We start from the raw sequence: 57,671 nt of genomic DNA, 5'->3' as shown, positions 1-57,671 counted from the left end.
CCGCCATGCAGCCCTTTGTAAAATCATTACTGAAATCGCCTTCTCTTTATGAAAACTGGTTATTGCTGAAGATGGTGGAACAATTAGCTGGCTGGGGATTCGATACGCGGCAGTTCGTGGAGTGGATCCGAAAAAACTATAGCACCAAAGGGACATTAGACGGACTGGATGAGGTATTTGAATTGCCTCAAATGCCGTTCCGTATGCGCATCCTGTTTAACGTTTATTTAACGGATTTTGATATGCAGCCAGATTTTATCATCGGCATCCAAAATAAAAACACGCAAATTTGGCAATGGCATACCGCGGATGCGAAATATAAGCAGTACAACGAAAAAACGGTTTCCGTTTTGGAAACCGACTTGGAACGATCCGCGAAACGCTATAAGCAAACGATTTGTCTGGAAAGGCAGGCAATCCAATCGAGTGTCCTCATTCATCCAGTGCAGGGCATTCATTTTTGGAACTTGAGAGACAGCTCCCATAAAAAGCATTCGCTTTCTCATTTTAACGTCACGCCGTTCGATACGTCCGCTTTGAACATTTATTTTAAACGGCTGTTGCATGAATTCGGTGGGTTTGCTGAAATTTGCCCGACCTGCAGCACACCGGCCAGCGGAGAAATCGATCCCGTGCGCCGGGGCAAGACGACATACAAATGTGAAAACTGCGAAGAAGTGTGGGTGAAGAGTTACTGTGGCAGTTGTGCTAGAGCAAATAGGCAGCAGCTTTTCTATACGCCGGAACCGCTGTACAAGTACGCGATTGATAATTACAACACGCAAGTAGGGGATGAATGGAATGTACACTGCCCAACTTGCTTTGCGGATGCGAATCGGAATACTTTCAAGCAAGGCGTTTCCTTGCTGATGGAAGAACTGCATCCTGTTGCGGCGATATTTTATAATCCCTCCCGCTCAACCCCGCCTTCCCGTCCCTGTCGCAAATGCGGAGGTAGAGGATTTATCGGGCATTTTCGGCATATTCAAGGCGGGGAGTGCTTCGATTGTCATGGGAGCGGGAGGGTGTAAGTGAAAACGGTGTATCAAAAACAACTACGCCTGTTTGGTTAACAGGCACCTTAATTTACCGCGACATTTTTCTTTTCTTTGTACACGACGATGAGCACGCTCGCTTCGTATAGTCCAATCATCGGGATGAGCACGAGTAATTGACTGATGAAATCGGGTGGCGTCAAAAGGGCGGATAGGACGGCCAAAATAACATAGGACCACCTCCGCACCTTTTTCAACGTCGCCGATGTCAAAATACCGATAGCGGACAGGAACATGGCAACGATCGGCAGCTCGAACAATAGACCGATCGGCAATGTCGTCATCAGCAGAAACTTGGCATACTCCTGTGCGGACACCATTACGGTGAAATTCACCGCTCCTAATGAGACTAAAAAGTGATAACTTAACGGGTTTACAACAAAGTATCCGAAAGCAAGACCTACTACGAAAAGTAAAAACATCACTGGCGAATAAAGGCTAAGAAATTGGCTCTCTTTCTCAGTCAGGCCCGGCTTTACGAATTGCCATAGATAATGACAGAGAAACGGCAATGCCAATCCGAATGCCAATGCTGCTGATATGGACGTATAAAACGTCACGACTTCCATTGGACCGAGGACGATCAATTCATGGCCCCTTGTGACGAAAGGGAACCATTTATTGATCGTCAGGAAGATAAATAGGAAGAATGCCAAGAATGTGATGACGCTTTTAAGGAGCTGTTTTCGCAAATCATTCAAATGCTCGACAAGTGCAGGTTGCACCTCTTCCTCGCTTTTATTAGCCGTTTCCGGGATGCTTGCAGCAGGCGGAGGGTCGACGTTAGAACTCACAGGCTTTGGATCGAGAGGACTGCGCGTATTTCGATGTTCGCTATATGGATCCATTGCGACGCCTCACAACTGGTCCGTATTCTTCTGCTTTTCATCTTTCCCTTCGTCATCCTCCATCACTTCACGGGCTGACTTTTTGAACTCCGCCAACGTCTTGCCGACTGCTGACCCGACCTCCGGCAATTTTCGGGGTCCAAACAGAATGAGGATGATGACGAGGATGATAATCAGACCAGGTACGCCTATGCTTGCTAAACTCATGTTGCATCTCTCCTTTCAATTAGACAAGTGAACCGCCGTTTTTGCTATATTTTATAATTCCTTCCGCCGCCCGATAGGAAAGAGCACCGACTGTAGCTGTCGGGTTGTAGCCGCTATTGTGCTGGAAGTTTCCGGCACCGACGACAAACAGGTTGTCCGCATCCCAGTGCTGCAAGTAATTGTTGACGACACTGTCATCGGGGCTTGCTCCCATTGTCGTGCCGCCCGTATTATGCGTCGATTGGTAGGGGACGATATCATAATCGGTCAGTGGACCACCCGGCGCTACCGTTTTTGCTCCCATTTCTTTTATAATATCCGCTGCACGCTCCGTGATGAACTTCGCCAAATTCCGATCTTGGTCCGTAAAGTTGTACGTCATCTGGAGGAGTGGCACCCCGTACGCATCCCGGTAGTCGGGGTCAAGCGTCAAATAATTCTCCTTATGCGGCATGGACGCCCCTTGCCCGAAGACCGACAAGGTCCGCGTGTAATTATGGATGGACGCTTTTTTGAATTCCGATCCCCAAGCCGGAGTATCCGGCGGCACTGGGTTGGACAGGATCGGCCGCGTTCCCGCCTGTAGTAATGAAATGCTTGCACCGTGGATGAAATCGACATCGGAGTGATCGAAGCTATCCCCATTGAAATCGTCGATCGACATGCCTAAAGCGCCCGCACCCATGAAGACATTCATCTGCTCGTCAAAAAATCCGGTCGCTCCCGGTCCGATTTGATAGCAATAATTTTTCCCCAACGTGCCTCTCCCCGTATCGGGATCGTATTGCTCGCCGATTTTTGAAACCATCAACAGCTTCGCGTTATTCAGCATATAGCTTGTCAGAACAACAACATCCGCGGGTTGAATGAACTCCTCTCCGGTTTGGGTATCGATATATCGAACGCCCGTCACTTTATTTCCGGATTTTAAAATCTCGACGACATTCGCATGGAAGACCGCCTCAAAGTTCCCGGTTTTACTCGCTGTCGGTACAACGGTGACTTCTGGAGATGATTTGGCTCCGTATTCGCATCCGAACCGTTCACAAAAACCGCAATATTGGCAAGCAGCAATCGACTGGCCGTCCGGGTTTTCATATGCCTCGGACAGATTGGCAGACGGCAGCATATAAGGGTGATAGCCCAAGTTCTTTGTCGCCGTTTCGAATTTCTTTAAGATGGGCGTCTTTTTCATCGGCGGTGTCGGGAAATCAGCTGAACGCTTCCCCCAAAACGGATTCGTATCCTCTCCCGAGATGCCTGCTGTTTTTTCGAACGCATCAAAATAGGGCTCTAATTCATCATATGTAATGCCCCAGTCTGTCAATAAATAGTCTTGAGATAGCTTGTTTTTTCCATACTTTTGTTCCGTCATCGACTTGATCTCGAAGTCGTACGGCAGGAAGCGATACGTCATCCCGTTCCAATGCGTTCCGGATCCTCCTAAGTTTTCCCCAAGCAGGAAAGAACCCATCTGGCGCATCGGCAACGCCCGCATTTTCCGATGATTGCGGAACGTGACCGTTTCTTTCGATAAATCCTGCATGAGGTCATAACGGATTGCATACCTGAATTCATCGTGAATCATTGAATAATCTGCCGTGCTTCTATCCTTGCCTCGCTCCAGTCCTCTGACCTTCAACCCGGCCTTCGCACATTCCGCAGCAATAATGCCGCCTGTCCAACCAACACCGACAGTTACTACGTCCACTTTATCCAACGTTTTTGCCATGACCGTTTCCTCCTTAATGCTGCATGCTGCTAATCGATTTTGGTTCAATCACTTGAAACTTCTCATCTTCAATGACATTGATATACGCCATTTGATGGCCCGGAAATCCTTTCATCCGCCATCCGTCCATATTGACATTGCCGTTATAGATTGGATCGGCATAAGCCCCTTCCAGCGTGGCCTGTCGCAGAAGTTTGAAGAAGAATTCTGAGGTAACGCCCTTCATCTCGACTTCATTCTTTTGAAAAGCGGTCAAGATGGTATCCATCTGTTCGCCGTCCAATTCCGCAAATCCTTTGCCATAACGGGTCTGCGCCTCTTCATTCAGTTTGGCTATGCCTTGTCTGAAAATCTCCCCGCGCGTCAAGGCGCTTTGATACCCTTGCGTTCCTGCACCGGGGAAAAAAGGGCCTTGCATATACTCCTTTGCATTGCTTCCGTAATTTCCCGCTAATTGATTGTCGATGAAATAGGCGACACCGAGACCGATCGCGCCAGGTCCTAGATCATCCTCGGGGAAGATTCTTTCTGTCGCTTGAGAAAGAATGTTAAATTCGTTTTTGTTCGTTAAAAACATGAGTCCTTTTGGAGAGCCTTGGCCTTCTGCGGCAAGATGCTCTTCAGTACCAGTTTTGTTATCCGTTTTTACGTTATAGCCGACAAGCCCTCCGATTAGCCCGCCACCGACTAACGCACCGGTCGCAATTCCCGTCGTCTTGAGAAAATCCCTGCGTGATAAACCTTGTTGTTTGTTAGTCATCTTTCTCCTCCTTGTTTATGTAATTAAAAGCATGTCCTTCCTATAGCATTTTCATAACACGGCTTCATCTTTTTGAGCCTCGAAAGGGCAAAAGGTTCACCATGATGTACCCGGAACATAAGAAGAAATATTTAAAATCACACGGAAGTTATGTAACTGCTGAGTAAACAGCACATTGGATATGTTTTAGACAAGTTCGGTTTTTTCCCGCCCATCCGAGGATCACTTCTATCTTATAAAAATCAAGGACCAAGCCTTTTGGTATGACTTACTAGCTTTATACGTTTGTCTTCCCATAACTTAGTAAGGGTAAACCGAATGACTAGAAAACTTGCTTTTTACTTTTCATGAAACGTCTGAGTTGTCTGGAAGGAATAAATTTGAAATGCAGCGTGTTTGAAAACTTCAACAGGGTCTCTTCATTATGAATATTTTTATTGAAATATACAGTTTGACTGTATACAATGTAACTATATAGTTGTACTGTATAGTTGGGTTGAGGAGATGAACGGCATGGAGTTACAGAAATATTTACCGATGACTGAAACGACGTATTATATTTTATTGTCGTTGCTTGAGCCGGCTCATGGGTATCTGATGATGCAGAAAGTGGAAGAACTTAGTAATCAGCGTGTAAAAATTGCAGCGGGTACGATGTATGGGGCAATTGAAAATTTAGTCAAACAGGAATTGATCACAGCAGTAAAAAGTACGGATAAACGAAGAAAAACGTATGTCATCACTGAAAAGGGGCGGGACGTATTGCGTCTGGACTGCGAGCGGATGAGACATCTTGTTCAAACGACTGAAAGACTATTATCTATGGAAGTACGAGGAAATGGAGGGGTTGACAATGTATAGAATGCGATTTTTCATCGACTTTGAAAAAGAGGAGAAATGGCTGGAGCAGATGGCGAAGGAGGGGAACCATTTACAAGGAACCTTCTGCGGGTATCAATTTCAAAAGGGGGAACCCGAAGAATCCACGATCAAAATCGACTTCAGACGATTCCAGAAAAAAGAGGATTTTACCGATTACTGCACGATGTTCGAGGATAGTGGCTGGCAGCATCTTGCCGGCACGAAGAACTCCGGGATTCAGTACTTCAAAAAAACGAGGAATGACGCGGGGGATGAGATTTTCTCCGATACTCTTTCAAAAGCTGCCCGATATAAGAGGTATGCGAATATGTGCTTCGAGACCGCGATCAGTTATCTGCCGCTTTTGCTCGTATTTTATTGGTCAGGTGTCATCGATTTGAAGGCGTTTGTCGATCCGAAAGAGCTCTATTTCACTCCGGGTTTATGGGAGAAGAGCGGGTCTTCTTTCTGGTTTTCCTTCCTCTTTGAAACGCCCTTCGCCTTGATGCGTGGGATTGCTTGGACCTTTATCCCGCTGACGATGCTCTTCTTTTTGTTCTTCGGTTATCAATCGAATCGGCTGTATTTGCAAAGTAAAAGGTGATCTTGGTGTATTCATCAAAAAAATTGGGGGAAGAAAGGGGGAAGTGAAATGCAGATTTCACTGCCGTTTCAGTATGATTTTGACCGTGCAATGGAGCGGTTGGCAGCGGATCCTGTCCATGCGGTTGATTTGCAAAAACGAGAAGTGCGGATTCCTATGGAGGAAGGGAATATTGTCACCCTTCGTGGTGTAGGTTCCACGGAAGTGCCTTTGTTTGAGTTGGAACATGTGAGGGATGATGTCCAAGTGGAGAAAGTGAAATCCATTTTTCATTTCAATCGGCGGCTGGACACAATAGCTCGTCATTTCTTGAATACCGACCTGGAACCACTATTCGTCGACCATGCCGGAACACCGCTCATCAAGAGTTTCTCGCTTTACGGAACATTGATGAAAAATATTATTCATCAACAGCTGAACCTCGCTTTTTCCCATGTGTTGACGATGCGATTCGTGGAAAACTACGGAGAGAACGAGGATGGGGTTTGGCGCTATCCGAGTCCTGAAACAATCGCGGCTTTAGATGTGGAAGATCTGCGGAAACTGCAATTCAGTGGAAGAAAGGCGGAATATGTCATCGGTCTTTCTAGGGCGATTGTCGAGGGGAAGTTGGATTTGAACAAGTTCGAGCAGATGGAAGATGAAGAAGTCATGCGGGATCTCGTAGCGCATCGTGGCATTGGACCTTGGACGGCTCAAAATTTCCTGATGTTCGGGTTGGGGCGTTCCAATTTGTTTCCGCTGGCGGATATCGGATTGCAAAATGCGTTGAAAAAACTATGGGGCCTCGACCGGAAGCCGACCAAGGAAGAGATGGTTGAGCGTTTTCCTGAATGGACCCCATATTTGAGTTATGCGGCTTTATATTTATGGAGAAGTATCGAATAAACCAAAAGTTGTGACATAAACTGAAATTTCGAATGCAGATGGGAATGAACAAGATGGAAATCCATGAAATTCATCCATTACACATAGAGGAAGAAAAGTTCGAGGCGATCCAACAATTTTATGCCGACAGAATTTGTCTGGAAAATAGGCTGGATCAAACTATCTCTCTTTGCGCCGGGGTGGATGCGGCTTATTGGGAGCAGGATGGCGTTGAGTGGGGAGTGTGCAGCATTGTTGTCCTGGATTATAAAACGAAAAAAATTGTTGAAAAAGCGAGTAGCGCAGGGAAGATCACGGTTCCATACTTGCCCGGTTTTTTAAGCTTTCGTGAGTTGCCGCTCGTTGTCGAAGCCGCGAAGAAACTGGTGAGCCGGCCCGATCTTTTCCTCTTTGACGGCAACGGGTATTTGCATCCACGGCATATGGGAATCGCCACACACGCTTCATTTTTCTTGGATACGCCTACGATTGGCGTGGCAAAAAGTTATTTTAGGGTAAAAGAAGTGGATTTTGCAATGCCGGAAGATGAAAAGGGAGCCTATACAAATATAGTTATTGAAAACGAAGTATATGGTAGAGTGTTACGAACGTCTAAAAATGTGAAGCCTGTTTTCATTTCCTGTGGAAACTATATTGATTTACAGACAACGACAGAAATCGTATTAACTCTCTTAAATGAAAAGAGTCGGCTGCCCATCCCGGTTCGTTTGGCCGATTTGGAAACGAAACGATTGAAAAGGGAACTGATTGCAGGTGAATCGCAATAGTGCCGAGGCGTTCCGGTAAGCGGGAGAACTTAGGTACCAGGCACTCGATCCGTTTGAGTGTCCGGTACCTTATTCGACAGAATGACTATAGACGGCCAGTTCGTTTTCCGTCAATTTATAGAAATCGCCATAGGAAATTGGCAATGGGGCTAGTCGGTTATTCCATTCCGTGAAAACTTTTCCTTTGAAAGAAACAACAGCCCTTTTGCAAAATCGACATGAACTAAACTGTCTAGTTTGCAAAAGGGCTGTTCTCTTTTATTGCGGCGTGGTGCGCATAAAGAGTTCCCGGTCCAACTCATTCACTTTATGGGTAATATATCGAAGTTCTTTCGTCAAATTATCTTTGACTTGTAAGGTGTTTTTTGACAGTTCCTCAAAATGTTCTCCGAGCCCTGTTAATTTGGCTTCAACCCGATCCAACCTTTGATCGATAGCGTCAAATCTTGTGTTCATCTTAGATTGCATATTGTTCATCTCGGATTTCATACCTTTCATCTCAGATTTCATGCTATCCATGTCAGACTGGATGTCCCCCATGCCCGTCTTCATGCCTTTTACTTCCGATTCAACGGAGGAGAGTTTCTCCATAACTTTTTCCAACATTTCGATTAATTGATTTTCCATCCGATTCACCTTATTTTATCCATTATACTCCCCGACCGATGCCGATTCAAGGAGCCTGCCGTCGTTTGAAAATCAATCGCTCCTTTACGCCTTGCCGTTTTCCTGTCAATTCCAGCCGAAAAATCGGCCCTTTTCGCCGCTTTATCGATTTTCCCAATTAAGAAAAGCGGTGTTAACAGGATTTTGAAGTTGGCACACTTTTTGCAATAGTTGAAATGAACAATAAAAAAGGAGGAGTCGTTCATGAAAGCAGCAGTAGAAAGAGGAAATGTCCAAAAAGGTAAATCGGTCATGAAGGCGGCAGTTGTAAGCGAATTCAAACAGGAATTGGCAGTTCAGGAGCTGCCTAAACCGACACCAGGGCCTGGTCAGGCACTGGTGAAAATGGAAGCATGTGGGGTATGTCATACCGATCTGCATGCAGTGAATGGCGATTGGCCAGTCAAACCGAAACTTCCGCTCATCCCGGGGCATGAAGGGGTCGGTGTCGTAGAAGCGATTGGGCCGGGCGTGACATCTGTGAAAGTGGGAGATCGTGTCGGGATTCCATGGTTGTATTCGGCATGCGGGGAATGTGATTATTGCCTAAGCGGGGAGGAAACGCTTTGCCTTGACCAAGAGAATGGTGGGTACTCTGTTGACGGGGCTTACGCAGAATATTGTCTGGCAGCAGCGGACTACGTGGCAAAAATTCCGGAAGGTCTCAGTTCTGTGGATGCGGCTCCTATTTTATGCGCAGGCGTGACGACTTATAAGGCGCTTAAAGTCTGTGGAGCGAAGCCGGGTGATTGGGTCGCGATTTATGGAATCGGTGGACTTGGGCATGTCGCGTTGCAGTATGCAAAAGCGATGGGATTCAATGTAGTGGCAGTTGACATTGCAGATGAAAAGCTTGAACTTGCGAAAGATTTAGGGGCCGATGTAACGGTGAATGGCTTGAAAGGGGATCCGGCTGATGCGATTCAAGCTCAAGTCGGCGGAGTGCAGGCGGCTATCAGTGTTGCCGTGACGAAGAGTGCATTTGAACAGGCCTATCGCTCGGTCAAACGCGGGGGTACGCTCGTCGTAGTCGGATTGCCAAATGATGAGTTGCCAATCCCGATTTTCAACACTGTATTAAATGGAGTTTCCGTGAAAGGTTCCATCGTCGGTACACGAATCGATATGAAAGAAGCACTGGATTTTGCTGCGCGTGGCAAGGTGAAGGCCCAGATTGAAACCGCACCGCTTTCTGAAGTGAATAACATCTTGGATAAAATGACGAACGGGAAAATCAACGGACGAATCGTATTGACATTTGATTGATACAAGCAGCCTAATTGCCAAATAGATAGAGGATGGGACGAGGAGGGATCATGGATGGTGCAAGCTATCGAGAACAAAGTGTATGCCTTTCCGAATACGGAAGGGGCCATAGTAAATTTTAAAAAGCGATACGACAACTATATCGGCGGAAAATGGACAGCTCCTGTCAATGGTCTCTATTTTGAGAACGTAACGCCGGTAACGGGTAAAAAGTTTACCGAAGTCGCAAGATCGACCGCTGAAGATATTGAGCTTGCCTTGGACGCGGCACATGCTGCGAAAGAAAAATGGGGAAAGACATCTGTTGCAGTTCGTTCTAATATTCTATTAAAAATTGCAGAACGTATGGAACAGAATCTGGAAATGCTTGCCGTGGCGGAGACATGGGAAAACGGAAAAGCGGTGCGCGAGACATTGAATGCGGATTTGCCGCTTGCAATCGATCATTTCCGCTATTTTGCTTCTGCAATACGAGCGCAAGAAGGCGGCGTCAGTCAGCTGGATGACGATACAGTTGCGTATCATTTCCATGAGCCGATCGGGGTTGTCGGGCAGATCATTCCGTGGAATTTCCCGTTGCTCATGGCTGTCTGGAAACTCGCCCCTGCGCTTGCTGCGGGGAATTGTGTCGTGCTGAAACCGGCGGAACAGACGCCGGCATCCATTATGGTGCTAGTGGAGTTGATTGAGGATTTATTGCCGCCAGGCGTGCTGAATGTGGTCAACGGGTTCGGGCTGGAAGCAGGAAAACCGCTGGCATCCAATCCACAGATCGGGAAGATTGCCTTTACAGGTGAAACGACGACGGGACGCCTAATTATGCAGTACGCTTCTCAAAATATCATTCCGGCAACGTTGGAGCTTGGCGGAAAATCGCCAAATATTTTCTTTGAGGATGTGCTGGCTGAGGATGATGCGTTTCTGGATAAAGCCATTGAGGGATTTGTCATGTTTGCGCTGAATCAAGGAGAAGTTTGCACTTGTCCATCGCGTGCTCTTATCCAAGAGTCCATTTACGATCGATTCATGGAGCGCGCCTTGGAACGGGTAAAGGCGATTAAAATCGGAAATCCACTGGATCCGACCGTTATGATGGGGGCACAGGCTTCAACTGAGCAACTGGAAAAAATCCTTTCCTATCTGGATATCGGGAAGCAGGAAGGGGCTGAATGCCTCATCGGCGGTGCGCAAAATAAATTGGAAGGTGAGTTGGAAGGTGGATACTACATCCAACCGACTGTTTTTAAAGGAAATAATAAAATGCGAATTTTCCAAGAAGAAATTTTTGGTCCCGTCGTATCCGTGACTACGTTCAAGAACAAAGAAGAGGCATTGGAAATCGCCAATGATACATTATACGGTTTAGGCTCGGGTGTGTGGACGCGTGATATGAATACGGCATACCGTTTCGGCCGCGGGATCCAAGCGGGACGTGTTTGGACAAATTGCTATCACGCGTACCCGGCGCATGCCGCATTCGGGGGCTACAAAGCTTCGGGAATCGGTCGGGAGAATCATCTGATGATGTTAAGTCATTATCAACAGACGAAAAATATGCTCGTCAGTTATGCGGAAAATAAGCTAGGATTCTTTTAATAGCAGAAAAAAGAGGGTGTCCTCCGGTTTGGTATATGACGAACCGGAAGGATAGCCCTCTTTTTTAGGTTTCATTCAAATAATAGCGGATTCTTCTTTGGGTAACTCCGAGTTTTTGGGCGGTTTCTTTCCGGCAGCCTGCTGTTTCGTGAAGCGATTTTTTGATGAGGGCGGCGGCTGTACGTTTTTCCATCTTTTTAATAAGGGAAAGCACGTCGTCCAGAGAGCGTTGTTCTTGCCCGTTATAAATGTCCATCACTTTTTTTGAAAATTTGTTCCACTCATCGGGGAAACGAACGGGTTCGACTGATGGAGCAACAGGAAAAGATTTAGTTTGTCCTGTGAGTCGAACTGGAAGCAAATCGGGTGTGATGACAGCCCCTTCGCTTGAGATGGCGGCTGTTCTCCGGATTACATTGGATAGCTCCCGCATGTTTCCCGGCCAATCATATTGGCTCAATAATTCCAATGCGTCTGGAGAAAAAGTGATCGTCTCCCCGTAACGCTTCAGGAACAAGTCGACCAATAGTGGAATGTCTTCTTGTCGTTCCCGTAGGGGAGGGATGATCAATTTCACAACATCGAGCCGGAATAATAGATCCTCTCTGAAAGCCCCGCGCTGTACGGCTTCCTCGAGATTGACGTGTGAAGCGGCAATGATCCGGGCGGATGTGCGCTCCGTTTTCGTGCCGCCGATCTTCATGAACTCGCCTGTTTCGAGCACCCGCAATAATTTAACTTGAGTCGATAGGGAGGCTTCCGCTACCTCATCAAGAAATAAAGTGCCTGATGAAGCAGCTTCAAAAAAACCGGCCCGATCTGTCAAGGCCCCGGTGAAAGCGCCTTTTACATGGCCGAATAACTCACTTTCTAAAAGCGATTCGGAAAGGGCGCCACAGTTAATGTTCAGCAGGGGACCGGCAGACCGCTCGCTTGCCGCATGGATGAATTTGGTCAGCACTTCTTTTCCAGTGCCTGTTTCGCCTTCTATTAAAACCGTAATCTGTTTGGGGGCAATTTTATAGGCGAGTTCATAAAGCTGATGCATGGGACGGCTGGTCCCTAAAAAGCAACCCAATTCCTGGGCGATCCGTTCATATTTCGCTTCTTCCCCCGCATTGGATGGTTGATCTAATAGAAGACGGTCCATCAATTGATCGATTGCGTTAATATCTTCGAATGGTTTTTCAATAAAATCCGTTGCCCCATGTTTAATGGCGTCTACCGCAATTTTTACTGTGCTGTAACCGGTCATCACAACACAGGGACAATGCGGTGCTTGCCTTTTCATCATCTTCAACACATCAATGCCGTTTCGATCAGGAAGCCGAACATCGATGAAGGCGAGTTGGAACGACGAAAAATCAGAAATTCTATCTAATTCATCTCCACTTTTGACATGTGTTGATTTGAAACCTTTTAATTCAATAAGACGGGATAAGAATCGGCCGAGTTCTATTTCATCTTCAACAATTAAAATATGCTTCAAGTTTTCACAGCCTTTCAGCAGATAATGGAATGGACAGAGAAAATGTAGTGCCGCTGCCTTCATTGGTTGTGACGGATAATGTCCCGTCATGTGCTTGTGCAATCCCCAAACTGACGGACAAGCCGAGCCCGGTTCCATTGTCGGCATCTTTTGTCGTAAAGAAGGGATGGAAAATGTCGTCAAGCACTTCCTTCGCGATGCCTATCCCATTATCTGCGATAGATAAAATGGCAGATTCGTTTTGGAATTCAGTTTGAATGTGAATCTTCTTTTCATCTACCGGAGCGATGGTCAGCGCATCTTTTGCATTCATCAGCAAGTTGACGGCCACTTGTACGAGCTGCTGTAAGTTGCCGTTCAATAGAGGAAGAGCAGGATCGAGATCTACTTCAATTGAAATATGATGCTGTTCAATTTGCCTGCGCGTCAAACGTAGGGCTTCTGTGACGGCATCGCTGAGCGAACAAGGTTTAAAGGTAGGGATTTCCTGGCGTGAAAAAGCGAGCAAGCTGCGGATAATCGTCCGGCATCTTTTCCCGCACTGATCAATGTCATCGAGCAACGGTTTGATGTCCTTGTTCGTAGATTGAGTCCTTAAAAGAAGTTGTGTGTTGCCGATGATGGCGGTTAGCGGGTTATTCAGCTCATGTGCAACGCCTGCCGCCATTTCCCCGATGGCCGCCAGCTGTCCGGAATGCATAAGCTGCGCTTCCATGAGACGTTTTTCAGTCACATCTTTCCGGTAGAGAATGACCGCATCAATGGAGCCGTCAATTCCGAAAAGCGGGTAGCAGGAACAATCATAAATTTTGTTTTTATAATGCAGTTCGGCGGACTGCGGTTTTTTTGTTTGAATGGTCATTTGAAAAGGGTCTTCTGTGGACCGAGCGGCTTGCTCCATGAATTGGCCAATATTTTCCCCGATATCAAATGGCCAGTCCAACCGGGCAGCATCATTTCTTGATAAAATGGTGCCATCGGGAGCGATGATCAAAATTGCGTCAGAGACGGCTCGGAAAGTCTCTTCCCACTGCTGTTTTCCAGCTAGCACTTCTCCGTAAAGACGCGCATTTTCCATACAAACCGCGATCTGGTCTGCAAAATGAAAAAAGAAAGTGATGTCATCTTCATCGCACTGTAAATTTTTCCGGCTGCCGAGCGATAGAACGCCTATCGTTTTTCCACTGCTTTTCAATGGGAAAAGATGTACGGAGGTTAGACCTAGATGTCGGAAGCCCTCTTTCTCAAAAATAGCATCGTCTCCATTTTCGTCGTAAACAGCGTATTGTCCTGTTGTAAAGACCTTATGATAGAGCGAGTCCTTCTTCGGGAAAAGCGTGTTTTTTTCTAAGTAAATATCATGTTCCGGATAGACATAGGATAGGACGAGCTTATGTTCATCTACCAGGGCGGCGCTGACTCGATCAATCGAGTACACGGTCTTTAGTTTGGCAAGGGAATTTTCCAACATATGCGCTACCGAAAAATCAACCGTAAAACTGCGCATCACTTCATTGATGATTTCCAGCTGGCTGTTTTTCTTTTTTAATTGTTCCACTGTTGTTTTTAACTCGGAATAATAATTTCGTTTCGATGACTGGACACCTGTCAGTAAATCAATCATTTCAAGTCTGTTCATTTTTAAACACCTACAAAGCTTGCCGAAGAAGAAACGCTACTTCTTCCGCTGAAATATCACGGGGATTCGTGATCATACAGGCATCCAATAACGCGATTTCGCTGATGACGGGGATCGCTGATTCTTCAAACCCCATTTCAGCTAGAGTTAAAGGTGCGCCGATATCGATTGCAAGTCTCCTTACATGGCTTACCGCTTTTTCACAGGCTGTTGAGACGGAGTGCGAGCTGACGTTTTCTCCCATCAATTCAGCGATCGTCTTGAACTTTTCCGGTGCAGCCAGCGCATTGAATTCCATGACGTGAGGAAGCAGGACGGCATTAATATCGCCGTGCAAAAAAGGGTAGCGGCCCCCGATTGTATGCGACATGGCATGGACAGCACCGAGGATGGCATTGGAAAAGGCAAGTCCGGCGTGAAGGCTGGCCATCGCCATTTTCTCTTTTGCTTCTATATTAAAGCGGGAAGCGACGGATGGCCGCAGGAATTGGGAAGATAACCGGATCGCATTTTTGGCATGCACATCCGTCAGCGGGGTAGCGGCAATGCTGACGAAGGATTCGATTGCGTGTGTCAACACATCCAGCCCAGTGGATGCAGTAAGACGTGCACTTTTTGTAGCCAGTACGTCGGGATCGATTATTGCGATATCCGGGACCAACGACTTTGAAACGATCGTCATTTTGATATGACGTTCGCTATCGACGATTACGGAGAACTGAGACACTTCCGAACCTGAACCGGCCGTCGTCGAGACCATGACAAGTGGAGGAAGGGGCTTGGAAATGCGATCCACCCCTTCATAATCACGGATATGTCCGCCATTGGTTGCCAGGATCGCAGCTGCTTTTGCAATGTCAATGGCACTGCCGCCGCCGACTCCGATGAGCGCGTCGCATTCATTTTTGAGATAAACTTGCGCACAGTTTTCCGCTTCGATCTCTTTTGGATTTATACTGATGTCTGAGAAAAGAACCGAAGCGAGTCCCGCTTCCTGGCAACTTTGTTCAATAAACTCCACCCACCCCGCATCCAGTACCCCTTGATCTGTCACAATGAGCACATTTCGTGCCCCGAGACGCGCACAGCTTTCGCCGGCTTGATTAATGGAACCGCTTCCAAAGATGATTTCAGGCATAACAAATTTATACATATTGATACACCTCTTATTCGTTCAACTATTCTATCTATTATAACATTATTTTCTAGAAGCTAACATTTTTAATTGGAAGTTCCTCATATGTGCCTAAAATATGGAAATATTACTTTCGTAACTGGCAAATACTCTAGTTGAAACATATACTGAATATTCAGTCGTAAATAAGGAAGGAGGCTGTAATATGACTGGTCGTATTTTCCGTTTGCTTGTTTGTCTTGCTTCCATTTTTGTTATTGGAATATGTTTGCAACAAGGGAAAGCCTCTGCAAGGTCATCAGACTCTATCATTAAAATCTATTTGAATACGGAAGAGTTGGAAACCAATGTCCCGGCTAAGATTAAAAATGGCACCACTTTCGTTCCGGTACGGGCAGTATTCGAGTCATTAGGGATGAAGGTCATTTGGGAGCCGAAGAAACAATTGCTTACGTTACGAGACGGTGAGAGGACCGCGGTTACGTTAATTGTCGGAGAAAAAAAGGCGAAAGTAAATAATCAAACGATCACTCTAGAAGCTGCAGCGGAAAATATTGATGGATCATTGCAAGTCCCGCTTCACCTAGTCGGGGATGCTACAGGGGCTATTGTGTACTGGGATCCTTACGTCGCGGAAGTTTCGATTCTTACAACGAAATTTATGAAAGAGAATAATATTGATAAAGCAGAATTAGATAAAGAGGTAAAAAAGTATTTGGATGCAAAAGCAAAGGAAGAGGCTGCTAAGAAAAAAGAGGATCCAAAGCCCAAAATACAAAAAAAGCCGAAGGCACCTGTGGACCTGAACAAATTAAACGGAATGTACGCTGGATTCCGGAGTGATTTTGGCGGATATGAATGCGGCGGCATGTGTTGGGACATCTACACCTTCTTGCCGAATAAAAAAATATTGATCGGCCCGCCGGCGAACGGAGGTCCGGAAACGATTAATTGCAAACAGGAAAAATGTCTGACGTACTCGATTAGCAAGGGGCAGCTCAAACTGAGCAACGGGAAATCCTTACCTATCAAGAAGTCGGAAAATGGATTTCTCATGATCAACGGGATTACATTAACTAAAGTTGAGCCTGTTCCGAAAGGGACCACTTTTGACAATAAGTACACCTATATTGGATACTCCGGCTTAATCGGCGTCACCCCGGCCGCGAACTCGTGGACGTACAAATTGCACCTTCGCAAAAACGGGACATTCGAGCTATCAGGCATAAGCATAGGCAGTTTGACGGCAAATAGCGACATCTCGACAAACGCCAGCGGTTCCAGCAAGGATCAAAAAGGAACGTATAAAATCCAAAATAATACGATTACAATGACCGGCAGTGATGGAAAAGTCCATAAATCCTTGTTCTTCATCCATGATTCCGATGTGAAAGATATCCAGGTTGGGCTCAGGAACTATTATGTGGATTGAAGTGGTGTTCACCTTTTTGAGGGAGCGCATGTGCGATTGGCATGCGTTTCTTTTTTTATTTAGGAGAGTGAAACACATTTGCCATCGTTAGACATGTTGTTCGCTTTATCGTTCAAATATAAAAATGAAGTGATACAATAGGAGGTATAATGTATCCGAAGAGACCGAATCATGAACTAAAAAGAAATAGGTGAAATCAATGAAGAAAACGGTACATGTAGTGGGAGCTATTATAGAAAATAATAATGGAGAAATTTTAGCAGCGTTGAGAGGACCGGAAATGACCTTGCCTAACTATTGGGAATTTCCGGGTGGGAAAATCGAAGCCGGAGAAACTAAACAAGGAGCTCTACAAAGAGAAATCCAAGAAGAGCTGGGCTGTATGATTGAGGTATTGGAATTCGTGGATGATACGACACATGAGTATGAAAAAGTGATCGTCCGCTTGGAAACATTTATGGCACGAGTAATTGAGGGAACACCCGAGGCGAAAGAACACGCTAAGTTACTGTGGGTTTCTCGAGAAAATTTATCAACCCTCAACTGGGCACCGGCTGATATTCCAGCAATTGAAAAATTGATGAAAGTACCATTTTAAATTAGAATGTGGTGACTGCTATGGAAAACTTCGTTCGCAATTTGCAAGCTTCTTTACATGAAGGATTTATTAATAAAGAAGATAGTAATATAGGAAGTTTTAAACCTGAATTATTAATTAATAATACGTATGAAAATAATAATGTATTAAACAAGCTTCAAGAGGAATTGGAAACATGTGAGGAATTCCTCTTTTCTGTAGCTTTTATTACCGAGAGCGGTCTGGCGACAATCAAGTCATTATTATTCGATTTAAAACAAAGAGGCATTACAGGAAAGATTTTAACTTCTACTTATTTGTATTTTAATCAGCCAAAGATATTTCGAGAATTATTAAAAGTAGATAATGTGGAAGTGCGCCTTACTGATTTAAAAGGATTCCACTCGAAAGGATATATCTTTAAGAAGAAGACACATTATTCCTTAATCGTCGGGAGTTCAAATTTAACAGCTCACGCTTTGAAAGTGAATTATGAGTGGAATGTTAAATTAACATCTCATGAAAACGGAGAAATTGTTTTTCATTTTAACAATCAATTTCACGATGTTTGGTCAGAGGCCATTGCTCTAACAGAGGGGTGGATCGAGCATTATGAAGCGGTTTATGAAAAGAATGCGAATATAAAGATGGCAGAGCAAGTAGTTGAAATGCCTTCCAATTATAATCCAAATGCTATTCAAGAGGCATTGGAAATCACTCCTAATAAAATGCAGCATGCCGCTTTGGAACAAATTCAAGCTGTTCGGGACGCTGGACAGGAGAGAGGGCTTGTTATTTCAGCGACGGGCACAGGGAAAACATATCTTTCCGCATTCGACGTTCGGGCTTATCAACCAAAACGTATGCTCTTTGTCGTCCATAGAGAACAAATATTGAATAAAGCAAAGGAAGACTTTAAAAAAGTTTTAGGGGGAATTGAAGAAGATTTTGGCCTGTATGTCGGCTCGAATAAGCAAGCAGATAAAAAGTATGTATTTGCTAGTATTCAAACACTGTCAAAACCGGAAAATTTACATCAATTTGATCCTGCTGATTTTGACTATATATTAATAGACGAAGTACATAAAGCGGGTGCTGTGTCGTATGTAAGAGTCATTAATTACTTTACACCGAAGTTTTTAATGGGGATGACGGCAACTCCGGAACGTACTGACGACTTTAACATTTATGAATTATTTCATTATAATATTGCGTATGAAATACGGTTGCAAGAAGCACTCGAGGAAGAGATGCTTTGTCCTTTTCATTATTTTGGGGTAACGGACTTGGAGTTAAATGGAGAAATTATTGACGATACAACGCTTTTCACTGATCTGGTTACAGAAGAACGTGTTGCGCATATTATAGAGAAGATCAACTATTATGGGCATTCTGGGGAACAAGTGAAAGGCTTAATGTTTTGTAGTCGTAAAGGAGAAGCGAGAGATTTATCCATTGCCTTGAATAAAAAAGGCTATCGAACAGTTGCGCTGACGGGTGATGATTCCCAGGAAGAAAGAGAGCGCTGTGTGACTAAATTGGAAAATGGATTGATAGATTACATCCTCACGGTTGACATTTTTAATGAAGGGATTGATATCCCCTGTATTAATCAAGTGGTCATGTTACGACAGACAAAATCGAGCATTATCTTCATTCAACAATTAGGTCGTGGTTTGAGAAAACATCATTCTAAAGATTTTGTAACGATCATCGACTTTATAGGAAATTACACAAATAACTATTTGATCCCGATTGCTCTTTCAGGAGACCGTTCTTTGAATAAAGACAATGTCAGAAGATATACGACTGATACGAGTTATATTAAAGGCGTTTCAACAATAAATTTTGAAGAGGTTGCAAAGAAAAGGATTTTTAATTCCATCAATACGACGAATCTCACTACGCTTCGAATCATGCGCGAGGCTTATTTAGATTTGAAAAATAGACTTGGACGAGTTCCGTATTTATTAGATTTTATTAAAAATCATTCTATTGATCCGAATGTTATAGCAGAAAAGTACATGAATTACTATCAATTTTTATTGAAAATGAGGGAGACAATAGAGGGAATAACGGATTACGAGAACAAAGTTTTAACTATGTTATCTATGGAGCTACTGAATGGCAAAAGGTTACACGAGATTATATTGATAGAGATGCTAATGATTCAAGGAAGTGTACGGCACGAAGAGTATGTAAAAGAGTTGGTTACGAACGGTTGCCGTACCGATGAAGAAACAATTGACTCCGTTAAAAGAATTGTTAGCTTGGCCTTTTTTACGCAAGCCAATAAAAAAAAATATGGAGAAAAGCCATTGATCGAATGGGATGAGAATAAACGCTATTTCTTCAATAAATCGATTCGTGAAAGTATGGCAAACAACTCGCATTTTGCTTTTTTAGTAGATGATCTCATACAAAGCGCCAAGGAAAAATCGGAAAATTACGTCTGTGATCAACCGCTGACATTGTATGAAAAATACTCAAGAAAAGATTCATGTAAATTACTGAATTGGGATGCGGACGAAAGCTCTACGATGTATGGATATAAACCAAAACATGGGACCTGTCCAATCTTTGTAACGTACCATAAACATGATGACGTGGAAGCAAGCGTCGATTATGGCGATGAATTTTTAAGCCCGGAGCTCTTCAAGTGGTACACTCGTAGTAATCGAACGTTACAATCGCAAGAAGTCCAAAAAGTAATTTATTCCGAAGAGAATGGCATCGATCTTCATATTTTTGTAAAGAAAGACGATGATGAAGGAACAGATTTCTATTATTTAGGAAGAGGATTTCCAGATAAAACAAGCGTGGCTGAAGACCGGATGATTGATAAAAACGGTAATGATTTACCTGTGGTACACATGAATATTGTGATGGAACAAGCTGTTGAAAGAAAGCTATATCAGTATCTTATTAAGGAATAAAAGACTATTAAGGCGAACGTGTATCTCGTAAGAACGCTTGTAAAAGTGGTGCTCGATTCGGGGGGATCTTCAGAAAAATTATCATAAAAGGCGAGGGGTTTTTTATGTTCCGTACTAAATTGAAAGAACAGTTGCAGCAAAATCAATCCCGGTTCATCGGGGAGGAAACGGCTTTGCGTTCGGCGGTGTTGATTCCGCTAGTCCAAGTGGGGGACGAGTGGCATGTCCTCTTTGAAGTGCGTGCTGCCACGATGCGGACACAGCCGGGTGATATTTGTTTTCCGGGCGGCCGGATTGATGCGACGGATCCGTCTCCACTTGCGGCGGCTTTACGGGAGACCCAGGAAGAATTGGGAGTGGATCCTGCTACGGTAGAGATTTTAGGACATTTAAGTCCGTATGTGGCCACCCCTTCTTTTGTCATTTATCCGTTTGTGGCAGCGATCGAGTACGATCAAATTATCCATTCATACAACAAAGACGAGGTCGCAGAAGTTTTCACCGTGCCCGTCGAATGGCTGCTGCATTATGAACCGTATATGCATCGGGTCATTGTGGAACCTGTACCGCCAAACGATTTTCCGTTCGATAAGATTATTAACGGGGCGCAGTATCAATGGAGAGCCCGATATTTGGAAGAATGGTTTTTTGATTATGGAACTTATACCATTTGGGGGTTGACGGGGAAGATTTTAAAACATTTCGTCGAGATCATGAAACACGAAACTATGCTATTGACGAAAGATGGGCAAGAGCAGTCTTGATGTGTAGATTTGAGTAGAAGGTGCCTCTGCGAGATACAAACACGGTTATTCGCGTAACCTTTCTCTTACAGAAACGACTACTTCTATGAATATCTGAAAAAGGAGATGTTTTGTATGAAACGGAGAAATTTTGTACCATTCGCCATGGCCGCTTTGTTGGTAGGCGGCGCGGCTGTTCCAACCGCCGCATTGGCAAACGAGGAGCCGGCTGCAATAGAGGAACAACCGCAGATCGACTCGGTTTTCATTAAAATTGCAGGAACCATCGAAGACATGGAAGTACGGGACAACGCGAGCTACTATTCTATTAAAGTGGGGGACGAGCCAGCTGTCCTGGTGGTTACTGAGGAGACACCTGTATTTGATAATACAGGCAAAGAAGTAGAGCTGAAAAAAGGCGATAAAGTAGTGGCCTATACGTATGCCGATAAACCGATGCTGGCCATTTACCCACCTCAATACAGTCCGGATATCGTCATTGTTGAAACGGAAGCGGTAAGTATGGCAGCTGTCGGGACGTTTGATGAGAACTTGCTGGATGAAACCCTTTCATTGAAACTGAATGTCGGTGAAAAGACGGAACTAACCAGCCTATCGGGCAAGGAAGTCACCGTCGATGATTTGAAAGGACAAAACTTGCTTGTATTTTATACGATTGCAACGATGAGCATCCCTGCCCAAACACCGCCGGAAAAGGTAGTCGTCTTGGATCAGAAGGATCAGGAACCTGTCAAGGAAGAGGAGACGGACTCTGTCATCGAAACAATCATCGCATCTGATTCTTACGAAGTGGAAGGGACCAAAATGGTGCCGCTACGCCTTCTGGCCGAAGAACTCGGGTACAAAGTGGAATCGACTGGAAATGGGGCAATTCTCTCCAAGGGCGCCCTTTCCTATACAATTACACGCGGAGAAAAAGCATACGGCTATAACAAGGCGCTGCGTTATTTCGACGTAGCCCCGGCACTCCTGGAACCTTCGAAAACATACGTACCGGTGGAGTTCATTGAACAATTGATGAAGTGATGCATTTGGATCGTTAAAAAATCCATTTGAAATAGCGAGACCTCGCTGTTTTAATATGTGCCCTTTGTAAAGGACATATAAAAAAAGCCTACCCAGTTTTCAAAAGGTGACCTCTGTTATTCTACAGGGGTCATCTTTTTTTATTCCATTAATATTCCACGGACGTTGTAGAAGATCATATAGTAGTTAATTTCCCTTTTTAACTTCTCAAAGATTATACAAGGCTTTATATATGGGCGGTTTTTTAAATTGTTCAGGTGACTGTCACCTGATCTAACCTGATCTAAATAATAACTTATGTCAAATCAACAATGGATTAGGTGATGTTAAAAGAAATTGGCGGATGCTACACTTTTAACTAATCATAATTTTCGTATTAATTTAACAGCTTGTCGGAGGGGGTTATGAATTTGATCATCGAAGAATTGAAACAAATGCAAGGAAAGTTGGAGGAGGGCTATTTTCCCCAGTGGGTGGTCACCGACCCGGAGATTTACAAGTTGGAGCAGGAAAAAGTATTCAGCAAAACTTGGCTTTTTCTTGCGCATGAATCTGAGTTGAAAGAAAGCGGCAGCTATATTACGAGGATGATGGTCGATGATCCGATCTTGCTCATGAAAAATCGAAAAGGTGAGATCAAAGCATTTCTAAACTCTTGTTCTCATCGCGGCACCCGTCTGTGCACCGAAGATTACGGAAATAAGAAAGCGCATACATGTCCGTATCATGGGTGGACTTTCAATCTGGACGGGGAATTAATCGGGATTGTCGCCGGGAATAAAGTGTATGGTGAAAAAATGGATAAAAGCGAGTGGGGGCTCCGGCCGGTACCAAGAGTGGAGAGTTATCAAGGGATGATCTTCGGCAATCTCGATCCGAATGCCATGTCGTTAGAAGATTATTTAGGAGATATGAAATTCTACTTTGACATTATGCTCGGTAGAAGTGACGGAGGCATGGAAGTCAGGGGAGTGCCGCAGCGATGGATTGCGAAAGCGAACTGGAAAATGACAGCTGAGAACTTTGCGGCGGATCCTTATCATGTGCAGACAACGCATAGATCCGCTACGGAAATGAAGCTGACGCCGTCCGATCCATTGTATGCGTCCTATGGACACCAAGTCGTGTTACAAAATGGCCATGGGATTAATGTCATCACCTCTGCAACCGGGGCATCGGCCAATAAATACCAGGGGATGCCAGAGGATATGTGGACGATGTTTGAAAGGAATTTAAATGAAAAGCAAGTGGAAATCTTCTCGAAAGTAACGAACTTTGTAGGCGGTGTTTTCCCGAATCTATCCTTCCTCAGTTCCTGCAGCGGATCGGAGGGGGTCCGGCATAACCACCTTAATTGGCGGGTTTGGCGGCCGATCGGACCCGAAAAAATTGAAATCTGGGTCTGGTATATGATCGACAAGGCGCTTCCTGAAGAGTATAAAGAAAAATCGTACAAAGGATTCCTCGCAACGTTTGGGGCGGCCGGCACATTGGAGCAAGATGACACGGAAAATTGGGCGCGCATTATTGAAGCAAGTTCCGGGACTATGTCACGTGATCGGACGCTAAGCTACAACAATATGGCGAACTATCTCATGGGCTTTGATAATGTGGAAATCGATGAAACCTTTCCCGGGCCGGGTGAAGCATACCCGACATGTTACACTGACCATATCGCGAGAAGCATGCATAAATATTGGTTGGAACTGATGACGAAGGAATCCGGAGGTGAGGGCTGATGCAAGGGCAGATGCAATTGTCACTCCAAGAAGAAATCACCCAATTTTATTATCGGGAAGCGTATTTACTGGACCATCGCAACTATCGGGAATGGCTTGATTTGCTTGCGGAGGATATTACCTATGTTATGCCGTTACGGGTGACCGTGGAAAATAAAATGGGATCCAATGTGAATCAGGAGATGACGTATTTTTCGGATACGAAAAAAGACATTGCGATGAAAGTGGAACGACTGTATATGAAATCTGCTTGGGTAGATGATCCGGCGCCGAGACAAAGGCATTTTATTAGTAATGTGATGGTGGAACAAACCGGCGCTCCAGATGAATATAAAGTGATCAGTTATTTCCTATTTAAACGGAGCAGAAGTTCCGAGGCGAATACGGAAGAAATATTCGGAGAGCGGGAAGACCTTCTCAGAAAAGTAGATGGTGACTGGAAAGTCGCTTCGCGTACGGTTTATGCAGATCAATCTGTCTTGACGGTCATGAATTTAGCGATGTTTTTATAGGGGAAAAGGGAGACGGCCTCCCTCTTATCTTTTAAATAAAATCGCCCTTTCGTCGGTACTCGGTTGGGCTAATTCCTGTAGCCCGGCGAAAAGCACGGCTCAATTGGCTTTGATCGTCAAAGCCGATTCTCTCTGAGATTTCTTTCAGAGAGAGATTCGTTGTTAACAGTAATTTACGGACCTTTAGCAATCTGATATTCCGGACGTATTCCATCGGCGCCATTTTCACGTTTTGGCGGAACAGAAGACTTAAGTGGCTTTCACTTAAGAAAACTTCTTCGGCAAGACTTTTTAAGCTTAGTTTTTCATTCAAATGATTATCAATAAAAGTGAAAAGTTGCTGAAGGCGCGGATCGAACGTCGGAAATAATTTGTCTGCATGCGGTCGCAGCAAGGTGAAGACCTTTATAAACCAATCCAGCGTTAAGGCGTTGAACTGAAGAAGTTCAATCGTCTGGTCCAGACCGAAATTCAACTCTCCATAGGAAGGAGAAAAAGGAGTTCGAATGTCTGGCGTCCATTCGGCTTTAAGCCGTCTCCACAAACTGATTAACGGTGTCTCGATCGCTGTGCCAATTAAATTGGTGATGATTGGAAAATCGTATAAAGTCATCAAATTAAACGGTCCAAGTTTGATCTCAACAGCGATTTCCAAATGATGCATGGGCATTCCTGTTTCGGATTCTAGTATTTTAAAAGAGGTCTGGGAGGGAAATAATACGAAATCCCCGGCTCGGACAATGTATTTGACATCATCGATAAAAATGGTTTTCTCACCGGAAACCACATACCAAAAAACAGCATACGGACGGTCCACTTTATCGATCTGCCAATCGGCCGATCTCGTATTTTCATCAATCCGATGGATATGAAAATACAATCGGTTCAGTTCGTTTTGTGATTGAAGCTCGTTTTTTATAGTAGGAGGCAATGAAACCACGTCTTTCATTCATCGATAGTTTAAAATCGTTAATCTTTTATGACCATCCTACAATAAATCTCATAAATTCACAAAGTAGAGAATGAAAATTTAGGAGTGTGAAAAAATGAAAGCACCATCCATCAAAAAGAAGTCTCTTCTATTATGTATCGCAATGGCGACAAGTATGATGTTGGCCGCCTGTAGTAGCGACGATCCAAAAGCCGAAGCGGGAACTGATACGGGGGCAGGGTCGGCAAGTACGATTGCGTTGGACTTGTCTCATGTATGGCCACCGAGTCATGGTCAAGAAACGGTGACGGTGAAGGAATTAATTGCTGATGTGGAAGAAGCGACGAATGGACAGGTGAAAATTACATCCTATCCAGGGGCATCATTGGCGGCTTCGGATGGACAGTTCGATGCAGCTGCCACAGGTGCTATCGATATTGGCTTCAGCGTGAATAGTTACAACCCAAACCAATTTCCACTCACTTCAGTGATGGAACTGCCATTCATGAGTGATCAAGGGGAAAAAGGAGCAAAAGTATTATGGCAGCTGTATGAGGAATTCCCGGAATTTGAAGAGGAATATACGGGAACGGTTCCTTTATGGCTGTTCACTTCCGATCCTGGCCAAATCTTCACAGTTGGAAAGCCGGTGAAGAGTCTTGAAGATCTAAAAGGAATGAGAATTCGATCCCCGTCCGCGGAAACGAATGAGTGGCTGACAGCAATCGGTGCCACGCCAGTTTCGATGCCGATGAACGAGACTTATGAAGCGCTTGAACGAGGGGTGGTCGACGGGACGATCGCACCATGGGAAGCGTTGCTTGGTCACAGTTTGATAGATGTGATTAACTATGCCACGGTCGGCAATTTTTATTCCACGACATTTTACGCAACGATGAACGAAAATACATGGGATTCGCTAGGTGAAGAAAACCAAACCGCCATCCGAGAATTAACTGGTGAAAAATTGTCCATGAAAGCGGCCGCCCTTCACGATCAATCCGGAAGAGACGCTGTGGAGCAAGCGAAAGAAAAAGGCGTTGAAATTTATGAGTTAAGTGAAGAGGAACTCGATGAATGGAAAGTCCTTATAAATCCAACGATTGAAAAATGGATAGAAAAGGTGGAAGGAAGAGGCTTACCCGGACAAGCGATTTATGATCGTGCCGTTGAATTAAGTGCTCAGTAAGTAAATGAAAAGGTGCTTCGCTTAAGGATATTATTTAAGCGAAGCACCTTTTTACTTGTTAAACTTAAACATCATCGTATTTCCCCCCCATTCCGGCTAAATTCAAAATATTATATATAAAAAAATGAAACTTCTGGCATGGTAGCACGTATAAAAAGATAAAGAATTATGCGGTTGAACGTGTGGCACAGGGAGATGGTTCAGATGAAAATAGTAACTGGCATCTTGTTCTTGTTATGTTTAGGATATTTCTATTACCGATTCTTTCGGCTTTTAATTAAAATGAAACAACCTGCTGTTTTCCCAAAAACGGAAGAGGATTGGAGAACGATTCGGAAACAGCCACAAAAAGCAGTAGATTTACCGAGGATATCACATCAAAAAACTGGCTTTTTCATGAATGGCCTTATTCTCGTCTTTTTGACGATTTTCGTTATCGGCAATTTGTTCAGCAGTAATACAAACTGGCCTGCCTACCTCGTATTTATCCCGATTTTCTTTAATTTATCTCAAGTCTGGAATTTGTTTTCCATCGTCGAGGACGGGATTTTGGACGGTGGGCGGTTTGTGCCCTGGAAGAGTATCCAATCCTATCACTTTGTGCCGATTGATACGAACCATCGCTTCTACGGATATTCTCACGAAGTGAATGGCGGGTATGAACTGAAAATCCAGACGAAGCGATCCACCGCCAGCTGTATTGTGACGTCGGAAACGGGCAGGGAGAAAGTGACCGAAGTGCTCGATGCGCATTTGGGTATTTGACTCGGAATGGTTTTTCCTATAGGGGGGATTGCATGAGACAGTTGTATATTAAGCAAAAGGTGTTTAGTCTGAGCGGTAAGTTTTCGGTGAAAGATGAGCAGGAGAATGAAGTGTATTTCGTGGAAGGGAGTTTCCTGCAGATTCCAAAGACGTTTTCCATTACGGATTCAGCGAGGAAGGAAGTCGCGGTGATTACAAAGAAGACTTTTAGTTTCCTGCCGACCTTCTTTGTGGAAGTGAGTGGCCAAGAAACCGTGACGATTAAGAAACACTTTTCCTTCCTGAAATCGCGTTACTCGATTGACGCGGTAGATATGGAAGTGCGGGGAAATTGGTGGGACATGAATTTCGAAGTGTATCAGAACGGAGAAGTGATCGGATCCGTCCGCAAGAAATGGTTCACCTGGGGCGATAGCTACCAGCTGCAAATTGAAAATGAAGAAACGGAACCCCTTCTCGTATCACTCGTCGTGGCGATTGACTGTGCAAAAGCCGATCAAGCAGCTGCAGCTCCGGCGCCTGGTTGATGAATCAGACGGCTGTCGTTCCCCAATAAAGTAAAATCCATCCTGGAGCGGTTGCTCGTCATGGATGAATTTTTGTGTCATTTACGCTGACACCCTTGAGGGAACCTACTGTAAGCTATGGATACTACACCAATTGGAAGGATTGTTGGAGTCTAACTTTATTGACATTCATTAAGTCGCCTGCAGAAGTGTTCCGTAAAAATACGAACCTGAAACAATGACAAAGCCACAATCTTGTTGTTGAGGGAACGTCAGCGCAGAACGCTGAATTCCATATGAGCTTTGTGTCTAATAAAAAAACATCTTTGGTACTAACATTGGTAAACACCACCAAAGAAGCTTCCGAACGGTCTAACGACTTTTGGGAAGCTTCTTTTTATTTTTATTAAATCAACACCGAATAATGTTACGTGCCTATTGATGTTGTTTTTATAATAGTGTATGATACACAGTATAAGAAGATGAGGTGAGAACGATGGGGCCATTGTTGGAGACATTCACAACGGAATTAAGGAGAGGAACGTTAACTCTTGCCGTATTGAGTCAATTACGGACTCCTCAATATGGATATTCCTTAGTCCAACGTCTTGAAGAGGCAGGCGTAGCCATAGAGCAAAGTACGTTATACCCCTTACTTCGCCGGTTAGAGAAACAGGAACTCGTTACGAGTAGTTGGGATACGACAGAAAGCAGACCCCGCAAGTATTACGTAATCAGCCCGTTTGGCAGTGAAATTTATGAGCAATTGAAAATGGAATGGGAAACCATGACGGTGGAGCTGAAATCATTACTAGAAGGAGATGAAAATCATGCATCTGATTGAGGCGTATGTGTATGAAGTGACGAGAAGGCTGCCAGAAAAAACGCGGGATGATATTGCTCTCGAACTCAGATCCACCATAGAAGATATGTTGTCCGAAAATTTTGCTGAATACGAAGTAAGGGAAGTTCTTTTGAAACTTGGTGATCCTGCACAGCTTGCAGCCAGTTATCGCGATACACCGATGCATTTGATTGGACCAAAAGTTTACGATGCTTATATGTACACGATGAAAATGATTATCCCTTGGGCTATATTAATAACGATATTGGTTCATGTTGTTGAAGCGATTGTCCTTTTTTCAGGAGAAGAAAGTGTGCTTTCTGTCGTGATCAAAAGTTTTGGGATCATCATCGGTAATCTAATACATGTGCTTATCCAAACTTTCTTTTGGGTCACCATAGTATTTATATTCATTGAGAGAGTCGGCTTATCAAAAAGCGATCTCCCGATGACCAAATATGGATCGGCATGGACTCCAGACGATTTGAAGCATGTCATGGTGGTTTCGAAGAAACGGGCGATTTCAAGAGGTGAGGTTATTTTTGGATTCGTCTGGACAGCGATTTGGTTGGTTTTTTATTTCAATGCGGACCATCTCGCTGGCGTTTATCGATCCATAGATGGTGTAGGATTACAAATGGTGATGCCAGCTTTTAATCAAGAGGTATTGATGTCGTATTGGCCACTCATTGTACTACTTGCCTTATTCGAAATTGGAGTAGGACTATACAAATGGATAGAACGACAATGGACCATGAAACTGGTTACGATAAATGCAGTCCGGAACGTATTTAGTTCGATTGTCTTACTTGTCATGGTCACCAATCCCGCTTTGATCCACGATGCCGTAATTCCGTATATGGCAAGTTTACTTGAAATCAGTAATTCATCAGTCCATAATTTTTTAGAATGGGCGGTATGGACCGTTTTCGTGGTTGTTATTGTTACCACGGTATTAGAAACCTATGATAGTTATCGGAAAGCAAAATCCCGATGATCAAATAGGTAAAAACGTAAATTAAACATAAAAATAGACTGTAAATTAGCATGCTAATTGGCAGTCTATTTTTATTGGGGTATATTTTAATAATATGTTACATGATTTCTTTAAGTAATTTGGTTACACCAACCAACAGTCATTTTCCACTTATAGGCCTATCTAAAAGGAAAAATAGAAAGGAGGCCATCATGAATATTATCGAAAAAGCATTCCAATTCGCTTTGGAAAAACATGAAGGACAGTATCGAAAGGGGACAATGATCCCTTATATCACCCATCCGTTTGCGGTGGCGATGATTTTGAAACATCATCGATATCCCGATGAAGTCGTGGCCGCCGGTTTACTTCATGATACGCTGGAGGATACGCAAACAACGGAACAGGAATTGCTGGATTTTGGTCCGTATGTCCTCGAATTGGTGCAAGCCGCCACCGAACCAGATAAATCCTTACCGTGGGAACAGAGGAAACTTTGGACGATTGCAGATCTGCCGAAAAAGAGTCCGGATCAGCTGGCCGTCATCGTCGCGGACAAGCTGCATAATATTCGTTCAATCCAATCCGATATCGAGGAGGTGGGAGAGGCGGTCTGGTCGAGGTTCAACCGTGGAAAGCGTTCGCAGTCTTGGTATTATATGAATATACTAAAAGCGCTTGAACCTTTTAGGAAAGAAGTGCCGTTAATCCGAAATCTTGATAATGAGGTGAAACGGATTTTCATCGGAACGGGTAAATTAACGAACGGGAAGATCGACTTGCTGTTTGAGGCTGTTTATCATATATCGGAGGCAACGGAAGATAGCTTGCGGAAAGAGAATATGGACGGTTTTGCCTGGGAAGTGAAAGAAGGGGCCGAGGTTCTGTACCAAAAAGGTGATTTTGAACCGCTGCGGCCGCTGATGGATGATCTAACCGCCAGAGGCATCCAATTTGAAATGAATTCAGACGGTTCGTTCCTTCTGCTCGCGTTTTGTCACGAACTGCAATACCGTCTCGGTTGGAGTCCGGATGAGCTGTATCGGCATTTCAAACGGAATCTTTCCAAACTGTAACGGTTCCGTTTGTGTAATAATTTTTTTATACAGTTTTCGATGCCCCTTTTCGAAGCGGGCATTTTATTTTTACATAATTTTTTTGACCAGCCAGTATCCTTTTCGCAGGTTCGTACCTATCTAGTAAGTAAAACGACCCTTTGGAGGTAAAACTATGAACTTACTAATCAACGAACCCCCGCTGCTGATCCTTCCGTCATTGGTGAAACAGGTGGGACTCAACGAGGCAGTCATCTTGCAGCAACTGCATTTTCGTTCGCTCATTTCGAAAAATCATAAGGACGGGTATGTGTGGGTGTATAAGACGTATGAGGAGTGGCGGGAGGAGTTTCCGTTCTGGTCGGAGAGGACGATCATGCGGACGATGCGGAAGTTGGAAGAGGAAGGCTATGTCATTTCGACATCCGCCTATAACAGGATGAAAACAGATCGGACGAAATGGTACCGAATTGATTACGCAAAGTGCCAAATGGTAGCAGGTCAGATTGTCCCTTTGAGCAGGGCGGTGTGCCCTGACGGGGAAGGACAAATTGGCACGGACCGAGACGACAATCTGGCATCACAGGACTTTGACAAGTTGTCCCCACCAATAACCAAAGAACTTAAAAGGAAGTTAAAAAAAGATAAGAGCGAGACAAGTCTCGATGTCATCTCTGAAATTATTCAATACTTAAATGCGAAAACCGGAAAGGACTTTAAGGTGAATGCAAAATGGACACAACAGTTAATTAGCGAAAGAGTAGCAGAGGGCTATGTGTTGGAGGACTTCAAGGCGGTCATTGACGTAAAGGGGAAGCAATGGGAGAATGATCCACGCATGCGAAATTACTTTCGGCCGTCCACGTTGTTCTCCCCGGCCCACTTTGAGAACTATTTGAACGAGGTGCCTGTGGAACCGGATTGGAGGCCCGTTGCGTATGAAGCGGTGGATCTTGATTTTGGGAAAGGGGAATTCGGGTAGACGGCAGCTGATGGGAATTCACCCGAATTCCGGCCGGATTGCCCATGCAAACCTTGGAAATGTGCCTCTCATAAAATGAGCAAACCGGTCCATATTAACGTTGCATCAGCAAATTGAAATGGGAGGTTTGGCAATGAAACAAGGTGCGCATAGTAATTTATATTCCAATTCGAAAACACCAGGAAACCGACCGGACATGAAAGAGGAAATTTCGATGGAATTGGCTGAGCTCAACAATTTGAAGCCGAAACGAGAGCCAATGACGCCGAATCAGCGGGAAAAGACGGAGAGGGATAAATTCTATTGAGTTAATGGTGAGGATGTTTCCTTAGAACTGGACCGCCCCAGTTGGTGGTCCTCTTATTATCCTCGACGCGAATTGGCATCTTCTTTCATTCTCCTTCCAAATCCCCGAAATGGAATCCACCCTCTGTAAACGATATGATAAAAGACGAACGGACATTCAATAGTGTCCCCGTAGATCGAAAGTAGAGGTGGGTTCAAGTGATCAGTACAACATCAAAGAAGTATAAGGGCGTTCCTTTATCCATTTTAGATCTTGCGATGATCAATGAAGGCAGCGATGCCGCGCAGTCGTTCCAAAATAGTGTCGACCTCGCGAGGAATGCCGAGCAGTGGGGGTTCAACCGATTTTGGCTTGCGGAGCACCATAATATGCAAGGCGTTGCAAGTTCGGCGACGTCGGTCATCATCGGCCATGTGGCGGGCGCGACGAAGACGATCCGGGTCGGGTCGGGCGGCGTCATGCTGCCGAACCATGCGCCGCTTGTGATTGCCGAGCAGTTCGGTACACTGGAGGCGATGTATCCGGGAAGGATCGATCTGGGGCTGGGCCGGGCGCCGGGAAGTGACCAAGCGACGGCATATGCGCTGCGCCGGACGCTGCATAGCAGCGGAGACGATTTTCCGGAGCAATTGGCGGAGCTGCGCGGCTATTTCGATTACAATCCGACGGCCCGCGTGCGTGCGGTTCCGGGAGAAGGGCAGGATATCCCGATCTGGCTGCTCGGCTCCAGCGGATTCAGCGCACAGCTTGCCGCACAACAAGGACTGCCATTTTCCTTTGCAAGCCATTTTGCGCCGGGGTATTTGATGCAGGCGCTGCAGTTATATCATCAGCAGTTCCGGCCGTCCAAAAATCTGGCGGAACCGTATGTCATGCTTGGCGTGAACGTCATCGCGGCGGATACGAATGAGGAGGCGCAACGGCTCGCCACATCCTATCAGCAACAATTCCTGAACATCCGCAGAGGCGTTACGACGAAATTCAAGCCGCCGGTGGATGATCTAGACACGTTCTTTTCCGAATATGAGAAGGCGGCGATTGCAGAATTGATGAATTGGCCATCCACCATCGTCGGCGATCGGGAAACGGTCCAGCGCAAAATGGATGCCTTCTTGCAGGCGACGAAGGCGGATGAATTGATCATCAGCTCGGGCATCTATTCCCATAAAGATAGACTACGCTCATATGAAATCCTTGGAGAACTGCTAGAATAGTGCCAGGCACCCACACAAATCGGAAACAATTCTGAATAGTGTCTGAATTATTGAGGTGACTGTCACCATTTCAAATGTATGGTACAGTTAGAAAGAAATTTTAAAAGTGAGTAGGCGGTTAATTTGATCGAAATAAAAACATCTACAATAAGCGATGGCGAATTCAATAGAGGGGTATTCGCGACATGTGATATTAAAAAAGGGCAGATTTTACATGAAGCGCCCGTCATTTCTTACCCGAACGAGCAGCACCACCACATTGAGGAAACGGTACTTGCGGATTACGCTTTCGAATATGGCATCAACCATACCGCCATTCTGTTAGGATATGGGATGTTGTTCAACCATTCCTATGAGCCAAATGCGACGTATGAGATCAATTTTGGAAATCACACCTTTGACTTCTACGCTTTCACCGATATCAAAGCAGGGGATGAAATCCTCATCAATTATAATGGCGACGTGGATGATAAAGAGAGACTATGGTTTGATAGGTGACTGTCACCTTCTCAAAATTTCTTCATTATGTTCACCGGGATTCGGGGGATGCAGTTTATAGCTAACGGGAGTTCGTGAAAGTTTCAGTGGACTGCCGATCGCTTTCACCACCCCTGCGGTAGGATGGTCGTACTGGATGAACATCTCCCGTTCGTGCAGCTGTGGATCCAGACTGACTTCCGCGATGGATTGGATTGGTCCACACGGGATATTCTGGGAGCGACATTTCTCCAGCCAATAGGCGGTCGGTTTAGTTTCCAACACTTCTTGTACGAGCGAAACAAGCAATTCTCTATGTTCTACTCGATTGGCATTTGTCCGGAACTTGGGATCTTTGCTGAAAGCAGGCTTTTCCAAAATGGAACAGAACTGGTTGAATTGATTGTCGTTGCCAATCGCAATGACGATTTCCCCGTCTTTCGTCGTAAAAGTCTGATACGGAACAATATTGGCGTGGCTGTTGCCAAGGGCCGTCGGGATTTTTCCGGACATCATATAATTACTGCCAACGTTCACAAGTGAGCTGACAGCGGTATCGTAAAGGGAAATATCGAGCTTTTGCCCTTTGCCGGATTGGGTCCGTTCCAGCAATGCGGATTGGATGCCGATGCACGCATATAAACCGGTCAAAATATCCGCAATGGCCACGCCCATTTTCTGAGGGCCGGATTGTTCAGTGCCGGTAATACTCATCAGTCCACTCATCGCCTGAATGATGAAATCATACCCAGGTAAATCCTTATACGGACCGGTTTCCCCAAAGCCGGTTATGGAACAATACACGATGGCGGGGTTAAGTTGGGCAACGGTTTCATAACCGAGGCCGAAGCGCTCCATCGTGCCCACTTTGAAATTGTGAATGATTACATCCGATTCGGCAATCAACCCTTTGATGAGCGCGATGCCTTCTTTGGACTTCAGGTCCACGGTAATGCTTTTTTTATTCCGATTCGCACAAAGATAATAGGCACTGACGCCGTTCTGAAAAGGGGGGCCCCATCCACGGGTTTCATCACTTTCGCCCGGCGCTTCCACTTTCACTACTTCGGCACCCAAGTCTCCTAGAATCATCGTACAATAAGGACCCGCCAGCACGCGGGTGAGATCCAAAACTTTAATTCCGTTTAATGCACCAGTCATTTTCATACCTCCTCGATATAGTTGAATAAAAAAAGCCGGCTCAAATGAATGCAAGAATTTTGCATTTCAATTTGAACTGGCTTTTGTTTGTTGAGACATACCCGGAATAGGTATGCGAACAAATTAGGCAGTTATGATTGTGAAGGATTTCTACTTAATTATATACTATTTAAAATAATTTGTAAATGGTAGGGTGTGCGGGATAAGCCCCTCCTCTGACGCATAGAGTAAAGGTGAAACACCAAGTACGTTGTTGGAGGGATGACATGCAAAAATTGGTGTATCTATTGCTGCTTTTCGGGACATGCCTGCTATCTGCTTGTTCATATGACAGCGAAAAAGCGGTGAAAAACGGGGATGTTATCAATATGAACGGACCCGTTTACAACTTTTTTCAATTTGAACGGTTCTTAGAAAGCGTAGAGGCGGACGAAGCAGCCTCCGTCCGGATTGCGAACTACACGGTTGAGGGAAATCCGACATTGTATGACTTAGCCTTTGACGGGACCGTATTTAATTTGGAAATTGATCGGTCAAAAAATAAAGACCGCGGAGACAGCCCTGCCAAGGAGAGCAAGACCTGCTCGGAGCTAGTGTCAGAGGAAGGACAACAAGTATTCAGCTATACACTGGAAGGCTGTCAGCACGATTCCAACGTTGAAAGCTTTACGATTTTAAGCGTCTTGAAGGAGCAGGAAGAGGAACACGATCACTAAGTCGTCGGCAGATGCGGGGCCCGTGTGCTGCTTTGAATGTATACGATTTTATTCATGGAAACCGATGAATTTGGATCAATACTAGGAATGCGAACATATGTATGGTAAAATGGAAGAGTAATAGAGTAGGGGACTCAAGGGTGGTCGGCCATTTCCCTCTGTGAAGGGAGGTGGTCTTCGTGACAGTATTCGAAACGCTAATGCTCGTATTTACATTTGCAGCACTAGTCATGGCTATATTGTCCCATAACCATAAAAAATAACCCATCCTTGAGTTAGCGGCTCATGTGGATGGATTATTTTGTCCTATTCGCCGATTCCCCCAAGGGAACCTGCTATTACATGGACCGTTCAATGCACTCCCATTGAACGGTCGCTTATTACTTTATTCATTCTTCCTCCTTAGTATACCTTTTACTACCGGGCAGTTCAAGTGGAGATGAGGTTGGCGCGGCCTGGTTAGGGTGGCAAACCCCTGCAAAAAAGCGGGATTGGGGAATCAGTATTCACTCGAAAAAGGGTTTTTCGCACCCATAGCGAAATAGGGTTTATATGAAAAGGGAGGTAAGGGAATGGGTAAATTGATGCAGGATAAAGTCGGGATTGTCACAGCCGCGGGAAATGGAATCGGCCGGGCGAGTGCGCTTGCGTTCGCAGAAGAAGGGGCAAAGCTCGTTGTGTCGGATATCAATGAAGAGGACGGCATGGAAACCGTACGCCAAATCGAAGCGAATGGCGGGGACGCGATTTTTGTTTACTGTAATGTGGCGGAGGAACAGCAAGTCATCGATCTGGTGAAACGGACAGTGTCCCATTATGGTCGCTTGGATTGGGCTCATAACAACGCGGGAATCGGTGCTCCTACGAAACCGATTGCGGAGACCGAGACGGCGGACTGGGATCGTTGTGTCCAGATTACACAGACGAGCCTTTATTTTTCATTGAAACATCAGATTCCCGCCATGCTGGAATCTGGTGGCGGAGCGATTGTCAATACGGCGTCCACATCCGGCTTGCTCGGATCGGAAAATTTGGCGACCTACAGTGCGGCAAAATGGGCTGTTAACGGGTTGACCAAGTCCGTCGCGCTGGAATACGGAAAACAGGGAATCCGTGTAAATTCCATCTGTCCCGGCATGACGTTAACGGCTTCCGTGGAAGCGTGGTCAAAGGAAGTGCCCGAACAGGCCAAATACGTGGAAAACGACATTCCCCTCGGACGGATGGCTCGCCCGGAAGAACAGGCACAAGCCGCAGTTTTTCTTTGTTCGGACAAGGCTTCTTACATTACGGGCGTCAATCTGGCCGTGGACGGCGGGCAAACGGCGAAGTAACTAAGAGCTTCCCCAGTGAACTTAATTAGGCCCCCTGTTACCTAATAATAAGGATACGGGTAAGGATATGGGTTCGTTTGACGGCAGTCTATCGGCGGCCCGATTATCATCGAAGGCTTGATTGGGGAAATGGCTCTTTTCCATTGGGTTTCGTTCAGGCAATAGGTGTGTGCCATGATCTCGGGGGGCGTCAATGATAAGAAATCGGATCCGAGAATGATCTCCGGAGTGGGGGCGTCGAAAATAGCAAACAAATGGGTATCCTCCATCGTGGCCACTTCGTAATGCCACCAACCGCGCGGAATATTAATAAGCTTCCCAGGGGATAGCGAATAATGTTGGTATTGTTTCGTGAATGGGTTCAATAGACCGACTGAAACGCCTCCTGCAATACAATAGACGACCTCTTCCGCATTTTGATGATAATGTGGTTCAATGACATTGTCTTTGCTTAGGTGAATGTCAAGAAATGATAGATTTTTCAACGTGTTCAGCTGCTCGACACCGGCAATTGTAATGTAATTCTGATCGTCTTTTTTGAAAAAAGGGCTTTTATTCATATCAATAGCAAACTGCGCCGTCGGCAATGAATAATCGATGGAAGAACTCAACGCTTCATCCTTTCCAAGAAATAATGGCTTTATCTCCTACAGGATATGTAGGCGGATGGCCGGGAGTGCAATAAAATGGTTACAACAAAAAGGACCTGTGTGAGGAACGATATAGTTCCTGCGCAGGCCCCGTTTTTACGTGAATCCATCCATTAAAAAATTTATTCCAAATCCATAAGTGCTAAATCACTTGAAATACCAATTGAAAGCATTGGTATACAGAATTTTATCAGTAGCTTGTTCGTCAAACAGCTGTTGAATTAATTCAATGTCTCCGTACTGAAACGGTCTTTTGGCTCTTGTAGAGGGCAAATCTGTTCCAAACATTAGCGCATCCGGGTTTGTTGCATAAATAGATGTTAAAGCATGTTCGACATCTAGTTCCACACGCCCAAAACCTGATGCTTTTACTCGGACGCCTTTATCAATTAATTGTAATAAATGCGGTAAGCCTTCTTCTGACAGCCCTAAATGGTCAATTGAAATAGCTGGTAGCTTTTCAATAGTCGATGCAATTTCGGGTAATTCTTTTGCATCGATATAAAGTTCGCTATGCCATCCAGCTACCTCATAAACTCTCCTCGCCAAGTAATCGAGCTTTGATAGATCCTCTGAACCGCCTCGTTTTATATTAAACCGTAATGCTTTTACCCCTTTTTCATGTAAGTTTATAATTTCTTCGTCCGTCACCGTAAAAGGTAATTGTGTGACACCACAAAATGTGGAACCCATTTTATTAAGTGCGTTTACTAAATATTCTTGGTCAAATCCTTGGAATGAACCCGAGACGATCGCTCCACCTGCTACATTCAACTCAGCAGCTTCCTGTTGATAGTCTTCTACAACATAACTAGGCGGCAAATATCCTTGGTTTTCAACAATTGGGAAATCAAAATCAATAATATGAAAATGAGCATCAAAAATTCTCAATGTAAATCACTTCCCATCTCTTTACTTTACTATATCATCCTCCGTTCTATAAGAAAAATATAGGTTATTTATAAAAATACATAAGTATAACTTATTGACAGTCGCCATATTCCTTCTCCACTTCCGCGTAGAAGCGTGCAGATATTTTGCGTTCCAGCCGAAGGGCCATGGCCAAACTGAACTTATGCAATCCCATCATGAGAATGCCCGCCAGCAGTTGGTCGTATTTCGTGTTAAAGGGCGAGGGGAGGATGGGCGGTTTACCTGAAGAAGACGGGATGCAAATATGGGCGGTCAGCTGCATGAGTAACGGGTTGCTTGTATTTTCCAAAATAGCCGCCCCGATAAATAAAAGACAGGCCGGCGTGATCGCAAGCCCGCTGCAAAAAGTGTACTGTTTCATTTTGCAAGTGCATAACCGTAGCAAAGGATCGGGCGACGCGATCGGATGCCACATGCCAAAGGATAAAGCGAATAAAAGGAGCAAATAGCTGTTTTGTAATAAGGGATGGCCAACAAGAAATGTCAGGATGAATGGGGTGTGATAGAGGAGGAATAATGAAGCAAATGTATACAGAGCTATGTTTCGGGGAAAGGGATTCATTTTCAGCCAGCTGGACTTCGGCAAACGCGGCAGGCGGTGAAGCAGTTGCTCCGGAATGCCTAACAGTAGAAGAGGCGGGACGATGAAGTACAGGATGCTCATTTGAATCATATGTAAACTGAATGAGACATGGCTGATAATTGCAAAAGGACTAACGACGACTAGCAGCAGAAGCAAACAGCCTGTGAAAAAGCAGAAGGGTTGCAGGAGAATTGTTTTCCCTTTGGCGTATCGATGGACGGCAAACAGATATAGGGCAACAATGCCAAGTAGCGTAAGGAGCAACGGCCAATTCCATGTCAACTGATTCATAAGAATGAATTCCAAGCCTGGCAACAGATTCTCGCCTCCCTTCTATTATAAAAAGCTATCCTATTGTATATGAAAATGAAGATGGGCGAAGCAAGTGTAAAACCGGTACCCATTTATGATCGGGTACGATCTTTCGATTGCGGAAGAGGGGAAACGATCAGCATTTCTTACAAGACTTGCATTGGGATTTATCTGCACCACAGGATTTGCATTTTGCCATTCGATCACTCCTTTGCATGGATATATTCAACTTTACTCACTAGCCAACGAAAATATGCAAAGGTGACAGTCATCAAACAATTCGGAAACAATTCAGAAGTGTCCGAAATAAAAAGGGGGCTGTCACCTTTACAATAATCCCTACAGTTCATTAATTACTTTTGTTAGCTTTTGCAGTGCGGATAAAAAGTTTGTTAATTCTTCGGGTGATAGACTCGCATAATATTTTTCGGTAATCTGCTGCATAAATCTTTCCATTTCTTTTTTATAAAGCAATCCTTTTTTGCCTAATTCAACCGAAAATGTACGCTTATCTTCTGAATGTTGTTTTCTATAAATATAATCATCCATTTCAAGTTTTACTAACTGTTGGCTGATAGCGCTTTTGGTAATATTCATTTTTTCTGCTAACTCTGTAGGAGTGGATGATGGATGCCGAATAATTAATGTTAATATCGTATATTGCTGATTATTTAATTGGAAATTTGTGAAATCTCTTTCTTTTGCTTCAAGTAACAGCCATAGTTCTTCAAGTGCTTGATTAATTTCCTCAGGTAGGTTTTCATTTTTCATCTTTTTGTTTACCGCCTTTTCTTCTCCAATTTTTTGGGTTTAACTTACTTTTATATTTAGTCACTATTTCTTTGCCGACAAAGGCAACACCTATCAAAAAAAAGATTTCTCCCACTACTATACATACTGTAATAACAGTGGCCTTAATGTGGGTTGGAAATGGGGTAAATGGTACGATGGCAGCAAATCCCCATAGTATTGGATAAAGGATTAGAAGCCCTATTCCAAGTTTAAAAAGGAATGGTTTTTTTTGCTTATCTTCGTTTGAAACTATCTCTTTTTCCATTTTCAAAACTCCTTAGTTTAGTTAAGTTAACTAAATTATATACCGAAAACGGTTTGATTACAAGATTTAAAAACGCCTTACCAAAAATTAAGTAATTATATAAAAACTTGCCCTGATTGTTTTGAACCAACTTGAACCTAAAAACCTTTGTAAACGTTGGTATATCATCAGTCTTATTAGCATTTTGAGCTTTAAGAGGATTGCCTGGCGGAGGAGGGCCAAGGCCATGGGAAGTGTTTACAGGGTACGTTCATAAAAGGACATTGAAAAGGTGCCAGTCACCCAAATAATTCGGAAACGATTCAGAATAGTGTCCGAATTGTAAAGGGGACTGTCACCTTATTACATATCCAACCAGACGGTTTTCTCCTCATATGGCGTGCGTGCCGGAGTTTTCAGTTTGGCGAGTGATTCGGGATCCGGGTAGCCGATGAACAAGTTGCCGATGATTTGTTTATTTTCCGGCGAGCCGATGAATCGGTGAAGCCGTTCGTCATGCACGAGGCCGACTCCGCGCGTCCGCCAGACAAACCCAAGGCCGAGGTCATGTGCAGCGAGCCACATCGAGTGGATGGCGCAGCTGACCGCAAAAACATTGTCTTTTGTGGCGTCCGGATCATCGGGCACGATATCGCTCGTCACAATAATATGAACTGGCGTGCTCAGCACCACTTTCAGTGAACTTTCGATTAAATGGGGCTTCGTCGGGAAACGATCTTGCAAAAACTCCTCCGCCAGCTGATTATACCGTTCTTTCGCTTCGCCTTTTACTACGTAAAATGTCCAAGGCTCCCGCAGTCGGTCGTTTGGCGCCCACGTGGCGGCTTCCAGCAATTGGCGGATTTTATCGTCTTCCACGTCCCGTCCATCGTAATTCCGTATCGCCCTGCGCTCTTGCAGGCCTGTTATAATTGACATTCTGCTTTCCTCCCATTATGTATTTATCCCCTACCAGTCTATCATTTGTAGGGAAGACAGTCACCGTCGATGTTTTTGGAAAACTCAGTCTCCAGATAGGATGATAGTAGATGATTCATGAGGGGCGCCCTTTTTCCCTGAACTTTACGTTCCATTAACCTAATTTTCGGGAAGAATAAAAAGTATCTACTTCAAAGAGGGGTTGACTTCATGCCGGTTATCGAACATGAAATTTCAATTGACGCTTCCATTCAAGTTTGTTTCGATCTGGCCAGAACGGTGGAGATCCATTCGGGGAAAACGATGCTTACGAAACAAAAGGCGATTGGTGGGGTTACGTCCGGATTGATGGGGCTTGGCGATTCCGTCACCTGGGAAGTGAGCCATTTCGGAATAAAACAAAAATTGAAGTCACGAATCATAGAGATGGACAATCCATGCAAATTCACCGACGCCATGGTCCAAGGTCCTTTCCAATCTTTCCAGCATACGCATGAATTCATTCCAAGCGGCACGGGAACGAGGATGAAGGATACCGTCTCGTATCAATCTCCTTTTGGCATATTCGGTAAAGTGGCAGACTTGTTGTTTCTGGAAAACTATATGAGACAATTTATCGCTCAGCACGCCCAAAAGGTGAAACGGGCTGCGGAAGCCGAGAAGCAGTGCCTGTTCGATGAGCATTCATGATGATACGAATGGTTATCAAACAGGCACCGTTTTTTATCTTCCCTTACATTTGATTTGCATGCAGTCTGGCGAACATGCCGCCTTGTTCGACGAGTTCCGTATAGGTACCTTCCTCTTCGATACCGTCCGGTGTCACGACGATGACGCGGTCGGCATTGCGGATGGTCGTAAGACGGTGTGCGATGACGAGCGTCGTCCGGTTTTCGGACAGCTCCTCGAGCGATTCCTGGATAATGCGTTCCGTCTCCGTGTCGAGGGCGGACGTCGCTTCGTCCAAGATGAGGATCGGCGGGTTCTTCAGGAACATGCGGGCGATGGCGAGGCGCTGTTTCTGCCCGCCGGACAGTTTCAATCCGCGTTCGCCGATCTGGGTTTCGTACCCATCTGGTAAATTCGCGATGAATTCTTCCAGATGTGCCCGTTTTGCCGCTTCGAAAATCTCTTCATCCGTCGCATCGAGCTTGCCGTATGCAATGTTCTCTTTGACCGTCCCGGTAAAGAGGAATACGTCTTGCTGGACGATGCCGATTTGGCTGCGCAGTGACTTCTGTGTCATCTGGCGGATATCAAGTCCGTCAATCGTGATCTGTCCTTCATGTACATCATAGAAACGCGGGATGAGGGAGCAAATCGTCGTTTTTCCTGCGCCTGACGGACCGACGAAGGCGACCGTCTGTCCGGCTTTGATCGACAGGCTGATGTTTTGGAGCACGGGTTTATTGCCGTCGTAGCCGAACGTGACGTCTGCCAGTTGGATGTCACCGTTCAAATGGGGGACATCGATGGCGTCCGGCGCGTCTTGAATGTCCGGTTCTTCGTTCATCAGTTGGCGGAATCGACTGAACCCAGCCATCCCTTTCGGATACATTTCGAGCAATGCACTAATTTTATCGATTGGCTTCGTCAGAATATTGACGAACAGGATGAAACTGACAAACTCTCCGGATGTCAATTGCCCGTTGAACGTAAACCAAGAGCCGACGACCAAGACGACGAGAGTCATAATCCGGGTCGACATATAGATCGAAGAGGAGGTCCACGACATCACTTTATAGGCAACCAACTTCGCCAACCTGAAATTGCCATTGTCTTGATTGAACCGCTTCATTTCAAAATCTTCGTTCGTGAAAGATTTCACGACGCGGGACCCGGAGACCGAATCTTCCACGCGTCCGTTTACTTCGGCGATTTTGCCGTACATATTATGCCAGGCGGCGTTCATCTTCTTATTGCAGTACGTGATAATTACAATTAGAACGGGCACCATGACAAGTGTGATGAGCGCCAGCTCCGGATTGATGGAATACATGAGTCCGAAGGCGCCGACGATGGTCATGATGGCGATGAAGGCATCTTCCGGCCCGTGATGCGCAAATTCACCGATATCGAACAGATCGGTTGTGATGCGGGTCATAATATGGCCGGTCTTCGTATTGTCGAAAAACCGGAACGACTGCCGCTGGACATGTTCGAACAGTTCCCGGCGCATATCCGTTTCGATATTGATGCCGAGCTTATGGCCAAGATAGTTGACGATGAATTGCAGAAACGTGCTCAATATGTATATAAAGAGCAAAAGAACGCTGACCGTCGTGATTCGTCCCCAATCACCGGAAGGGAGCAGGCTGTCGATGAACCATTGGACGGCCACCGGAAAGACGAGCTCCAGCAAAGCGACGAACACCGCACTCGAAAAGTCGATGATGAACAATCTGCGGTGCGGTTTGTAATAGGAGAAAAATTGTTTTAGCATAGTGTGTCCTTTCAAGTGAAATAGTCCGTATTGGAAATAAAAAGAAACCATTCCATGGCGAATGGCTGCTGTCGGTACAAATTCATTTTCAGTAAGAATTATATCATATTTTGGCTGATTCCACTGATTTGTCTACACTATACTTTAAGTTTATTCGGGAATGGACTATTTTATCAAGTGGTCTGTGTAGCAAAGGTGATAGTAAAGGTGACAGTCACCACTACAAGCGTCATTACAAAACAATACCAGAGACCAAAATAAAATGGCCCCTGGCATTTTCCTAATCCCTCATTCGTGATCTCGCGTTTTAGCATTCCTGCTGTTGTCACCAAAGTCCGCTGCGAACTCTTGACTCCGGTTTTCATACTGGTTATTCGTATTGCTGTTGCTGTTGCGATTGTCTTTGTAGACGTGATGGGGATTGTGCGTTCTCTCGTTCATCGTCTTTTTATTATTCTTATTCATCGTCGGTCACCTCCTACAGCGTACTATGCTCGCACGACGGTGGATGTATACGCAGACAGCCGAGGCGTCAAGGTTTTATCGAAAGTGTAAGGCAGTATTGAATTATCGCGTAACTTTTACAAGTCTAGTATAATGGACAAGACACCACCAGTGATTTGACAGCAAAGAACAGGAAGAAATTAGCGGTGGCAATGAATTAGAGAAGGGAATTGGATAGGATGACAATTGAAAAGTTGCAAGAAGGTTCGAAGAGCATGAATGCGGCAATCCAGGAAATGGTGAAATTGATCGGAGCGGCAGATACCTCGTTATTGTACCAAAAACCATCCGAAGAAGAATGGTCTGTCATGCAAATTGCGAGCCATGTCATCGAAGCGGTGGAGTTCTGGGCAGCGGATTTGGAAGCGTTGTTGATCGTGCCAGGAGCAAAATGGGGACGCAACCACGAACATGTCCGGCGCTTGGCAGCTGTCGAGGAAACCTATGTGTCGGGTGTGACAGCCGAAGAGGCGACGCGTCGTCTACAAGCGCTCATGCCTCTTGTTGACCAGGCGTTCTCGAATGTGCAGGAAGAAGATTTGGCGAAAACCGCTCCAAGCTACAATCCAAACTTCGATGGCAAACCGCTATCTTTCCTGATCGACCATCTGCTAATCAAACATGTAGAAGGACATTTGGGACAGATGGAGCGTCATTTGGAGAAAGTGAAAAAACAGGCAGTCAACTAAAAGTCATTGGGATGGCCATAAGCACAAGAGACGCAACCATGCTCTCTTGTGCTTTTTTGGTGCCAGGCACTCAAACATTCATGTTTGTTTAAACAATCATGAATGTTTGAACTTTCGCGTTTGTTTTGGTGCCTGGCACCGGTTTCGCTGTCCATGATATGATAGAGAAATGGTTTCTTGAACTATCAGGATCGTGGAAAGTAGGCATGAACGTGGAGCAAGCAGTTTTGAAACAGTCAGTATTCTCCTGCGGTCTCAGTGTGACGGACAATGCCCGCAGGGGGATTTCCAAATATGCGAAAGATGAATTCGCCTTTTTTGCGATGCAGCAGGCGTTTGACGTACATATTGAAAAGGGGCCGATCAACAAACATGGGAACATGGCGTTTTCGGTTTTCTTTGATAATGAAATGAATGAGGCTTTGGCTGCCCATTTGAACGGCAGGGTGGCGGTGATGGAATGTGTCAGTAAAAATGACGGTTTTCTGGCAACCGGTTTTCATGTAAGAGGCCGTTCCGAACCGGTCCGCACGAATCGCCGTTTCTCCACCCGGTTGAAATTTCAGATCGGCCGTCCGATGCCTTTGCCGATTGAATTGTATACGAGCCTCCGGGAGCTGCCCGTGGCGGCGGAGCGTTCGGAGTATGTCCAGAAACGGATTTCCAGCTGGGAAGGTTATTTGCGTATCCAGGAACGCAATGCGGATGCAGAAGATGTCATCACTTCATTCACAAAAGCCCGATTGAATGAGGATTTCAGCAAATTGCGTGTTAGTTGTCATGGATTGAAGGCGAATGAATGGAAAACGATCACGGGATTTAGCGCGAAGTTCAAAGGGCAGTCGCATGATTTTGGCCAAGTCGTCCAAGCGAACCGATCGCAAAGCATTGTGGAGATTGAATTAAACCGCAAATATCAGGCCATGGCCCGCCGACAGGAATGGCCATCCGCCAACCAGCAGGAACTCGTTTTCAGCAATTTTGCGGAATTAAGCCAAGTGAAACGGCTGCGGAAAGGCTTTAAGGACCTTCAAGACGGGCTCGCCGCCAATCCGAACTTGGAGAAGATCCTGTTTGAAGAACGCCCGGTCGTCCGTATTTCCAAAAAACAGCTCGACCTCGAATTCCATAACAATTTGAATGAATTCCAAAGGGAAGCGGTCACGGGAGCAATGACAGCGAATGATCTATATGTCATCCAAGGGCCTCCCGGGACAGGAAAAACGACGGTCATTTCGGAGATTTGCCATCAAAATGTGAAAGCCGGCCTCCGTACCCTCGTCGCTTCTCAAGCGAATCTGGCGGTCGACAACGCCCTGGGCAGATTGCTGACCCACCAAGATATCCGGATTTTGCGCTATGGCAGGACGGAGAGCATCGAAGAAGAGGGGAAACGGTTCATCGAGGAAAATGTCGCTTCCCATTGGAGGGACCAAACGTTGCGCGCGGTGCAGGAGCATCTCCTTTCCCACGCAGAACGGAAAAATCAGTTGGAGCGGGAGCTCGACCAAGGCGTGCAGCGCAAAGAAAAATATGTCCAAGATTTAGAGTCCATCGCTGAGCGGATTCGTTTAAAAGAGGCGGCCCATACCGAGCAGCAAACCATTGTGAAAGAGTGGAATCGCTTGAACGCCAAGACGGAAGAGCTCCATAAGGAACTTGAAAACCTTGTTCAAGCGAAAGCTGAGCTGAGCCGATCCGCCGAACAACTCGATGAAGAAATCGAGCAAATCGAAGCGTTTCTTCATGTAAACAGCGACAAGCTGGAACAGAATTCTGAAATCGAACGCTTGAAAGGGCAAATGGCTCACTTGCGCAATGAAATCGCCTACCGGGAAACATTGCAGCAGATTGATATGCTGAGCACTTCGTTGGAAACATTGCGTCGGGAAATGGAAACGAAGCAGCGCAATGCCATCCAATTGCGGGCTTTCTCCGAAAATCTGCCTGCCTTGACCAAATTGGATTCATTAAAAAACCAGCTAGCGGAAATCGGGATCATGCCGAATGATGAGACCCTTCGAAACATGAAGGAACTCAACCGGCTGGTCGCCACCATCCAGGAGGAAAAATCCTCCTATACGGAGTGGCTCGAGTTGAGCGATCGTCTGGACAAAGCATTGGAAATGATCGAGAAAATATTAGTACGGGAAGGCTTTTGGAAGCAGATCCAACAGTATCCAGTCCCGGCCAACCGTCGATACACCGCCCTGCGGGATATCAATGCCTTGATCGACAATATCGGCCGTTACATCGTAAGGCCGGATCATAAGCAAGCTCTGGCGGTACGGACATATTCCCCCAAGAAATTTGAAATCCTCGAAAACGTCGCCACTGCTTTCAACATTTTAAAGGATCGGAAATGGTATACGGAAACACAGCTGGCCGCAGTGAACGAATCGAAATCGTTGTTCCATCGGGTTAAAGAGGGCATTGCCGAACAAGTGAAACTGGCCATTTATCAAACGGAACAGGAATTGACGAGCTTGCAGGCAAATGCGGAAGCAGAGGAAAGTAAACTGCTGGACATGCGAACAGCAAGCTCCGCCCAACTTGCCGTCATTGGAGAATTTGACGAAACGGCCTACTTGGCGGAAAAAATCGAACAACTGGCTGATATGGAGAAAATGGTCGCTTCATATGAAGAAACGATAGCCATCTGGAATGAAAAATCTATGGAGCTGGAAGCGAAAAAGAAGCAACAGCAGGATGTGGCAAATCGGATTGAAACAAATACAGAAGCGCATCTGGCACGGACTGCGGAAATCGAAAAATACCGCCTTCAAATGAATGACCTTGAAGCGCGTCAGCAGGAGCTGGCCGCACTTTTAGAGCAACAACCCGAAGCGGAGCAACAACAAGTACAAACTAAAATGAAGGAACTATCCGCACGAATGGCGGAATGGGAGCGGGAACAAGAGCGCTTGCCCATTACGATGGCATTGCAGGAAAAATGGGTTTCTTTATTACAAGAGGCGAACGATTATGACCTCGATGAAATCAGGAAGTTGTATGTCCGGCATGCCAATGTCATCGGGACGACTTGTGTCGCATCCGCCCGGCGGGACTTCATGGAAGAATATCCAGACTTCGATGTTGTCATCATCGATGAAGTTTCGAAAGCGACCCCACCCGAGTTATTGTTGCCGATACTGAAAGGGAAAAAGATCATATTAGTTGGGGATCATCATCAGCTGCCGCCGCTCGTCGGTCAGGAAACGATGGATGAATTCCTGGAAGAGATTGAAGATCGAGAGGAGAAACGGGAACTCGAGAAGCTGTTGAAAGAGTCTTTATTCGAACGGCTTTTCAGGACGTTGCCAAAGCAGAACAAGACGATGCTTGGCATTCAATATCGGATGCACGAAAGCATCATGGAGACGATTGCGCCGTTTTACGAGGAAGGCGATTCCCGCTTGCTTTGCGGTTTGGACGATTCGGACACAGTGCGGGATCATTTGCTGGAATCCCGTCATATCAAGAGGAAGGATCATCTGCTTTGGTTCGATCTGCCGAATGCCCCAGCGTTTTACGAGGAGAAGGCGAAAGGGGGCACCAGCCTGTACAATCAAGCGGAATTGAATGTGATCCGTGACTTGCTGGAGGATTTGGACGAAAGCGTCGGGACGGCGAAACAGCAAGGCCGATTCCATCCGGATGATCGGAAAAGCGTGGGCGTCATCAGTTTCTACGGGGAGCAAGTGAAGCGCATCGATCGGTTAATCCAGCAAGAATTGATTCCCCGGCATCTGCATTGCCGGACTGGATCGGTGGATAAATTCCAAGGGATGGAAATGGACGTCATCGTGCTGAGCTTTGTCCGGAATCATCGGGAAAAGAGCGGTAGCATCGGGTTTGCGAAAGACTACCGGCGGTTGAATGTCGCGTTGTCCCGGGCGCGGGAATTGCTTATCGTCGTCGGCAGTTCGGAAATGTTCACGATCCGAACAAAAGACGCCAAGTCACGGGAGATGTACGGACGGCTGCTGGATGAAATCAAAAAGGGGAATGGTCTGCGGGAAGTTCAAGGACAATTGGGGTAAGCGGAGGTGGAGAAGATCAAAGAGTTGGTCCATCGACTGAAGAAGGAATTGCAAGACGGTTTCCAGGTGAAAGTGCTGGAGTCGCTGACGTGGAATTTGCCTGTCCGTTCCATCGACATCGAATATGAAACGATCCGAAAGTCGAAAATGGATATTTTAATGAAAATGATATTGGTCGCCTTTCAAGAAGGGTCCATTTCGGATTCGGAGGAATTGAGCGACATTTTATTGGTCGAACCGCTTTTTATCCAAGATTTGATTGCCAAGATGGAGAGAACGGGCATCATCGGAAAAAACGGCTCGTATTTTACCTTGACGGCAGCCGGAAGAAGACAGTTGGAATCCGGTGTGTTTGAAAGTGAGCCGGAGCGAGGCGTCCACACCGCCCCCTACAGCCCGGTCCATCAAGCTTTCCTGAAGGGGGAGGGGAAGGCACCTTCAGAAGAAGTCGTTGAATTGTACCGCTATGCGGATGAGACGGATGGATGGGATGTCACCCGTTTGAGAGATGAGGAGATGCTCGACATTCTCCGTGCGACAGGCATCGAATCGGCGGAGGGCGAGGTCCAAATCGTCGTCTCCAACATCATCTCGGCTTCGGAAAGCGGGGCCGAGCAAGAAGTCCCCTGCATCGAATTCCGATTGCATCAAGCCGCGGAAGACCTGCTCTATGCCCGCGTATGGAACACATTGACGGAGCAATGGGATGGACAGCTCGAAGCCGAGTTGAATGAAAAAGAAGTGAAGACATGGCGGGAGCGGTATGTACCAGGCGCCCAAACAAACATGAAAGTTCGAAAAACGTGATTGTGTAAACAATCGCGTTTTTTTCATTAAACCCGATTGTTCGGTTGTCCGGGATCCGTTTAAAAGGGCATGACCGAGGGAAGAAGGGTATAGATTGCTATTTCGGTAGAGGTTCAGAAGATCATTGACGGGCAATCTGGCAAACTGATTCTAGGAAAAGGGAGATGACAAAATGGATCAGAACAAGCAACAGCCTATGAATCGCAAGGATGAACAATTGGAGCCGTTCCGCAAAAGGAACACAGGTCCGGACAAGCAAATGACAGAAGAGAGCGGCATGAAGGTCGCAAATGACCAAAAGACGTTACGGGCGGGAAACCGCGGGCCGCTGCTGATGCAGGACTTCCACTTCTATAAAAAACAAACGCATTTCAACCGGGAAAGGATCCCCGAAAAAGTCGTCCATGCCCGGGGGTTCGGGGCGTACGGTGACTTTGAACTGTACGAATCGATGCAAGATTACACAATGGCAAAGTTTTTGCAGGAACCTGGGAAGAAGACGCCTGCGTTTGTCCGGTTTTCGAATTTCATCGGGAATAAAGGATCGAAGGACACGGCCGTGGACATTCGAGGGTTTGCGGTGAAATTTTATACGGAAGAAGGGAACTACGATTCTCTGGCGTTGCAATTCCCTGTCTTCATCCTCGCCGATGCGATGAAATTTGCGGATGTCACGCATGCGGCGAAGCCGAATCCGAAGACCCATATCCCGCAGGCGACCGTCGCGCATGACAGCTTCTGGGACTATGTCGTAAATAACCCGGAATCCGCACATATGGTCATGTGGGTCATGTCGATGCGGGGTCGCCCGAGAAGCTGGCGGATGATGGAAGGCTATCCGATCAATACATTCCGTTTTGTGAATGCGGAAGGGGTTTCGACATTTGTCCGATTCGTCTGGAAGCCGAAGCTCGGCGTGCACTCGCTCCTGTTGGATGAGGCGAACTTGATTGGCGGGGTCGACCCGGATTTCCACCGCCGGGACTTGATCGAGGCCATTGAGAGCGGGGCATATCCGGAATATGAGCTCGGGGTGCAGTTGATTGCCAATGAAGATGAATTCAAGTTCGATTTTGACATTTTGGACGATACGAAACTATGGCCAGAAGAAGAGATTCCGGTGAAGATTATCGGGAAACTTACGCTGAATCGGCTTGTGGACAATTTCTTTGCCGAGGAAGAGCAGTCGGCGTTCAACCCGTCCAATCTCGTGCCCGGTATTGAATTCTCCAACGATCCGGTGCTGCAAGGACGATCCTTCGCCTACCGGGATACCGAATTGTACCGACAAAACTCCGCGAACTATGAAGAACTTCCAGTCAATCGGCCGATTGCGGAAGTGTCGAATAATTTTCGGGACAGCTACCAAAAGCATACGATCGACACAGACACCGTCCATTACCATAACAATTCATTGGCCGAAAATACGCCTGCCGAGATACCATCGGAGGAGGGCGGCTATGAGAATTATCCGAAGCCGGTGGAAGGGCAAGTGACGAGAGAACATCCAAGCGATTCATTCGAGGATTATTATACGCAGGCAAGGATCTTTTGGAATAGTTTGTCCCTGCCGGAGAAACAAGATTTGGTGGAATCATTCAGTTACCACCTTGGAAGCGTGAAGGATGAAGGGATCCGCCAAAAGAACGTCGAAATGTGGGCGAATGTGGACCAGGAGATGGCCAGCCTTATCGCGGCCAACATCGGAGTGGAGAAACCTAATAATTCACATGTTCAAGAGGAACGAAGCTACCCTTCCCTAAGCCAGCTGAATTCTCCGCACTCCGCGATGACCCAGAAGGTTGGCGTGCTGATCGGAGACGGGTTCGATGGGGAGGAAGTGAAGAACACGCTAGAGACTTTGCAGAAAAATGGGGTCACCTTCGACATCGTCTCTGAAAAATTAGGTCCGGTGACCGCGGAAGACGGGACGGCGCTGCAGCCGAACAAAACGTTCATGACGACCCATCCGACTTTGTATGATGCGATCTATGTCGTTGGCGGGAAATCGGGGAACCAACTGAAATTCGATCAGTATCTGATGGATTTCGTTCGGATGCAGTATGTCCATATGAAACCGATCGGCGTAGCGTCCAGCGGTCATGCGTATCTACTGCAGGGTGAGCAGAATAATATGGCCGGTGTCGTATCGGCAGCCGACAATGCCGATTTTGCCGCTCAATTTGTCGAAGCCATCGCCAAGAAACGTTATTGGGATCGAACTTGAATTTCAAGATAGTCAGCGGCATGAATACAAGTGTGACAGCCTCTTTCGGATAATGGTTCCGGAAGGGGTTTTTTGGGGGGTATTGGGTTAAGTTTCTGTGGAATTCACTGAAATAAATTGAAAATGGATAGTATTATAACAAATCAAAATAGACTTCTTTATAATGGAGAAGGTAGAAATTTCATCTCGCAGGAGGAAATAGAATGGAAAATTCATTTAAAGTAACTATCACAGTGGGCCCACCAATAGAAATCGGACACACAGGAGCCGGAATCCGAAGGGTGATTCCCATTACCGGCGGCACGGTCGAAGGGGCGGGGTTACACGGGGAGGTCCTGCCGGGCGGCGCAGATTATCAGTTGATCCGAAACGATGGTGTGACCGAAGTGGTGGCCCATTATGTGCTCCAGATGAGCGATGGGGAACTGATTTACGTGGTCAATAAAGGATACCGCCACGGACCACCCGACATCATGGAGAAACTGAAGGCTGGTGAACCTGTACCGGACGGTTCCTATTATTTTAAGACGACGCCAGTATTCGAAACAGCCAGTGAAGCCTACCAATTTTTAAATAGGACGATCTACGTCGGAAACGGAATTCGGCGGCCTGCTGCTGTGGAGATTACGTTTACGGAAGGGTAATGACTAAAAACGTGACGGTGCTTCGCCGTCACGTTCCATCATTTCAAAATCTGTCCAAGCGCTTGATCAATCGTCTCATACGTGAACTCGAATCCCTCTTCCAACAGACGTTCGGGCAACACCCAGCGGCTTTTGAGGATCAATTCCGTTTCGGTACGCATGAAAACAGCGCCCATTTCCAACATCCATGCAGGGGACGCCAAGCCGAATTTTCGGTTCATCGAATTCCGTAGCTGCGCCATGAATTCCCGATTGGTGATCGGGGAAGGGGCGGAGCAATTGAAAACCCCATCCAACTGCTCATTCGCCTGGAGGAATAAAAGAATCCGGAACACGTCTTCGATATGGATCCAGCTGAACATTTGGTCTCCCGATCCTTGCACGCCACCGAGTCCGAAACGTACTAAGTTCCGGTAAGGGCCCATCACTCCGCCTTCACCGAGAACGATGGCGAGTCGTAAGGCGACCTTTCTCGTTTTCGGCAGATCAAACGAGAACAACGAGTGTTCCCAGGCTTTTGCAACTTCGACGGAAAAGCCGGTGCCGATTTCGCCGCCCGACTCCGTCATCGGTCTGTCTTCGGCATGCCGATAAATGGTGGCCGTGCTGGAGTTGATCCAAAGCGGAGGCGGGTTTTCGCAATGGGCCAGTGCCTGTCCGAGTATTTCCGTCGTTGCGGTGCGGGAGTCGAAAATTTCACTCCGGTTTTTCGTATTGTATCGACAATTCACCGATTTTCCCGCCAGATTGATTAGCATCTCTGCATTTTCCAACGCTTGGATGATGCCATCTCGATTATTCCATGAAAGATGTTGGGGGCGTCTCGAAATATGGATGACGTCATACCCCAAATCAGTGAACTTCTTTTCAATATATTGGCCGATGAAACCAGTTCCACCTGCAATTACGATCTTCTGTTTCATTCGAATCCCTCATCTCATATCTTTCCTTACGTCATAGGACGTCGGGGAATCCGGTTTAGTTCTTTTCGAAAAAAAAGGTGTAGGTTTCCCGGAAAGGTGACTGGCACTGATAGAGGATTTCTGGAAAAAAACGCGGTTATGTTGTATAATAGAGGAAAGAATTGTACGTGGAAGGGGCCGGACGATGAAGGAATTAACGATGGAGTCGAAGGAATTCAAAAGGGTGCTTCACAATCTCCATTTGGAAAATATGACCCTTCATACCGCTCTGCAAAAAAGAGTGCTGGAGCTGATCAATTCAGGAGTTCCAATCACATCCGCCATGATTCAGGAAGCGCTGGACTGTGAAAAGATATAATAGTGAAGAAAATGATCCGTACCTGTTGCGGCATAATTTGTTAGGGATCCAAACGTACGAACAGCTGGAGGAAGCGGAAGCGTTGGTCTTTTCAATCCGTGCGGCTGAGTTGGAGCAAAGAGGCTTTCATTTTCCATTCACCAAAGAGGGTTTCAAAAGTTTACATCAGCATTTATTTCAGGATCTTTATTCATTTGCCGGCGAGTTTCGGGACGTTCAGCTAATGAAGGGCGGAACGCGATTTTGCCAAGTGGAACATCTCGACTTGTATTCGGCTGATCTGTTTTGCAAGCTAGGCAAGGAACCGGGCTGGACCACGTTGGAGGAAGCGGCCGACCGACTGGCTTTCTTCAAATCCGAACTCAATATGCTGCATCCTTTCCGGGAAGGGAACGGACGGACGACGCGTATTTTCATACACGCCTATGCGCGGTCGAAAGGGGTGGAGTGGGCATACGAGACAATTCCGAGAGATGTGTATATGGAAGCGATGATTGAATCGGTCATCAAGAGCGATTCCTTGAAGGCACTTTTTCTGAAAACCCTGGACTTTTTGTGAATAACTAAAAAAATGCGAAAAAGCCGATCCATTCATGTAATGGGTTCGGTTTACAGGGAGAAAACATTAAATATCACAGTAGTAGTGGGACACAATTCGCATATGGATTGGTGTCCCTATTTTTGTTGTTATATCTATGTTCGGGACATTTTTTAGAAGGAATTCGTACCACGATTGGTTTTTGAATCTGCAATATCGCAAAAAAGGGTGGATAGGAGATCATCATTGACGATCTTTTTTATGTCGTATCGGAATCATAACTTGTAACAGAAACATTTGCTAGATGGTCAAATGTGGTAATATGGTATAGATAGCTCTTCAACAAACGGGCCAAATTACGAAATAACTATATCCAGTTGGGATAGTTTTTAATGACATGGTCGTGCATAGGGGGATGAAGCGATGGAAGGTTTAATATTAACTTTATTTATCATTGTAATAATATCGCTTAATGTTGCTTCTTTTATATTTTTTAAAAAGTGGAAACCAAGTCTTATTATTGCAGGATTTGTTATGATTATTTTTGCCCCTGTTCTTGGCTTTTCAAGTGGTGCATTATTTCTCCGTTTCTATGATTGGGATTCAGGGGGAACAGGAGAGGGTGCAGGCTATGGTGGAGCATTTTTAGGTTTAATTACTTTGGTTAATGGGATTCTCATACTATTGATCGGAATTGTTATGTTGATTATAAGAGTAATCGCAAAACGACGTTAATATTTCCTCGTAAAGCAATCGGGCCATTTAGTTGAAAAATTGGCTGCCTTTATAAGGTAACTTTTCTTAATAACACAAAGGGTTGTCTCATTACGAGGCAACCTTTTTGTAGTTGGTACTAAAGTCTTATTTTTATGAAATCTAATAATTTTTAAATCCTTTATTGCAACTCATTTGTTCACTATATGAGAGGGTGATAACCGGTGTGAAAGAAGATAAGCAATTGATCAAAAAAGTAAAACAAGGTTCTGAAGCTGCTTTAGAACAACTTGTCAGTAAGTATTACGAACAAATTTTTCATTATAGTTTTCGTCTTCTTGGTTCCTATGAAGAGGCAAGTGATGCCACGCAAGACATATTCATCTCCATGATGAAGGCTCTATCGACCTATCAGGAAAGACGGAAATTTAAATCATGGCTTTTCACCATTGCCTATAATCGGTGCATGAACAGTTTTCGTGAGTTAAAAAGAAGTCATTTAGAAATGACTGTACAACAAGACGATCAGGGGGATGGAGATTTTGCGGAAAGATATGTCGAAAGGAAGTTTGTGGAAGATTTAGTGAATACGTTACCGGATATTCAGAAAAATGCCCTGCTATTAAAGTATTATCATGGGTTGACGGCAAAAGAGATTGCTCATATTACAGGCGTCACTACGACCACCGTGAAATCGCGGCTCTACCAAGGACTTCAAAAGTTGCAAAAAATCGTTAAGGACGGTGAGTAAAATGAGGGATGATTTCAAAATGGATGAACAGATAAAAAAAATCCTAGATAGCTATAGAGTCAGCTCCCCGCTTCCTGAAGACCAAGAACAAACTCTGACGATTCTAAAAGAATACTTGCCCGGAAAGAAAAAAAATACGCTTCTGCGGACGTTTAAAAATTTACTGGGCATCGCACTCCAAGAGCTACTGGCCACAAGCAAACTGCATTATTTCATTATGATTGCTTTAATATTAGCGTTATTTCCATTCCTTGATGCATCAATCGATCCGTATCTAATGCTATTTTTTACAGCACCTATACCATTGTTCATTGGTTTTTGGAATCTCTCAGGAAGAGGGCATAACGTCATGAAAGACCTTGAAAAAACTTTTGTGTTTTCATATGAACAAGTGCTTTGTTCACGAATCATAACCATTACTGGCATCTCTATATTATTTTTGATGATCCCCATTTTGTATTTTCTTTTATCAGGCTTTCATATGGAAACATTTTCGATATTCAGACTAGTTATGTACGGAGTGACGCCGACTTTCATATTCTCCGTCTATCTCTTATACATTGCAACAATCCGACATGAAAATGTACTTGGCGTCTCTGTACTCGTCTGGGGGGCAATGGGATTTGCGGCGATTTCAACGCCGATTGGCGACATGATTTTGAGTATCCATTTAACTGCGTATGTACTGCTGAATGTTACTTTACTCATTCTCCTAATCTACATGATCGCCAGACTACTAAAGAATAAAGGAAGGAGCTTCGAAAACATATGAAGATTCTTCATGTTGAAATAAGAAAACTACTTTCTTTTAAAGAAGTCTATGTTGCTTTATTCATCTGCCTCGGAATGTTGACACTGTTTTTTTTCGCGGATAGAATGCCTGATCCTAACTTTACTTTTTGGTTATCCATTCATGACTTTATGCCACGTATGGGCTTTTGGTTTGTCGCAGTTATGATTGTGGTGGGAATTTCAAGAATGATTCCTTATGAAAGAGAAACAGGAATTGAGGAATTGCAGAAAACGTATAAACACGGAACAACTAAATTGCTCCTTGCTAAGTTGTATACAGTCTTCATTTATTGTGTTCTGGTAGTTACCTTTTTCTATCTTGTTGCACTTGTAGTCTATGGGTCAATCTATCCGATAGAAGGATACAATTTGCCAATGGTGGAGTCTTATCATACAAATCGGTGGCTCCAATTTCATAACCCACATATAGATGTATTCACCCGTTGGCAATACGTACTTTATGAGTATGGTTACATGGTCTTCGCAAGCTTTGTCTTCGGATTATTTGTCATTGTCGTTTCTTTGTTGACTAAAAGAAGTGTATGGGTCATGGCCATTTGCGGCGGATATTTTGCGTTGTTTGAGCTATATGCAAAATTGCTCAGCTCAATTCATCTTGGGGAGTTATTTTATTGGGTTTTTCACTTTCCGGCTAACTTACTGTATACATATGGCTACAACGGCATATTGGGTTTTAAATATATGGTAAGTGTTGAACTTCCAAATTATTGGATGATCTGTGTATCGCTATTTATCCCTATCACAGTTCAAATTATATTAATCATATCTATCTACAGGAGAAAGACGAAATGGTGAAGTATGAACTGAG

58 protein-coding genes (2 of these 58 running past the window's edge) are annotated in these 57,671 nt (G+C 45.3%); 39 read left to right on the top strand and 19 right to left on the bottom strand.

The features are described from left to right. On the top strand, positions 1-1,031 hold the final stretch of the coding sequence (locus tag MKY41_RS05210) for a hypothetical protein (protein WP_340744033.1). 1,063 nt of this gene lie to the left of the window's left edge; only the last 1,031 of its 2,094 coding nucleotides appear in the window; its start codon lies beyond the left edge, outside the window; the stop codon is at positions 1,029-1,031. A 50-nt stretch (positions 1,032-1,081) separates the two neighbouring features. Here MKY41_RS05210 and tatC read toward each other — a convergent pair whose 3' ends face one another. Genes tatC through MKY41_RS05190 form a run of 4 tightly spaced genes read right to left on the bottom strand, consistent with a single transcriptional unit; the run spans position 1,082 to position 4,602 of the window. Beyond that, the gene (gene tatC, locus MKY41_RS05205; protein ID WP_340744032.1) at positions 1,082-1,903 is read right to left on the bottom strand and encodes a twin-arginine translocase subunit TatC; all 822 of its coding nucleotides are present in this window, start codon (positions 1,901-1,903) and stop codon (positions 1,082-1,084) included. A 9-nt stretch (positions 1,904-1,912) separates the two neighbouring features. Continuing rightward, positions 1,913-2,110, bottom strand: a complete 198-nt coding sequence (gene tatA / locus MKY41_RS05200) for a twin-arginine translocase TatA/TatE family subunit (protein ID WP_041074563.1) — start codon at positions 2,108-2,110, stop codon at positions 1,913-1,915. A gap of 19 nt (positions 2,111-2,129) precedes the next feature. Next, on the bottom strand, positions 2,130-3,842 hold the full coding sequence (locus tag MKY41_RS05195; protein WP_340744031.1) for a GMC family oxidoreductase: 1,713 nt from the start codon (positions 3,840-3,842) through the stop codon (positions 2,130-2,132). Between the two features lie 13 nt (positions 3,843-3,855). Beyond that, positions 3,856-4,602 (bottom strand): gluconate 2-dehydrogenase subunit 3 family protein, encoded by a 747-nt coding sequence (locus MKY41_RS05190; protein WP_340744030.1) that lies wholly within the window; start codon positions 4,600-4,602, stop codon positions 3,856-3,858. A 513-nt stretch (positions 4,603-5,115) separates the two neighbouring features. Here MKY41_RS05190 and MKY41_RS05185 point away from each other — a divergent pair. The 4 genes from MKY41_RS05185 to MKY41_RS05170 are packed head-to-tail and all read left to right on the top strand — an operon-like array spanning position 5,116 to position 7,722. Beyond that, entirely contained in the window at positions 5,116-5,463 is a 348-nt protein-coding gene (locus tag MKY41_RS05185; RefSeq protein ID WP_340744029.1) for a PadR family transcriptional regulator, read from the top strand. Continuing rightward, positions 5,456-6,067, top strand: coding sequence for a DUF2812 domain-containing protein (locus MKY41_RS05180; RefSeq protein WP_340744028.1), 612 nt, complete (start codon positions 5,456-5,458; stop codon positions 6,065-6,067). Before MKY41_RS05185 ends, MKY41_RS05180 begins: the two co-directional genes overlap by 8 nt. A 48-nt stretch (positions 6,068-6,115) precedes the next feature. Further along, entirely contained in the window at positions 6,116-6,955 is an 840-nt protein-coding gene (locus tag MKY41_RS05175) for a DNA-3-methyladenine glycosylase family protein (RefSeq protein WP_340744027.1), read from the top strand. A gap of 53 nt (positions 6,956-7,008) precedes the next feature. Beyond that, entirely contained in the window at positions 7,009-7,722 is a 714-nt protein-coding gene (locus MKY41_RS05170) for an endonuclease V (protein ID WP_340744026.1), read from the top strand. Between the two features lie 258 nt (positions 7,723-7,980). Here MKY41_RS05170 and MKY41_RS05165 read toward each other — a convergent pair whose 3' ends face one another. After that, a complete protein-coding gene (locus MKY41_RS05165; RefSeq protein ID WP_340744025.1) occupies positions 7,981-8,349 on the bottom strand; it encodes a hypothetical protein in 369 nt (122 codons plus the stop codon). A gap of 291 nt (positions 8,350-8,640) precedes the next feature. Here MKY41_RS05165 and adhP point away from each other — a divergent pair, with 291 nt between their 5' ends. Both adhP and adh read left to right on the top strand, forming a co-directional pair. Continuing rightward, on the top strand, positions 8,641-9,654 hold the full coding sequence (adhP, locus tag MKY41_RS05160; protein WP_041076709.1) for an alcohol dehydrogenase AdhP: 1,014 nt from the start codon (positions 8,641-8,643) through the stop codon (positions 9,652-9,654). Positions 9,655-9,708: 54 nt separating this feature from the next. Continuing rightward, the gene (gene adh / locus MKY41_RS05155) at positions 9,709-11,250 is read left to right on the top strand and encodes an aldehyde dehydrogenase (protein ID WP_340744024.1); all 1,542 of its coding nucleotides are present in this window, start codon (positions 9,709-9,711) and stop codon (positions 11,248-11,250) included. A 64-nt stretch (positions 11,251-11,314) separates the two neighbouring features. Here adh and MKY41_RS05150 read toward each other — a convergent pair whose 3' ends face one another. Genes MKY41_RS05150 through MKY41_RS05140 form a run of 3 tightly spaced genes read right to left on the bottom strand, consistent with a single transcriptional unit; the run spans position 11,315 to position 15,537 of the window. After that, positions 11,315-12,739 (bottom strand): sigma-54-dependent transcriptional regulator, encoded by a 1,425-nt coding sequence (locus tag MKY41_RS05150; RefSeq protein ID WP_340744023.1) that lies wholly within the window; start codon positions 12,737-12,739, stop codon positions 11,315-11,317. A gap of 4 nt (positions 12,740-12,743) precedes the next feature. Next, complete coding sequence (locus MKY41_RS05145) at positions 12,744-14,378, bottom strand: GAF domain-containing sensor histidine kinase (protein ID WP_340744022.1); 1,635 nt, start codon at positions 14,376-14,378, stop codon at positions 12,744-12,746. A gap of 10 nt (positions 14,379-14,388) precedes the next feature. Beyond that, on the bottom strand, positions 14,389-15,537 hold the full coding sequence (locus tag MKY41_RS05140) for an iron-containing alcohol dehydrogenase (RefSeq protein ID WP_340745637.1): 1,149 nt from the start codon (positions 15,535-15,537) through the stop codon (positions 14,389-14,391). A gap of 181 nt (positions 15,538-15,718) precedes the next feature. Between MKY41_RS05140 and MKY41_RS05135 the strand changes: the two genes are divergently transcribed. The 7 genes from MKY41_RS05135 to MKY41_RS05105 all read left to right on the top strand — a co-directional run bounded on the left by MKY41_RS05135 (position 15,719) and on the right by MKY41_RS05105 (position 24,499). After that, positions 15,719-16,945, top strand: coding sequence for a copper amine oxidase N-terminal domain-containing protein (locus MKY41_RS05135; RefSeq protein ID WP_340744021.1), 1,227 nt, complete (start codon positions 15,719-15,721; stop codon positions 16,943-16,945). A gap of 199 nt (positions 16,946-17,144) precedes the next feature. Then, on the top strand, positions 17,145-17,543 hold the full coding sequence (locus MKY41_RS05130; RefSeq protein ID WP_340744020.1) for a (deoxy)nucleoside triphosphate pyrophosphohydrolase: 399 nt from the start codon (positions 17,145-17,147) through the stop codon (positions 17,541-17,543). Between the two features lie 20 nt (positions 17,544-17,563). Beyond that, positions 17,564-20,458: a DEAD/DEAH box helicase gene (locus tag MKY41_RS05125; RefSeq protein ID WP_340744019.1), complete on the top strand. Its 2,895-nt coding sequence runs from the start codon at positions 17,564-17,566 to the stop codon at positions 20,456-20,458. A gap of 104 nt (positions 20,459-20,562) precedes the next feature. Next, positions 20,563-21,222, top strand: coding sequence for an NUDIX hydrolase (locus tag MKY41_RS05120; RefSeq protein WP_340744018.1), 660 nt, complete (start codon positions 20,563-20,565; stop codon positions 21,220-21,222). Positions 21,223-21,336: 114 nt separating this feature from the next. Then, positions 21,337-22,248, top strand: a complete 912-nt coding sequence (locus MKY41_RS05115; protein ID WP_340744017.1) for a stalk domain-containing protein — start codon at positions 21,337-21,339, stop codon at positions 22,246-22,248. A gap of 404 nt (positions 22,249-22,652) precedes the next feature. Beyond that, the gene (locus tag MKY41_RS05110; RefSeq protein WP_340744016.1) at positions 22,653-23,987 is read left to right on the top strand and encodes an aromatic ring-hydroxylating oxygenase subunit alpha; all 1,335 of its coding nucleotides are present in this window, start codon (positions 22,653-22,655) and stop codon (positions 23,985-23,987) included. Further along, the gene (locus MKY41_RS05105) at positions 23,987-24,499 is read left to right on the top strand and encodes a 3-phenylpropionate/cinnamic acid dioxygenase subunit beta (protein WP_340744015.1); all 513 of its coding nucleotides are present in this window, start codon (positions 23,987-23,989) and stop codon (positions 24,497-24,499) included. The genes MKY41_RS05110 and MKY41_RS05105 overlap by 1 nt, the downstream gene beginning before the upstream one ends. 31 nt (positions 24,500-24,530) lie before the next feature. Here the strand turns inward: MKY41_RS05105 and MKY41_RS05100 are convergent, their stop codons facing one another. Then, positions 24,531-25,430, bottom strand: a complete 900-nt coding sequence (locus MKY41_RS05100) for an AraC family transcriptional regulator (RefSeq protein WP_340744014.1) — start codon at positions 25,428-25,430, stop codon at positions 24,531-24,533. Positions 25,431-25,545: 115 nt separating this feature from the next. Here MKY41_RS05100 and MKY41_RS05095 point away from each other — a divergent pair, with 115 nt between their 5' ends. The 10 genes from MKY41_RS05095 to MKY41_RS05050 all read left to right on the top strand — a co-directional run bounded on the left by MKY41_RS05095 (position 25,546) and on the right by MKY41_RS05050 (position 33,766). Continuing rightward, positions 25,546-26,619, top strand: a complete 1,074-nt coding sequence (locus MKY41_RS05095) for a TRAP transporter substrate-binding protein (RefSeq protein ID WP_340744013.1) — start codon at positions 25,546-25,548, stop codon at positions 26,617-26,619. Between the two features lie 204 nt (positions 26,620-26,823). Continuing rightward, positions 26,824-27,384 carry a hypothetical protein gene (locus MKY41_RS05090; RefSeq protein WP_340744012.1) on the top strand — a complete coding sequence of 187 codons (561 nt, stop codon included), beginning with the start codon at positions 26,824-26,826 and terminating at the stop codon, positions 27,382-27,384. Between the two features lie 32 nt (positions 27,385-27,416). Continuing rightward, positions 27,417-27,911: an LURP-one-related/scramblase family protein gene (locus MKY41_RS05085; protein WP_340744011.1), complete on the top strand. Its 495-nt coding sequence runs from the start codon at positions 27,417-27,419 to the stop codon at positions 27,909-27,911. Positions 27,912-28,386: 475 nt separating this feature from the next. Then, positions 28,387-28,734 (top strand): PadR family transcriptional regulator, encoded by a 348-nt coding sequence (locus MKY41_RS05080; protein WP_340744010.1) that lies wholly within the window; start codon positions 28,387-28,389, stop codon positions 28,732-28,734. Beyond that, a complete protein-coding gene (locus MKY41_RS05075) occupies positions 28,721-29,731 on the top strand; it encodes an HAAS signaling domain-containing protein (protein WP_340744009.1) in 1,011 nt (336 codons plus the stop codon). Before MKY41_RS05080 ends, MKY41_RS05075 begins: the two co-directional genes overlap by 14 nt. Before the next feature lie 191 nt (positions 29,732-29,922). Continuing rightward, entirely contained in the window at positions 29,923-30,786 is an 864-nt protein-coding gene (locus tag MKY41_RS05070; RefSeq protein ID WP_340744008.1) for an HD domain-containing protein, read from the top strand. A gap of 154 nt (positions 30,787-30,940) precedes the next feature. Further along, positions 30,941-31,747, top strand: a complete 807-nt coding sequence (locus MKY41_RS05065) for a conserved phage C-terminal domain-containing protein (protein ID WP_340744007.1) — start codon at positions 30,941-30,943, stop codon at positions 31,745-31,747. A gap of 133 nt (positions 31,748-31,880) precedes the next feature. After that, complete coding sequence (locus MKY41_RS05060) at positions 31,881-32,054, top strand: hypothetical protein (RefSeq protein ID WP_340744006.1); 174 nt, start codon at positions 31,881-31,883, stop codon at positions 32,052-32,054. 197 nt (positions 32,055-32,251) lie between these two features. Further along, a complete protein-coding gene (locus MKY41_RS05055; RefSeq protein ID WP_340744005.1) occupies positions 32,252-33,268 on the top strand; it encodes an LLM class flavin-dependent oxidoreductase in 1,017 nt (338 codons plus the stop codon). A 123-nt stretch (positions 33,269-33,391) separates the two neighbouring features. After that, entirely contained in the window at positions 33,392-33,766 is a 375-nt protein-coding gene (locus MKY41_RS05050) for an SET domain-containing protein (protein WP_041074599.1), read from the top strand. A 3-nt stretch (positions 33,767-33,769) separates the two neighbouring features. On the opposite strand, the gene MKY41_RS05045 is transcribed toward MKY41_RS05050, so the two are convergent. Continuing rightward, positions 33,770-34,906, bottom strand: coding sequence for a CaiB/BaiF CoA transferase family protein (locus tag MKY41_RS05045; protein ID WP_340744004.1), 1,137 nt, complete (start codon positions 34,904-34,906; stop codon positions 33,770-33,772). A gap of 266 nt (positions 34,907-35,172) precedes the next feature. Between MKY41_RS05045 and MKY41_RS05040 the strand changes: the two genes are divergently transcribed. Together MKY41_RS05040 and MKY41_RS05035 are read left to right on the top strand one after the other, a co-directional pair. Then, positions 35,173-35,622 (top strand): DUF4362 domain-containing protein, encoded by a 450-nt coding sequence (locus MKY41_RS05040; RefSeq protein ID WP_340744003.1) that lies wholly within the window; start codon positions 35,173-35,175, stop codon positions 35,620-35,622. Positions 35,623-36,194: 572 nt separating this feature from the next. Continuing rightward, positions 36,195-36,956 carry an SDR family NAD(P)-dependent oxidoreductase gene (locus tag MKY41_RS05035; protein WP_340744002.1) on the top strand — a complete coding sequence of 254 codons (762 nt, stop codon included), beginning with the start codon at positions 36,195-36,197 and terminating at the stop codon, positions 36,954-36,956. Between the two features lie 41 nt (positions 36,957-36,997). On the opposite strand, the gene MKY41_RS05030 is transcribed toward MKY41_RS05035, so the two are convergent. The 6 genes from MKY41_RS05030 to MKY41_RS05005 all read right to left on the bottom strand — a co-directional run bounded on the left by MKY41_RS05030 (position 36,998) and on the right by MKY41_RS05005 (position 41,409). After that, a complete protein-coding gene (locus MKY41_RS05030; protein ID WP_340744001.1) occupies positions 36,998-37,567 on the bottom strand; it encodes a cupin domain-containing protein in 570 nt (189 codons plus the stop codon). Between the two features lie 186 nt (positions 37,568-37,753). Beyond that, a complete protein-coding gene (locus MKY41_RS05025; protein WP_340744000.1) occupies positions 37,754-38,497 on the bottom strand; it encodes an amidohydrolase family protein in 744 nt (247 codons plus the stop codon). A gap of 91 nt (positions 38,498-38,588) precedes the next feature. Further along, positions 38,589-39,437 (bottom strand): cytochrome c oxidase assembly protein, encoded by an 849-nt coding sequence (locus tag MKY41_RS05020; protein WP_340743999.1) that lies wholly within the window; start codon positions 39,435-39,437, stop codon positions 38,589-38,591. Positions 39,438-39,773: 336 nt separating this feature from the next. Beyond that, complete coding sequence (locus MKY41_RS05015; RefSeq protein ID WP_340743998.1) at positions 39,774-40,205, bottom strand: MarR family transcriptional regulator; 432 nt, start codon at positions 40,203-40,205, stop codon at positions 39,774-39,776. Beyond that, positions 40,195-40,491, bottom strand: coding sequence for a transporter suffix domain-containing protein (locus MKY41_RS05010; protein WP_340743997.1), 297 nt, complete (start codon positions 40,489-40,491; stop codon positions 40,195-40,197). The genes MKY41_RS05015 and MKY41_RS05010 overlap by 11 nt, the downstream gene beginning before the upstream one ends. A gap of 342 nt (positions 40,492-40,833) precedes the next feature. Continuing rightward, a complete protein-coding gene (locus MKY41_RS05005; protein ID WP_340743996.1) occupies positions 40,834-41,409 on the bottom strand; it encodes a nitroreductase family protein in 576 nt (191 codons plus the stop codon). 210 nt (positions 41,410-41,619) lie between these two features. Between MKY41_RS05005 and MKY41_RS05000 the strand changes: the two genes are divergently transcribed. Further along, the gene (locus MKY41_RS05000; protein ID WP_340743995.1) at positions 41,620-42,099 is read left to right on the top strand and encodes an SRPBCC family protein; all 480 of its coding nucleotides are present in this window, start codon (positions 41,620-41,622) and stop codon (positions 42,097-42,099) included. Between the two features lie 43 nt (positions 42,100-42,142). Here the strand turns inward: MKY41_RS05000 and MKY41_RS04995 are convergent, their stop codons facing one another. Both MKY41_RS04995 and MKY41_RS04990 read right to left on the bottom strand, forming a co-directional pair. Continuing rightward, positions 42,143-43,852, bottom strand: a complete 1,710-nt coding sequence (locus MKY41_RS04995; protein WP_340743994.1) for an ABC transporter ATP-binding protein — start codon at positions 43,850-43,852, stop codon at positions 42,143-42,145. A gap of 288 nt (positions 43,853-44,140) precedes the next feature. Then, positions 44,141-44,317 (bottom strand): hypothetical protein, encoded by a 177-nt coding sequence (locus tag MKY41_RS04990; protein WP_340743993.1) that lies wholly within the window; start codon positions 44,315-44,317, stop codon positions 44,141-44,143. A 218-nt stretch (positions 44,318-44,535) separates the two neighbouring features. Between MKY41_RS04990 and MKY41_RS04985 the strand changes: the two genes are divergently transcribed. The 5 genes from MKY41_RS04985 to MKY41_RS04965 all read left to right on the top strand — a co-directional run bounded on the left by MKY41_RS04985 (position 44,536) and on the right by MKY41_RS04965 (position 52,766). Next, positions 44,536-45,045 carry a DinB family protein gene (locus MKY41_RS04985; protein ID WP_340743992.1) on the top strand — a complete coding sequence of 170 codons (510 nt, stop codon included), beginning with the start codon at positions 44,536-44,538 and terminating at the stop codon, positions 45,043-45,045. 227 nt (positions 45,046-45,272) lie between these two features. Further along, a complete protein-coding gene (locus tag MKY41_RS04980) occupies positions 45,273-49,088 on the top strand; it encodes a DEAD/DEAH box helicase (protein WP_340743991.1) in 3,816 nt (1,271 codons plus the stop codon). 6 nt (positions 49,089-49,094) lie between these two features. Next, positions 49,095-49,895 (top strand): hypothetical protein, encoded by an 801-nt coding sequence (locus tag MKY41_RS04975; RefSeq protein WP_340743990.1) that lies wholly within the window; start codon positions 49,095-49,097, stop codon positions 49,893-49,895. 172 nt (positions 49,896-50,067) lie between these two features. After that, on the top strand, positions 50,068-52,122 hold the full coding sequence (locus tag MKY41_RS04970; RefSeq protein ID WP_340743989.1) for a catalase: 2,055 nt from the start codon (positions 50,068-50,070) through the stop codon (positions 52,120-52,122). Between the two features lie 203 nt (positions 52,123-52,325). Then, positions 52,326-52,766 carry a DUF3237 domain-containing protein gene (locus MKY41_RS04965; RefSeq protein ID WP_340743988.1) on the top strand — a complete coding sequence of 147 codons (441 nt, stop codon included), beginning with the start codon at positions 52,326-52,328 and terminating at the stop codon, positions 52,764-52,766. Between the two features lie 38 nt (positions 52,767-52,804). On the opposite strand, the gene MKY41_RS04960 is transcribed toward MKY41_RS04965, so the two are convergent. Beyond that, complete coding sequence (locus MKY41_RS04960) at positions 52,805-53,689, bottom strand: TIGR01777 family oxidoreductase (protein ID WP_340743987.1); 885 nt, start codon at positions 53,687-53,689, stop codon at positions 52,805-52,807. A gap of 184 nt (positions 53,690-53,873) precedes the next feature. Here MKY41_RS04960 and MKY41_RS04955 point away from each other — a divergent pair, with 184 nt between their 5' ends. The 7 genes from MKY41_RS04955 to MKY41_RS04925 all read left to right on the top strand — a co-directional run. Next, positions 53,874-54,047, top strand: a complete 174-nt coding sequence (locus tag MKY41_RS04955) for a Zn-dependent hydrolase (protein WP_340743986.1) — start codon at positions 53,874-53,876, stop codon at positions 54,045-54,047. After that, complete coding sequence (locus tag MKY41_RS04950) at positions 54,034-54,606, top strand: Fic/DOC family protein (protein ID WP_340743985.1); 573 nt, start codon at positions 54,034-54,036, stop codon at positions 54,604-54,606. Before MKY41_RS04955 ends, MKY41_RS04950 begins: the two co-directional genes overlap by 14 nt. A 402-nt stretch (positions 54,607-55,008) precedes the next feature. Beyond that, a complete protein-coding gene (locus MKY41_RS04945) occupies positions 55,009-55,320 on the top strand; it encodes an inner-membrane translocator (RefSeq protein WP_340743984.1) in 312 nt (103 codons plus the stop codon). Between the two features lie 205 nt (positions 55,321-55,525). Further along, positions 55,526-56,050, top strand: a complete 525-nt coding sequence (locus MKY41_RS04940; protein ID WP_340743983.1) for an RNA polymerase sigma factor — start codon at positions 55,526-55,528, stop codon at positions 56,048-56,050. Positions 56,051-56,069: 19 nt separating this feature from the next. After that, entirely contained in the window at positions 56,070-56,822 is a 753-nt protein-coding gene (locus MKY41_RS04935; protein ID WP_340743982.1) for a hypothetical protein, read from the top strand. Continuing rightward, the gene (locus MKY41_RS04930; RefSeq protein WP_340743981.1) at positions 56,819-57,658 is read left to right on the top strand and encodes a hypothetical protein; all 840 of its coding nucleotides are present in this window, start codon (positions 56,819-56,821) and stop codon (positions 57,656-57,658) included. The genes MKY41_RS04935 and MKY41_RS04930 overlap by 4 nt, the downstream gene beginning before the upstream one ends. Beyond that, on the top strand, positions 57,652-57,671 hold the beginning of the coding sequence (locus MKY41_RS04925) for a hypothetical protein (RefSeq protein WP_340743980.1). It continues 727 nt past the right edge of the window; 20 of the gene's 747 nt are visible here — the first part of the coding sequence; it begins with the start codon at positions 57,652-57,654; the stop codon falls past the right edge of the window. The genes MKY41_RS04930 and MKY41_RS04925 overlap by 7 nt, the downstream gene beginning before the upstream one ends.

The sequence above is a fragment of the Sporosarcina sp. FSL W7-1349 genome (genome assembly GCF_038003045.1).
Taxonomy (GTDB): Bacteria; Bacillota; Bacilli; order Bacillales_A; family Planococcaceae; genus Sporosarcina.
The sequence above is the reverse complement of the archived record's forward strand: the minus strand, read 5'-3'. Positions and strand labels throughout refer to the sequence as shown.

Coding starts and splice junctions, on each gene's coding strand:
- MKY41_RS05145 (WP_340744022.1), bottom strand. CDS start 14,378: ATGAACAGACTTGAAATGATTGATTTACTGACAGGTGTCCAGTCATCG.
- MKY41_RS05195 (WP_340744031.1), bottom strand. CDS start 3,842: ATGGCAAAAACGTTGGATAAAGTGGACGTAGTAACTGTCGGTGTTGGT.
- MKY41_RS05105 (WP_340744015.1), top strand. CDS start 23,987: ATGCAAGGGCAGATGCAATTGTCACTCCAAGAAGAAATCACCCAATTT.
- adh (WP_340744024.1), top strand. CDS start 9,709: ATGGTGCAAGCTATCGAGAACAAAGTGTATGCCTTTCCGAATACGGAA.
- MKY41_RS04985 (WP_340743992.1), top strand. CDS start 44,536: ATGACAATTGAAAAGTTGCAAGAAGGTTCGAAGAGCATGAATGCGGCA.
- MKY41_RS04965 (WP_340743988.1), top strand. CDS start 52,326: ATGGAAAATTCATTTAAAGTAACTATCACAGTGGGCCCACCAATAGAA.
- MKY41_RS05060 (WP_340744006.1), top strand. CDS start 31,881: ATGAAACAAGGTGCGCATAGTAATTTATATTCCAATTCGAAAACACCA.
- MKY41_RS05035 (WP_340744002.1), top strand. CDS start 36,195: ATGGGTAAATTGATGCAGGATAAAGTCGGGATTGTCACAGCCGCGGGA.
- MKY41_RS05010 (WP_340743997.1), bottom strand. CDS start 40,491: ATGGAAAAAGAGATAGTTTCAAACGAAGATAAGCAAAAAAAACCATTC.
- MKY41_RS05065 (WP_340744007.1), top strand. CDS start 30,941: ATGAACTTACTAATCAACGAACCCCCGCTGCTGATCCTTCCGTCATTG.
- MKY41_RS05170 (WP_340744026.1), top strand. CDS start 7,009: ATGGAAATCCATGAAATTCATCCATTACACATAGAGGAAGAAAAGTTC.
- MKY41_RS05085 (WP_340744011.1), top strand. CDS start 27,417: ATGAGACAGTTGTATATTAAGCAAAAGGTGTTTAGTCTGAGCGGTAAG.
- MKY41_RS05080 (WP_340744010.1), top strand. CDS start 28,387: ATGGGGCCATTGTTGGAGACATTCACAACGGAATTAAGGAGAGGAACG.
- MKY41_RS05115 (WP_340744017.1), top strand. CDS start 21,337: ATGAAACGGAGAAATTTTGTACCATTCGCCATGGCCGCTTTGTTGGTA.
- MKY41_RS05130 (WP_340744020.1), top strand. CDS start 17,145: ATGAAGAAAACGGTACATGTAGTGGGAGCTATTATAGAAAATAATAAT.
- adhP (WP_041076709.1), top strand. CDS start 8,641: ATGAAGGCGGCAGTTGTAAGCGAATTCAAACAGGAATTGGCAGTTCAG.
- MKY41_RS05180 (WP_340744028.1), top strand. CDS start 5,456: ATGTATAGAATGCGATTTTTCATCGACTTTGAAAAAGAGGAGAAATGG.
- MKY41_RS04935 (WP_340743982.1), top strand. CDS start 56,070: ATGGATGAACAGATAAAAAAAATCCTAGATAGCTATAGAGTCAGCTCC.
- MKY41_RS05005 (WP_340743996.1), bottom strand. CDS start 41,409: ATGTCAATTATAACAGGCCTGCAAGAGCGCAGGGCGATACGGAATTAC.
- MKY41_RS04945 (WP_340743984.1), top strand. CDS start 55,009: ATGGAAGGTTTAATATTAACTTTATTTATCATTGTAATAATATCGCTT.
- MKY41_RS05000 (WP_340743995.1), top strand. CDS start 41,620: ATGCCGGTTATCGAACATGAAATTTCAATTGACGCTTCCATTCAAGTT.
- MKY41_RS05190 (WP_340744030.1), bottom strand. CDS start 4,602: ATGACTAACAAACAACAAGGTTTATCACGCAGGGATTTTCTCAAGACG.
- MKY41_RS05045 (WP_340744004.1), bottom strand. CDS start 34,906: ATGACTGGTGCATTAAACGGAATTAAAGTTTTGGATCTCACCCGCGTG.
- MKY41_RS05120 (WP_340744018.1), top strand. CDS start 20,563: ATGTTCCGTACTAAATTGAAAGAACAGTTGCAGCAAAATCAATCCCGG.
- tatA (WP_041074563.1), bottom strand. CDS start 2,110: ATGAGTTTAGCAAGCATAGGCGTACCTGGTCTGATTATCATCCTCGTC.
- MKY41_RS04960 (WP_340743987.1), bottom strand. CDS start 53,689: ATGAAACAGAAGATCGTAATTGCAGGTGGAACTGGTTTCATCGGCCAA.
- MKY41_RS04930 (WP_340743981.1), top strand. CDS start 56,819: ATGAAGATTCTTCATGTTGAAATAAGAAAACTACTTTCTTTTAAAGAA.
- MKY41_RS05165 (WP_340744025.1), bottom strand. CDS start 8,349: ATGGAAAATCAATTAATCGAAATGTTGGAAAAAGTTATGGAGAAACTC.
- MKY41_RS05185 (WP_340744029.1), top strand. CDS start 5,116: ATGGAGTTACAGAAATATTTACCGATGACTGAAACGACGTATTATATT.
- MKY41_RS05110 (WP_340744016.1), top strand. CDS start 22,653: ATGAATTTGATCATCGAAGAATTGAAACAAATGCAAGGAAAGTTGGAG.
- MKY41_RS04970 (WP_340743989.1), top strand. CDS start 50,068: ATGGATCAGAACAAGCAACAGCCTATGAATCGCAAGGATGAACAATTG.
- MKY41_RS04990 (WP_340743993.1), bottom strand. CDS start 44,317: ATGAATAAGAATAATAAAAAGACGATGAACGAGAGAACGCACAATCCC.
- MKY41_RS05095 (WP_340744013.1), top strand. CDS start 25,546: ATGAAAGCACCATCCATCAAAAAGAAGTCTCTTCTATTATGTATCGCA.
- MKY41_RS04995 (WP_340743994.1), bottom strand. CDS start 43,852: ATGCTAAAACAATTTTTCTCCTATTACAAACCGCACCGCAGATTGTTC.
- MKY41_RS05175 (WP_340744027.1), top strand. CDS start 6,116: ATGCAGATTTCACTGCCGTTTCAGTATGATTTTGACCGTGCAATGGAG.
- MKY41_RS05125 (WP_340744019.1), top strand. CDS start 17,564: ATGGAAAACTTCGTTCGCAATTTGCAAGCTTCTTTACATGAAGGATTT.
- tatC (WP_340744032.1), bottom strand. CDS start 1,903: ATGGATCCATATAGCGAACATCGAAATACGCGCAGTCCTCTCGATCCA.
- MKY41_RS05075 (WP_340744009.1), top strand. CDS start 28,721: ATGCATCTGATTGAGGCGTATGTGTATGAAGTGACGAGAAGGCTGCCA.
- MKY41_RS05090 (WP_340744012.1), top strand. CDS start 26,824: ATGAAAATAGTAACTGGCATCTTGTTCTTGTTATGTTTAGGATATTTC.
- MKY41_RS05135 (WP_340744021.1), top strand. CDS start 15,719: ATGACTGGTCGTATTTTCCGTTTGCTTGTTTGTCTTGCTTCCATTTTT.
- MKY41_RS05040 (WP_340744003.1), top strand. CDS start 35,173: ATGCAAAAATTGGTGTATCTATTGCTGCTTTTCGGGACATGCCTGCTA.
- MKY41_RS05015 (WP_340743998.1), bottom strand. CDS start 40,205: ATGAAAAATGAAAACCTACCTGAGGAAATTAATCAAGCACTTGAAGAA.
- MKY41_RS04955 (WP_340743986.1), top strand. CDS start 53,874: ATGAAGGAATTAACGATGGAGTCGAAGGAATTCAAAAGGGTGCTTCAC.
- MKY41_RS05070 (WP_340744008.1), top strand. CDS start 29,923: ATGAATATTATCGAAAAAGCATTCCAATTCGCTTTGGAAAAACATGAA.